The following is a 57,671-nucleotide window of genomic DNA, read 5'->3' on the forward strand; positions in this document are numbered from 1 at the left end:
GCGAGGAAACACAACATCCGGCTGGTTTTTCTCTGGTTCGGGTCCTGGAAGAACAGCATGTCCTGCTACGCCCCGATTTGGGTCAAAACAGACCAGGCACGTTTTCCGCGTGCCCGGGATGCAAAGGGGCGGGCCCAGGAAATTCTGACTCCATTCAGCAACGAGAATCAGGGTGCGGATACGAGAGCGTTTGCCGGGCTCATGAAGCACATAAGTTCGATCGATGCAGCCTATCGCACTGTTATCATGGTCCAGGTGGAGAATGAAATCGGCATGATCCCGGACGCCCGGGATCATAGCAATGAAGCGGACCAGGCTTTCGCCGCGAACATCCCTGCGGATTTCCTCCAATATCTCCAGACGAACAAGGAGTCTCTGGCCCCCGCACTTCGGAAGGCGTGGGAAGAGAGGGGTTTCAGGACTTCAGGAGCATGGGAAGAAGTATTCGGCAAAGGACTGGGAACAGACGAATTGTTTATGGCGTGGTACTTCGCCAGATACACAAATGCCGTTGCAGAAGCGGGCAAGAAAGAGTATCAGATTCCTATGTATGTTAACGCAGCTCTGATACGCCCCGGCTACAAGCCCGGACAATATCCGAGCGCCGGTCCTCTCCCGCATCTTTTCGACGTCTGGAAAGCTGCCGCCCCGGCGATCGATTTCCTTTCCCCCGACATCTATTTCAAGAATTTTCTCGAGTGGGCCACACTCTATAATCGCCCGGGTAATCCCTCTTCGTGCCGGAAGCCAGCAATGCTCAGAGCATGGCAAATGCGTTTTATGCCATGGGGCAGCTGAACGCGATGGGCTATAGCCCGTTTTCCATCGAATCACTTGAACATCCCGAAAACAACGATGTGTCGCGGGCGTACGATGTTCTGAAACAGCTCACTCCGCTCATCATCGCCGGCCAGGGGAACGGAACGATAGCGGGCGTTTTGCTCGACAGCGCGGCTCAGAAAGCAGAGGTCCCGCTCGGTGACTTTATATTCACCATACGGCATGAATACAGCTGGCCCTACGCTGCGAAGAGCGAGGGGGAGAACCCGCGATTCGGATGCCTGATCGTGATGGTTTCGTCGAATGTGTATTTTGTCGCAGGCAGGGGTGTCGTTGTCACGTTTCAACCCCGATCCAACGACGGCACCATAGCCGGGATCGGCACGATGGAGTCAGGCCGGTTCGTTGACAGGCAGTGGGCCCCGGGCATCCGCATGAACGGAGATCAAACTCATCAGGGGAGACACATGAATCTCCCCGGCAACACGTATAGCATCCAAAAAGTAGTACTCTACAAGTACAAATGAGGCAAGAACCGTTGTCACTCCCGACTTGCCCCCGAATTCTCTCTTCGTGGATGGTTGTTTCGGCCTGCCCGCGTTCATCAACCAAGTGAGCCAGGCGGTAAAAAGGAGACCGTGAGGGTTCGCGGATAGCTTCGTTACAAACGACTACTGATTGATCAGCCGAAGGACATATGAAACACTATAACAAGACTTATGCAGTTTCTCTCGCTCCCACTGGGCTTTTTTTCCTCGCTTTGTCGATCGGATGCTCGCTGAACACTCAAGCGCAGACGTTTTTAGTGCGAGGGAATGTGATCGCGTCAAGATATCCTGTGAAGAATGCTTCGGTTACCTTTGTTAATAGCGCCGACACTACACAGCGATTCTCCGCTCTGACAGACGCCTCGGGCAATTACCAGATTGGCTTACCGACATCTGTAGAATCCAATACAAGTACTTCTCCTGCAAGATTTGAACTTGCTCAGGCCTATCCGAATCCGTTTTCTTCTTCAGCGGCGATACCATACCAGATCAAGAAGGAATCTGATGTTCAGATTACGATCTATGATATTCTAGGGCGAGCGGTGAAAACGTTCAACGTCGGGCAGCAGTCTGTCGGGTTGCACAGTGTGCTGTGGGATGGGCGTAATGATCTCGGTGAGAGAGTCGCAAGCGGAATATATTTCTGCGGGCTTCATGCCGGTGGCGAATCCCGGGTGAGGAAACTCATTTTCAATCGAGGCGGTGGGGGCACGGTTTCTCTTCCGCTGCATCAATCCTCGCAAACAGCCGAAGTGCCTTTGTTTGAGAAGCAAAGTATTCAAGGAGGATCGTATACCATTCGTGTTGAAAACACATTCTCCAGTTCTCCTTTCATTGTTCCCGTCGAATTCAAGAATGTTGTGGTGCAACGCGATACGACAATTGCCTTCTCCGTTAATTATCTGCCGTTGGCAACATTGAATTTTGACAGCGTGCACCAAACCATTAGGGGCTTTGGAGCGGCGAGTCCATGGTATAGGCCCGTGATGGCACTTTCTGAAGTCGAAAGTGCCTTTGGTGCAGGCAGCGGACAGATAGGATATTCGATCCTGAGGATAACGGTCGACGCTGACAGCAATCTTTGGAGCAGATATTTACCTTCTGCAAGGAAGGCACTGGATATGGGCGCTATCGTCATCGCTTCGCCATGGTACGCTCCGGCGAATATGGTGGAACGGGTAAACAACGTGAGCAGGGTTCGATACGATATGTATGCAGCATATGCCGCCCATCTGAATTCCTTCACCAGATTTATGAAAGCCAACGGTATACCTATTTATGGTCTGTCTGTTCAAAATGAACCGGATATTACTGATCAGTGGACCAGCTGGACTCCCACTGAAATGCTCACTTTCATGAAGCAAAACGCAGGTGCTCTTTCAGACACAAAAGTTATGGCACCCGAATCATTTCAATTCAGGCTCAACATGTCCGACCCAATACTGAATGATTCTGCTGCATGCGCGAATACGGATATTGTCTGCGGGCATATTTATGGAGCTGGTTTGACTTCATATCCATTGGCGATCTCAAAAGGAAAAGAAGTATGGATGACCGAGTACCTCATGGGTGAGAATAATTCGGGAAATAATTGGCCTTGGGCTCTCAAGCTTGCACAGAACGTCAACGATGTGATGAAATCTGATATGAGTGCTTATGTGTGGTGGACGATTGTACGGTATTATGGGCCAATTGGTGATGGTGAAAAAGCCGCCAGCCCCCAAGATCCAAATGAAACGTATCCGAAAAAGGGTGAAGTCACTAAAAAAGGTTACGTCATGTCGCAGTTCTCCAAGTTCATTCGACCCGGATACTACAGAGTTGGAAGCAGCATGTACCCTCTTATCATTGGAGCCGGGGTTGACGTCACGGCCTACAAAGACCCTCTCTCTTCCAAAGTCGTTGTCGTTGCGATCAACTCGGGGTCCACTCCGGCACAATGCGCTTTTAGACTGAACAATGGAGCAAGAGTGACTTTCACCCCCTGCACAACATCTGAAACGAAGAACTGTGAACTGGGAAAGGTATTTGACGTAACCAACGGCAGCTTCAAGTTTACCATGGAAGCGTTGAGCATCACAACGTTCGTGTCGAACTAATGAGCGAACAGCGACCGACAAGGACGGTGATGCCGCTGAGAATGGGAATCTCATTGCGGGCAACGAAGCGGCACGTATCATTGGAATGGGGTCTTCACCTGTCAGCTTGAAAAACTAAGTCGAACCACGTTCGTACTGAAATAACCGACGGCACCTGGATTATGAAGAAGTACTACTGGATCGTTCTCGTGTTGTTTTTCCCCTCAATCGTTCTCGGCCAGAGTATTGTTATCAATGAAGTCATGGCCTCCAACCAGAAAACGATCCTTGATGAAAATGGAGATGCCTCGGATTGGATTGAGCTCTACAATCGTGGAACCTCCACGGTAAGCCTCACCGGCTATTTCTTGACTGATGACTCTCTGCAATTGCGCAAATGGGTTTTTGGCAATAGCAGTATTCAGCCGGGTGGATACTTGTTGGTCTACGCATCGGACAAGAATCGCCAGGCGCCAGTCCCACACACGAATTTCAAAATCAGCGCCTCTGGCGAGTCGATTCTCCTTTCCAACCCCAATGGAGTCATTATTGACAGGATCGACATTCCGGTTTCAGTGGCAGATATCTCCTACGGCAGAACATCTGACGGATCGCTCCCCTGGATATTTCAAACCCCGACACCAGGCTCTCAGAACACTGGCAAGAAGATCGGCGGCATGGCGGATCCCATTGTTTTCTCGATGCCCGCGGGGTTCTATACTTCAACCCCTTCTGTGGCACTCACGGCGGGCACCAGCACGATTTTCTACACCCTTGATGGGAGCCGGCCCGATTCAACCAAGACCAGATATAGCGGGCCGATCTCCCTGACGAAGACCACCGTCCTTAGAGCACTCAGCTTGAAGAGTGGCTATGTACCCACTCCCCCCGTCACCCGCACCTACTTCATCAACGAATCGACGACGCTTCCGGTCATTTCACTTACGGCCGATCCCTATGATCTTTTTGATCCCAGCGCAGGAATTTATCCGAACTTCACGATGGATTGGGAGCGCGCTGCACACGTAGAGTTCTTTGAAGACGATAGGAGACTGGGATTCTCGGAAGATTGCGGCATCAACATACATGGGACTCAGAGTGCAAATTGGCCTCAGAAGTCCTTTGCTGTGAAATTCAAGCAGGAATATGGTATCTCAAGGATCGATTATCCCCTCTTTCCAGGTGTTCCTGTTACCCTGTTTGACTCTTTCGTCTTGCGCAACTCCGGTAATGATTTTCAGTACACGCACATCCGCGATGCGCTGATGCAACGGCTCGTGAGAGATCTCAACATCGATTATCTCGAATATCGTCCTGCGACCTCATTTGTCAATGGCCAGTACTGGGGCATCTACAACATCCGCGAAAAAGTCAGTGAGCACTATGTAGCCAACCGGTATGGCGTGGACCCTGACAGCATCGACATGCTGGAAAACAACATGATGGCTCTTCACGGCGATTCTCTGCATTACCGGCGTTTGATCGACTACATTAGTACGCACGACATGTCGACAGCGCAGATCTACGCGTATCTGGATTCCGTCATCGACCTGAATGAGTGCATTTTGTACTTTGCGGCGCAGGCGTACTACGACAACATGGACTGGCCAGGAACGAACATCAAGTTCTGGAGGGAACGTAATCCGAACGGACAATGGAGCAAATGGCGGTGGATTCTCTATGACCTCGATTTTGGATTTGGCCTGTATGCCCACGGCGCATGGGAAGACCATATTGCGTTCATGTTCTCTCTCACTGAGACGCGTTATTCAAATCCACCCTGGGCAACACTGTTACAGCGGAAACTGGTGCAGAATCCGATCATCCGGAATCGATTCATCAACCAGATTGCAGATTTGCTGAATACGAGTTTCAAGAGTGCGCGGGTGGTTGACTCGATCAATGCCGTGGCAAATCATATCGCGAGCGAACTTCCAAAACACAGAGCACGATGGGGGCTCACCGGTGAAAACCTGACAAAGATGATCACTTTCGCGAATGATCGCCCCGCATATCTCCGCACACATGTCCGAAACTACTTTGACTGTGGACTCGATGGTACGATAACAATTCAAGCGACCGGGAACGGCTCTGTTCAACTCAACACTCTCACCTTGCCGTCGACCAAGATGCCGTTCAGCGGTGTCTATTTTCAGGGCAACGCAGTTCATCTGAGAGCCATACCTTCCCCTGGATGCAAATTCGTCGGATGGTCTGGAGACATCAGTTCAAAGAGCGACACACTGTCTTTCACCGTTGGGCGATCAACAACCATCGCTGCAGCTTTTTCTGTCGACAGCGGCGGTTCAAAGGGTGTTGTGATAAACGAGATCAATTATAATTCTTCCGACCAGTTCAATTCAGGAGACTGGATTGAGCTGTATAATACGGGCAGCGAAAGCATCGATATCACCGGCTGGACGTATCAGGACAGCGACCCGGCGCACGCCTTCAGGTTTCCGACCGGGACAATACTTGGTGCCGGTCAATACGTAGTGCTGGTGGAGGACAGCAGTTTGTTCAAAGCACGTTTTCCTGACATCAAGAACTTTGTCGGACAAATGGACTTCGGTCTGAGCGGTTCCGGAGAATTCATGAAGCTTACGAATGCGAAAGGTGAGGGGGTTGATTCGCTTACATATGACGATCAGGCTCCGTGGCCGACAGAACCGGACGGGAATGGCGCAACGTTGGAATTGATTGATCCGGCGAGGGATAATGCCCGCGGGGAGAACTGGAAAGCGTCTGTTGGTCACGGTTCACCGGGAAGAATAAATGGTATTGCAAGCGCTGTCGGTGAAGAAATGAATGAAATAGTTCCGGATTCATATGCATTAATGCAGAATTATCCGAATCCATTCAATCCGTCGACGGCAATCAGCTATCAGCTCTCAGCTGTCAGCTTCGTTACTCTCAGAGTTTATGATCTGCTCGGCAGAGAAGTCGCGACGTTGTTCGAGGGTATTCGCCAGCCAGGAACTTACGAAGCGGTGTTTCATGGTGGCGGGCTTACGAGCGGCATTTACTTATACAGACTCACGGCCAATAATCTCACCGCCGGGCCGGCGGGGTCAGAACACGTTTTTGTAGAGACAAAGAAGCTTATGCTCCTGAAATAGAATGATGAAGGTACCATGAAAAGAAGATCTCTCATCATAATAGGTCTCTACCTCCTGCTGGGACATGTTGGATTCGCACAATCCACATCTTTCAAGACCTATACGAATCCCGTCATTCCAGGCGACCACCCGGATTGTACTGTCACCAAAGTCGGAAATGACTTTTATACAACCGGCTCATCGTTCAATCCGACGCCGGTCATCTATCACTCCACCGACCTGGTGCACTGGGAAGCTATCGCCCAGCCGGTGAGCGCCGCGTGGACGACTTACGGTGACACCCCGTCGGGCGGATGCTGGGGAGGACAGGTGGTTTACCATGGAGGGAAGTATTGGGATTTCTTCTCGCGCTCCAATGTCATGTATTTCGTGACCGCAGACGATATCCGTGGGCCATGGACCATGCCGACGCAAATGAGCATCCCAGCCGGGGTACCCGGACTGGGATATGACAACTCGATCTTCATTGACGACGACGGAAGCTGGTATCTTCTGGTCAAGAACGGACAAGTCAACAACTGGATCGTGCAGTTGGGAAACGACGGCCAGCCGGGCGGCAGGATCTACAACCTGTGCTGGATCAACCCGTCCCCATCCTTTCCGTACAGCTGGGCGGAAGGGCCTGTGATGTGGAAATTCAAAGGGAACTATTATTACAGTTTCGCACGCAACGTTGCGGGGGGACAGAAGGTCTTCAGGAGCGCGACACTGACAAACGACCAGGCATCGTGGATCGTTCTTGGCGATTTCTTTAACGAAGGCGATCCCTTGAAGTCGCAGGCATTGTTTCAGAATCCGAACCACAGCTCTGCGGCTGTGATGCTCGATGACAGCACGAGCTGGGTAATTCACCCCCTCTGGCGCAACGCGAACAACAATGAATGGTATGGCCAGGGCAGGCAAGGATTGCTGAACCAGGTAACCTATGACGCGAATGGAAAGCCGACGGCCGATTATCCGACGAACATCCCTAAGAATGCGCCACGGCTGCCGAGCAGCGGGGTTCCGTGGATGGTGCCCCACACAGATCTCTTCAATTCTGCCAGGCTGAATCCCGAATGGTCCTTTCTGGGGTATACCGCAGCGGGTTCCTATTCTCTCAACACCCGGAGCGGATGGTTGACGCTCTCGCCAAAACGAAAACCGAACACGATCATCAAGAACGACGGCGAGCACAACTACTCGATCATCACCAGGGTGGACTTTGTCGCTCAATCGATCAGTGATCAGGCAGGGATCTGGGTGTTCAACGGATTGCAGACGCTTTATGCCAGGATATACAGCTCCGTCGACAGCGCCGGAAACAAGATTGTTGCGTTCAGCTACAAAACAGACTACTATGAAAAAAGAAATCCCGCGAAAGCCGGAGCGAATACCCTCCTGCTCAAGCTGGTTCGCATCAACCATACTCTGACGGGTTATTGGAGCACGGACTCCTACAATTGGACTCAGATTGGAAACGGGATCAGCGTTGCCGACATGGACAATCTCCAGGCAGACTATAATGCGTGGACAGGCAACCGCCAGGGCCTGTTTGTACAAGGGGTCAATTCAGCCGATTTTGATTACTACATCTACCGCGACGCGTATACACCGATATTGGCGGAGTGTCCTGCGAACCAGGATGGCACAAATCCGTCTGGAAGACCAAATCCTGTGCGGTCGCTGGACAACATTCATGACGGCGACTGGGCACTCTACGCGGGCGTCGAGTTCGGGAATAGTGAATACCTGAGATCGCCCGATTCTCTCACCATCACCGCTTCCTGTGCCTCAACCGGGGGGGTGGTTGAGGTGTGGCTCGACTCGCTCGATTCCGCCGCCAAGATTGCCGAGTGCAATATCACGAACACCGGGAGCACGGATTTCTACAGCACATTTGTCACAAAGGTTCTGATGCCTGTCTCGGGCACCCACGATGTCTATTTGAAGTTCAGGGGAACAGGATCGGATCCCCTCTTTCTGCTGCAATGGATCAGCTTCATTCCAAAATCCGGTGTTGGCACTTTTGTCACCGATGTGCGAACCGGACAGATTCCCGGGCAGTTCGTTCTGGAACAGAACTACCCTAATCCTTTCAATCCAACAACAACGATCAGCTTCCAGCTGCCTGCCCCGAGCGCCCGCCAGACCGCAAGCGGGCTGGGAGTCGGGGGGGCAGCGCTCAGCCGCGTACAATTGAAGGTCTATGATGTGCTCGGCAAGGAGGTTGCGACGCTCGTTGACGAAGAACGGTCTGCCGGTTCGCACACCGTCAATTGGAATGCACAGAATATTCCCTCAGGCGTTTACGTGTATCGCATGAAATCAGGCAATCAAATCATCAGCAAAGCAATGGTCTTGTTGAAATAACGGAAAAAGGAACATAATGAGAAACAGACGATCTGCAAAACTATCAGCACTTCTCCTGTTGTTGACTTTCCTGCCCGCGTTCCGGGGTCAGGCCCAAATACAAACCAATGTCCCCGCATTGAAAGATGTCTACGCCAAGGACTTCACCATTGGATGTCTGCTTTCGTATGCCCATGTTGGATTTCCAACCGACCCGGTAGTCCCCGGTCAATCATCCGTCGTCGACCCCAATGGCGGGTACCTTATAAAGTACCACATGAATTCGATGTCGCCGGGGAACAACATGAAGCCGGTGTATACCGTCAACATGACCGCCAGCGCCGCTGCCTATAGCGCCGCCACAACACAAGCCGCGAAGGATTCGATCGACGTCAATCCGATCATCTCGTTTAACGGCAATATCATTGCCCAGCTCAACTGGGCAAAGCGACAGGGATTCACCTTCCGCGGCCATACCCTGGTCTGGCACAGCCAGACGCCGGGCGTGGCATTCTTCTGCACCGGTTACAATGCGAATAATGCCCGTCTGAGCAAGGAAAGGATGACACAACGGCTGGAGAATTACATCAGGGAGATGATCCGCCAGTTGCACGAAGGCTGGCCCGGGCTGTTGTCAGCGTATGATGTGGTGAACGAAGCCATCAATGACAGCGGAATCGACCGGATGCAGGATAGTGATTGGTACTTGACCTTCGGCGACAACAGCTATATCATCAAGGCGTTCGAATTCGCCCGCAAGTACACAAAGCTCTACAACGAAACCCAGATCAAGCTCTACTACAACGATTACAACACGACCACTGCAGCCAAGGCTGACGGTATTGTGCGGCTGCTGACACCGATCTTCCAGGCCGGCACACTTGACGGGATAGGGATGCAGGAGCACGATGCGAACGGATCGCCGACCGCTGCGGCGTTTATTGCGACCTACAACAAGTTTGCGCCGATTTGTACCGAAATGGCTGTGACTGAGCTCGATGTCACAACCGGCAGCGCAGCACCGACTGCGGGTCAACTCCAGACGCAAGCTAATCAGTACGGACTGCTCTTCAAGTGTTTCGTTGAACGAAGCTACAAATCCGGCAGGGGGAAGATTATCAATGTCTCCAAAGACGGTCTGAACGACACGTACACGTTCAAGACGAATCAGTCGTCGTCTCTCTGGGATGGAAGCAATCAGTGCAAACCGGCGTTTTACCAGGTCGCGAACGTAGGTCTGTACTACAATGCGCTGGATTCCATGATCACGGCAGCGCGCCTGGTTCAGCAAGGCGCCTACACAAACGCATCCTGGTCGGCCTTTCAATCAACACTGACCGCGGCAGTCACCGCACGGGACCAGAACTACACCGTGAACCAGGCCGTCGACGCAGCGCTGAACACAGCAAAGAACAACCTGAGCAGTGCCGTCAGCGGGCTGACAACAATTGTGAGCGGCGCTGGATCGCACGAGAGTGACGTTCCTGCAATGTTCGCACTCTTCCAGAACTATCCAAACCCATTCAACCCAACGACAGCGATCAGCTTTCAGCTATCAGCAACCAGCGTTGTAAAACTCGAGGTAGTTGATGCACTTGGCCGGGTGGTGGCAACGATCGTGGATGGCGAACAATCAGCCGGTTCTCACGTAGTCACATGGAGCGCCCACAACCTGCCCTCGGGCATCTATGTCTGCCGGATCGTGGCTGGACATTTCGCCGCCAGCAGGAAGATGCTGTTGGCGAAATAATCGTGCGCACGACCGTCGTTATCCTGATCATCCGAGTGGTGCGCGACCCTCGATCGTGTTTCAAACAACCATGGAGTCTGTAGTGCCTGACATCATTCAACCCGACGAATCCAGCGGTTCTGCGATCCTGCTCCTCTCCTGCGAAGACCGGACAGGCCTGATATCACGGATGTCCCAATTTGTCTTTGAGCGCGGCGGCAATATTGTGGACCTGGATGAACACGTCGATGGCAGGTATTTCTTTCTGCGCATTGCCTGGGAGATGAACAATTTCTCAGTACCGGCGTCGGAAGTGCAAGAGGCATTCGCTCCGCTGGCAAAGGAGTTCAACGCATCGTGGAAGATCAGTTTCACAGCCCGGAAACAGCGCGTGGCGATCTTCGTGTCGAAGTACGATCATTGCCTCCAGGAGATACTCTGGCGACAGCGCATGGGAGAGTTCGATGTCGAAATAGGTCTTATCATCTCCAATCATGAAGATTTGCGTCCCCTCGCAGACCAGTACGGGATCCCCTATTTCGTTTTTCCGATTACCAGCGCCAGCCGTTCCGAGCAGGAAAAGAAGGAGCTATCGCTGCTCAAAGAACAGGACATCGACACGATCGTTCTGGCGCGGTACATGCAGGTCCTGTCACCGGAATTCGTCGATCTCTATCCGAACCAGATCATTAACATTCATCACTCCTTCCTTCCGGCGTTTGCAGGCCGGGATCCCTACAGACAAGCCTACGATCGCGGTGTTAAGATCATCGGGGCAACGAGCCACTACGTGACGAAGGACCTGGATGAGGGGCCAATCATTGAACAGGATATCATCCGGATTTCTCACAAGGACGGGGTGAGTGATTTGGTCCGAAAAGGGCGGGACCTCGAGCGGATGATACTTGCACGTGCTTTGTTTTTTCACGCGCAGCATCGGATCCTCGTCCACGGCCAGAAGACGATTGTGTTTGCGTAGGAAAAATAAGCCTCACGCAAAGGCGCAAAGTCGCCAAGAAGATCTACTTATCCTCGCTCAGCGCTTTCACTCTTGCTTGAAGGAACAGACGATGAAAACACATGTGCAGATATGTCTTCCCTTGTTTCTCCTCTCTCTGTGCCTATGCACCGCAATAGCGACAGCACAGCCGTCCGGCGGGCCCTACGGTCCGATTCCGCAGACATATCAGTTGCCCGCCATCTCAGGAAAAATCTATTACGTCGCCTCCGATGGGAAAGCAGATCAATCGGGCGAGTCGCTTGCCAGGTCTACATCGTTGGGAGCAGCCATCGAACGGGTACAGACAGGTGACGCGATTGTGATGCGCGGCGGGACGTATCGCACCGGAGACTTGCTGCTGAACCAGGGGATTACGATTCAGCCATATGCTGACGAACAGCCAGTTTTGAAAGGCACTCTGGTTGCGACAGAGTGGAAGAATCTTGGAAATGGACTGTGGAAAACCCCCTGGACCCGTTTGTTTCCTGCCAAACCTGATACATGGTGGTCACGGGACAGGTTTGGGAAGGACACCCCACTGCACATTTTCAACAACGATATGGTGTTTATTGACGGAAGGTTCCTGAAAGCCGTGGGGCGCGAAGGAGAAGTCGATGAAAACTCATACTACATCGACTACGAAGCCGGACAGGCGTATGTCGGAACAGACCCCTCCAATCGCCTGGTGGAGATCACGGCATTCAGTTTCGGGCTCAAGAGAATCATGGGTGAGTGCCACGGCAAGCAATCAGACCACAAAGGGCCTGTCATTCGGGGTATCACCTTCACTCAGTACGCATACTGTGCATTGGAGGTCGAAGCAAAAGAGCCGGAAGGAGTTTCGCCCGAAGCAGAACATGGAAAAGATGTCGTAGGTACGACGCTTGAGCATTGCACGATCACGTTTTGCTCACGCGTCGCAGCATACCTGCGTGGAGATCGATTGACACTCCGGCACTGTAAGGTAAGCGACACCAGCACAGAAGGCATCTATATCATCGGGTCATCCGACGTTCTGCTGGAGAAGAACATCTTCAGCCGCAATAACATCGAGAGGATTACGGGATACTATCCTGCAGCAGTGAAGATCTTCAATCAGAGCTACCGCGTGACGTGTCAGGACAACCTTGTCATCGACCTGCCGTACTCAAATGGTATCTGGTATGATGTCGGAAATGTGGACGGCCGGTTCCTGAACAACTGGATCGAAGGGGTTGGCAACGCGAACAGGACGATGGATGAGAAAAAGCCGTGGCCCAGCGACAACGGGTTCTTTTTTGAAATATCGAAAGGCGCGATCTGCGCCGGGAATGTCTTCGTAAACTGCGACCAGGGAATCTTTGTTTTGAACAGCTCAAACGTGCAGATCTACCAGAACACGATGGTCAATAGCACGGTGTGCATTGCGCGAAACGAGAGGACGGCCGCAAACGATCGGATGTTTGGCTGGCACTCCAGCACGGGTCCAGACGTGGACAAACGGGACGGAAACATCTTTGTGAACAACCTGCTGACCGGGGATATGAAGTACCGGAGGCCTCTCATGTTCGTGTGGCAGCCGGCTGCCCTTTGCCAGCAACTTCCCTCGCCGTTGCTGAAGCAGTTCGATTACAACGTACTCGTTCGTGGTGCCGAGAATACATCTTCTCCGCTTATCCTATGGAGTCCCGCACCTGGCGAACAGTGTCAGGCAGGCTTTGGATCAATTGATGATCTGCGCAAACTCTGCCCGCAGTTTGCAGCTAACAGCCTGGCTTTTGCAGGATATGCTGGTCCACTGTTCAAGAGCGCGATCCTGGGGGACTATCAACTCTTGCCGACAGCCCCCGGTGCGAAGACGGGCATGCAGCTTCCGGCCGAGATCAAGAAGATCCTCGGGCTGGAGAAAAGGACCGGTCAGCATGTAGGAGCGTATCCTCAGCAACCGTGAGCCCGCGAATGCGCTCCCTTCGTGCGTCTTGATGGAGCTGGAAAATGAAAAACGCCCCCGGTTGAATCTCCCGGGGGCGTTTGTTTTGCGGTGGTTGTCCCGCAACAGTGGGTCCAGAGAACATTACCGGTCTTCATAACAAAGGATATTGCTTCGATGCATCGTCGAGAATCAACACCCAATCATTTCCGTTTCGACGTTTTCCGGGTGGGTGAAATCGACGCGTACCGACATTGTCAAATATCCCGATCTTCTGAGATGTTCCTCTCCGCGGATCGTACCAGCAAGCACGTATCTTCTTCCCTGATATCTTCCCCATTGTAATGGTGAGCACCCTCCCGGAGTAGGTGTAGGCAAAGAGGTAGCTTCTGCCTCGTGTTGCCGGGATGAAATCATATCGTAGTGACTGATCGACAACAAGTGTCGAATCGTACACCCGTTCAAAAAAAGGGCGGGACAGCATAAGACGAGCAAGATGTTGCATCTGGAATGAGCCGGGATCATCGATAGCTTCAAACCAATAATTTCTGGCCCCGTAGGCGCGATGCTGATCTCCCGGTTTATGCATTTGCATCACGGCGTTGTCGCCGTACGTGTGACCGCAGGATCCGGCAAAAACCGACCAGTAGGCATACCGGCGACAATCACTGGCAGTCCAATATGGTTGTGTTGTGTCGTGCAATCCTTGTGGAATATTTTCGTAGGAAGGTTCACCATCCAGAGTCGGTTTAGGTGGCTGCATGACATACTCTTCAAGCACGTAGCGCCAGTTGTCTTCACCTTTCCAGTTTCTTACGTCATCCCCTTTTACCTGGTCGTATCGGCGGTGCCCTGATTGGAACATGTTGAAATCGAGCCACGGTTCATTGTGAAACCACTGAGAGGATTGTGTTCGGCCAAACGGATGGAAAGTCACAAGGTGGACCCGATCGTTGGCTCGAATCGTATTTCCGATCATGTTCCAGATTTCCGGCCGAACATCGCCGCGGATATCACCGCCGTTCATCCAGAAGATGTTCGGCTTTGATCCGAAGCGCTTCGTCAGATACCCGACGTATGCGGCAACTTTCTCAACACTTATGTCCGGCCGTTTTGCTACCGACCCCCAGAGAGGAACCAGGGCAAGACGAATGCCATGTTTCGCAGCCTCATCGACGATGAACTCGACATGGTCCCAGAAATCGTACTGTTGTGGATCAGTATGAATATTCCCTTCTGATACTTTTGGACGCGCGATGTCGCTTTCCGTGAAAGCCGAATCTCCGAAGACATTGACAAGTGGAAGCGGTGGGACAATCATGCACTGGATAACATTGAATCCTTTTGCCTCCCTGTTTTCCAGGTATCGGCAGGCTTCTTCACGGGTGAGCTTTTCAAACAACAACCAGCCGGTGTCCCCCAACCAGAAAAACGGCTCACCATCTTCGTATTGCAGGAATCGTTTGTTTTCTGAGATGACAATCTTGAGATGCATCCGCTGCCGGTCGTTGTCCCCCTGTGCATGTGAATGATCAGGAGGACTCACCAGGAGCAGTAAGAGAATCAACGGTAGCATTTGAACATGCTTTGACATAGTGACCCTGTTTCGCCAAAGAATAGCGAAAGCGACAGCGAGATTCCCAACTGCGTCGTGAAAGATCGACTTCGGTGGAAGGGCCCACTTTCGTCTTGAAAGATGGCTTCGGTGGGTCGGCCCACCTACTCATAGAGCAAACTGGTAATCGGGATTCTGGTTACCTCAACATCCTCTTTGTTGGTTGAATAGGAGACATAGAGATAACCGCCCCAGACGACACTTTTGGGATAGCTATAGCCCGCCCTTTTGTATTTTCCTCGATACCGCAGGGGTTGAAGATCTTCTCCTCCACTTCGTATCAAGTACGCTCTATCAAACACAAATCCATCTCTACTCAAGGTTATCGCAAGCGGAATCCGATCCTGGTTTCCGGATGGATTGTTGACCATGAACGCTGTTCCGTCTGGTAAGTTACCTGCGCTCTGCTTGGACCTGGAATCAGGAGTATTGACAATCGTTGGGGTGCTCCAGGTATTACCATTGTCCCGGCTCAGAGAAGCAAGCTTCTTGAAGGAATTGCCCTGATCACGAAAGATCATGACAATGGCGCCATCTTTTCTACGAAACCAACTTGGTTCGATTTCCCTGCTCATATGAGGATTGGTAGCTGGCATGTTCTTCATCTCCCCGGCCTTCCAACCGGACCCACCCAACGGATCGTCCGTAAAATACGGAGTGGCTTTCAGGCCGGGCTGCATGTGGAATGCGGTAATGAGTCTGCCGCCGGGAAGTGCATGAACGTCTTGCTCAATAATCCCAAGAACGGGTTGTCCATTCGTGTTTCGTACGGGCTGCGGCCGCTCCCAATGGATACCATCAATTGATGTGACAAATTCTATGTATCCTTCTTTTGCGCCCTCGTTCTTGTGCGGCCAGACATTGAGGTAAGCGACAAGCACCTTGCCATCACTCCACCATCCGCCGCTGGTCTTAATACCATTCTGCCCCTTTTCAGTCAAAGCAATTGGCCTGGACCAATCCCTCCCATTGCTGCTCCTGCTGTAGTAGACCTGCGTGTCTTCTGCGTCCTCGCCGACCGCAGAGCTCTGCCATTGTGCATAGAGCATCCCGTTGAACGGGAACAGCACCACACCGTTGTTGTACTTCTTGTCCTGTTCTCCTGGGGCAAAGATGGTAACAGTCTCCAACCCTTTGGTAAACGAGAGTCCCATCGTTTTCGGCTGTGTGCCGTCGAAGAGAGGGTTCACCTTGAAAAGAACGTCAGTCTCCTGGCTGTACAATCGTACGACGAGAAAGATCAGAGGGATGAATCTCTTGGCGTGCATGAAATCTCGGCTGGGAAGGTATCCTGAGTGGTGATCGTTACAATTCCAATATCAGATTGGCGCGCTTCAATTCTCGATCGTTTGTTCCGTCCACGTCGGACCATCGATGAAGAACAACCCGTCCTTGTAGTGCAACGGCTCAATTCCAAGCTGCGGAGTTTTTTCCCACGCGTGAAGATCCGGACAGTAAGGATACGGGCGCTTCTCGTACATGAGATAGTGGCAGGAAGACCACAACATGCCGTCCGGTCCTTCGAAAAGTGCATTATGTCCCGTCTCGCAGTAGGGATCTTGTGTATCCTGGAATTTCAAATCCGCATATCCACCGCTCACGGCGAGTTCAGGACGATATCCCTTCTTCCGCGTGCCAAAGATCGGCTCGCGTGAGGCAAGCACCCATGGGCCAAGCGGTGACGATGATTTCAGAAGGCCAACTTCGTAACCGCGAGTCCAGGTTGAAAAGAACATGAAATATTGGCCACCCCTCTTAATGACGAAGGGACCTTCAATGCCTCCGACCATCCAATCAGGGTAGCCGGGTTCTCTCTTGTCGAGGAATTTCTGAATGGATCCAACGAGCTTTCCTGTGGACAAGTCAATCGACGCCTGAAAAAGCCCTTTGCCGCTGCAATAGAGATATGTCTGACCGTCGTCGTCCTCGAACAACGTTGCATCGTTGTTGTAGTGAGGAGTAAGCGGGCCATTCACCAACCGATAGGGACCGATTACCTGATCGGAAACAAACAGCCAGATGCTGTGAGTGTTCATCCCTTTTGGGTCTTCGGCGGTGACCTTTCCGCTGTTTACGGTAAGCCAGAATTGGTTCTTGATGAAATGGATCTCAGGTGCCCAAAACCTGCCGTTATAGGGGCAATCAGCCGGAAGTTTGCTGGCCTCTATGAGCCATGAATGATGGCGCCAATGAATCAGATCGTCAGATACCAGCAAACGAACGCCGGGATTTGGTCCGGTCCAGACAGGTTGAGATGTTCCCGTGCAATACCACTGTTTACCGACCTTGATGATGCAATGATCCCGCATTGAGATGGATGTGTCCCTCGTAATAGGATTCGTATAGCGGAATGCATGGTTCGCCTCACGCGTCGTCGAGGTTCCATTGCCTGTGTGTTGCTGAGCGAGACAGGATGGTAAGAGAGCGATGAGAATCAAGAACAAGGGTACTTTGCGATTCATGATGTTGTTCCGACGAGTATGTACAGATTATCATTGCCGATGATACGGGCTCTCGGACATTTTGAGCCGCGTTTGTTCATAGCCGCCATCGTCCACAATTACTTTGTAGATCACAACACCTGGATCGAGGGGCCTGATTCTCAACACGTGGGCGCCATCTGCGTTGTGTGGTAGTTCCAGTGTTGTTGCCGTCTCAATGATGCGCGCTGCTCCAGCCGGATACATCCTGGTGTAATTGTTTTTCCAGGTTAATTGGTCGTTGATGCTCCACACTTTTTCAGATCCACCGTCAAATGCGGCAGCCACACTGTGTCCCCCCTTCTTGAACGGAAGCGTACTGTCGAAAAACATCCTCAGTTTCACGCTATCGGACTTCGTAGGAAGAACCATCCTGTAGGTCACTGATGCCCCATCGGTCTTCTCAGTATAAGGCATCAGGGTAAGACCGGAGAGAGTTCTTCCAAGATCTGGGATGACCGTCCATGCCGTCTTGTCCGTTGCTTTGCTTTCAAAGAAATGTTCAGCCTCCATCACAACGACTCCGTTCTTTTCGCTGAATACATATCCCCCCTGTTTTGCTTCATCAGGCATGACGCGGATTACCTTAGGCATGATGTTTCCTTCACGCGGTTCATCCCATGATATATAGCCGATATGGGTTTGATCCATCATATGGTTCCATTTGCCGCCGGCGATATTCAGATTGTAATTCTTCGAAAGCTCCGCGTCGCGTTCGAAGCAGTGCTCGACCCGGTCGGCCCAATAATTCGCTCGTAGATCTTTCTCAGCTGCCAGTTTGGAATTCATGGCAGCGGCATAATACATGTCGTACAGGTTCGCCATTGCTTGTACTGGATGGAGGATCAATTCCCTGTAGGCATCTTTCTGTTCGGTGCGCGTCGTAAGACATTGCCTCAACGCCCTGGCCTCAAGAGCCATATATGCATCTTTTACCTGAAGAAACTCTCCACTTTCAAGATTGTAGGTTGTTGGATTCATCATCTCGGCGGAAATACGGCTATTGAATTTACAGGACATGGTTAGGATCTCAGCCGCTTCTGTGGATGCGTCCGCTCCAAACTGTTCCTCGCAGAATTTCCTGGAATAGGTGTACAGGTTGTTTTGGTTGAACGACGCCGGATTCCAGGCCATATCCAGGAAGAAGGTCATGGGATATTCCATGGGCTTCAGGTCGCCAACATTCAACATCCAGACCTTGTCAACGCCATAGCTGTACGTCAGCTGGAGTTGCTCCCACATGTGTGGAATCTGAGTCATGTTCAGCCACTGGTAAGCCCTTGGCGCTCCATGCAGATCCACGTGATAATAGATGCCGTAACCACCCGGATGCTTTGGCGCACCCAACTCGGGGAGTCGACGCACATCGCCCCAATTGTCATCGCACAGCAGGATGATCACATCATCGGGGACCTTCATTCCCTGGTCATAATACTCAAGCACTTCGCTATAGAGGGCCCAAATCTGCGGAGTCTTGGAGGCGGGTTTGTTAGTGACGTCTTTGACGATCTTGCGCTGGTCGGCCATAATACCTTCCAGTACTTTGAAATTTTCCCGTGCACTCCCCGCATCAGGCATGGGCAGGTCTCCATCCCCACGCATCCCCATGGTGAGAATGCTTTCGTAATTCTTGTTTCGCTCAAGACCTTGTCTCCAGAATTCCTTCACCCCCTGTTTGTTCGTTACATAGTTCCATTCGCCGTTGCCAAATTCCTTCTTGCGACGCGCCCATTCAACCTGTGAACGCAACATGGGTTCATGATGGGATGTACCCATGACGATGCCATACTCGTCGGCAACGCGAGGATTTGCCGGATCATCTTCATTGAAGGCGCTCGACCACATCGCAGGCCACAAATAATTCGCCCGCAGACGCAACAAGAGTTCAAACATATGGGCGTACATTCGGCTGTTTCGCCCGCCGTATTTCTCTTCTGTCCATCGAGTGAAGCAAGGAGCTTCATCATTGATGAAAATGCCGCGGTACTTCACCTTAGGTTCGCCCGAAGCGTAACGACCCGACGCGAGATAAGCAGACGAGCGCTTCCTGGCCGGAACATCCGCCCACCAGTACCAAGGTGAAACACCTAACTGTCTCGATAGTTCGTAAATCCCATAGATGGTGCCCCGTCTGTCGCTGCCTGCAATGACAAGATATTGTTGCACTCCAGGCGCCGGGTTTTTCACCGTGCTGATGACAAAACTCTCCCATTTGCCCTTCAGGTCCCTGACATCAATTTTGCCGGACGATATCAGCTTGTCTATCAGCTTGCTCTTCCCGAGTGTCCCAATGACTATTTCGTACGCTGCGGACGATCCGGAGGTCGCAAGATCAGGTTTGACACCGGTAACACTGTCGATGTCAGATCGCAGGTCACCAATTGCTCGTATTACGCCTTTGTGGTCGCTTGTATCATAACGGATGGACGCGGCTGCACGATCTCTGGAGACTATGGGAAAATCAACGTCTGCCCCGGGCTTGTCAAGGATGATGGTTGACATCAAGCCCGTCGTCTGCTGTGCTCTCGCAGGCATACAAAGGATGATTTGGAGCAAGAGAGAGAAACCGACAGTTCTGCACATGGCAACTGGCAGGGAAGGCATTGTCAAGGTCATAAACGGTCTCCCATTTCCAGGCAACAACAGGCGCCTACCGTATCAGTATCATCTTCTTTGATTGAATTGACAAACCTTTCCGCTCTGTTCGTGTAACAAGCGATGCGAAGTACACACCGCTCGCCATCGAGGAGGCATCGAATGCTGCCAAATGACAACCTGCCTCCTTTGTCTCTTGAACGAGCGAGCAAACAAGATGTCCCACGGAATTGTACACTCTCAGTTCGACCCCCATCGTGCGGGGAAGAGAATAAGAGAGGTCCGTGGATCCGTTAAAAGGGTTGGGATAGTTTTGGCGCAGTTCAATCTCGCCCGGAAGAGAGTATTGATTCCCCTCGTTCAGGCCCGTGGTTATGGTACGGATTCTATACAACGAACTTCCGGCAGTCATGTAGAGCGTCTTCCTGTCGTTATCACCCCACGCACAGTTGGAAGGATTCTCGGTCATGGCAATTTTCCCCAGATACTGACCGGTCGGCGAGATGATCCACACTCCTGTCGGGCCGGCACAATAGAGATTGCCGGAAGGATCCACTTTCATCCCGTCCGCGTAGCCAGTGGCAGGAATCGAATAGAAGAGCAACTTATTCACGATAAGGGAGTCGCCGATCACATCCCACACATAGATGAGGCAGCGTGCCGATTCATTGACATAGAGCTTCTTCTCATCGGGGGAGAAACAGATGCCGTTCGGTTTGTCAAATGCACTGTCAAGCAGGACCAGCGCACCTTTTGGCGTGATACGAAAAATCCCTTTGAAATTCAGCTCCCGTTTCTGCCCGGACGGGATGTTGAAATCGGGATCGGTGAAAAAAATTGAGCCATCGGACCTGACGACCAGGTCATTTGGGCTGTTCAGCTTCTTTCCGTCATACGTCGATGCGAGCGGAGTAATTGTCCCATTCAATTCCTGCCGTGCAACCCGGCGCAGGCGCATCTGCGTCAGCACCAGCCTCCCCTGTTGATCGAAGGTCATGCCGTTTGAACTGTCCGAAGGCTGTAAATAGAGTTTGACAGAACCGTCCAACGGCGACCAGACATTGATGAGGTTCCGTTTGATGTCGCTGAACAGAAGCCCTGCGCCATCTTTCCAGACCGGGCCTTCCGGCTGCAGCAAGCCGGATGCAAGTTTTTCCAGCTTTGCCTCGGGTGGTATCGGCGACTGTCCGAAGAGCGCAGAAACGCACGCCGTCAGGAGGGCAAGGGAGAGAATGAGACGAATGATCGACCGGCTTTTCATAGCGAATTCTTGCCTCAGAGATCTCGAGGGTGACACAACGATGCTGGGAAATCCAGCATACTTGCCAGAAATGCCCGGCATCATTATTTCAACAATATCATTTTCTGGGAAATTGCGTGATCCCCGGCTGTTAATCTGCAAAGATAGGTCCCGCTGACCACTTTGATGCCATTGGAATCCTTACCATCCCAGGTGACCCTGTAATCGCCCGCCTGTAAACTGTCGTCTACCAATGTTGTGACTTCCTTGCCGAGCACGTCGTATATCCTGAGACTTGTTTGTGCGGTCTTCGCGATACTGAACCTGATATGAGTAGACGGATTAAACGGGTTCGGATAGTTTGGTTCCAGCGCATAGCCATTGGGTGTTCCCGTGGAATTGATCCCGAGCGTTATGGGGTCCGTGCCGCCAATGCCCGACGGAGCAGCCACATCATTTGTGATGCAGAGTTTGTCAAGACAGGCCCCATCTTCGCGGTAGCCAATGGTCAGGGTATGCTTTCCCTTGGTCAGGGGAAAGCTGTTGAGTTTCGTCCAGGCCCATCCATCGGTCTTCAGTCCATTATAGCTTGCAAATTCGCCATCGTCCATTCTTGCCCAGAAGGAATCCTCATCGTATGTCGGACAATTGAGACGGGCAAACACATTGTATATCGAATCTCTTGTCACGGTGAAAGGAATTGTGATCAGATTGACACTTTCTGCGGGGGGAGATGTGAGGGATTGAATGCCGGCCTGAACCGTTGTGTATTTCCCGTTGGATGCAGAAGCATCGGATACGATGGTGAAACTACTGCCGGCCTGCACAAAACGTTCGGCTTCAAACCACAACGACTCGAAATCCGTGCGCTGCTGAAAGGTCGTATCGGCGCCGGCGAACAACTTCAGATCAACCGACTCACCCATCGTTTTGTGTCCTGCCGCGTCAGGGTGAAGGCCATCGTTCTGATACGACGACACAATTCTTGCCGTGTCCAGTGGACTGCGCATCACCAGATCGAAATCAATGCAGCCATCGAAGTTGCTCCGGGCACGAATCCACTGATTGACGCTGATCCGGCATTGTTCACTGTATTGGTTGTAGTAACTATTCCCCTTGAAGGGCATGATGGTGCCGCCATAGATCCGGATATTGTTCGCATGGGCTTTTGCAATCATTTGCTTGTAGGCGGCGATGAGGTTATTGGCTGTCGTCGTTGCCGCGGTTGCGGAGGTAACTCCACCGATGTCATTCACCCCTTCGAAGACAATCGCCCATCGTACGCCCGGCTGATTAACAATATCCCGATAAAATCGGCTGGCTCCCGTCGGACCCAAACCACCCGCAAGGACACAGTTGCCCCCAATGCCCTGGTTGAGGACACCTATTTGCTGCGTGCTGGAGTCTTTCAGGAGCGATTCCGAAAATACGTCCGGCCAGCGGTTCTGGAGGTTTGTTGTCGAACCCCGGCCATCAGTAATGGAGTTGCCAAGAATCGCCACGCACGCTGCGGTTGACGACGTCAGTACATCAATTGTATTGATGTTGTACCAGTGATCAGTCATGACAGCACCGGTAAAATCGGTCGTCGTTGTTGTGTTGCCGGCCACGATGTATGATGTCGTACGGGACCCGGGATGGCCGGTGACGGTGGCGGATGTTTGGCCATAATAGATTGTAACTGCAACATCCATCCTTGGCTTCAAGCCGAACGCAACGGGGTCCGACGTAACTGCAGCACCTGCGCTTATGGTGACTTCGGAGCTCCCGCCGAATTTCAATTCCCTGTTGGTGGATATGTTGATCGTGCTCCCGCCGGTTGACACGGCGATTTGCACAGATTTCATCGTCACCGCGCTTGTGCTGAATTCGTTCGAGAATCGTACCCGCAGAGTGTCGCCCCCGATTGACACCCGGACAACCTGCCTCAGCGAGTTGTTCGTCAAGCCCGGCGATGGAGGCATATTCCCTGTTTCGACAAGCTGGGGTGCCGTACTCCAGGTTCCCACCCATTTCCTGGCCACAGGAGATGTTCCTTGCGATCGGGCAACGTCGGAAGGGACAACACTGCAAGTCAGAAGCCCTGCGATGAGTAATAGTGAAACACGAACACCATGGTTGAAGCCCCGAATCGTGTTTAGAACTGCATTGGTACGTGAGGCAGAAGTATGCCACATTTCTAGATTATCCATTCTTGTTATGTGAGGTGAAGAGCATAAACACCGGACCCATTTCCCCTGCAATCATCCGAACAGCAACGGCGTTAACCAACGTCTGCATACATGAGACGACAAACCCTCACGTACACTCCCACGTCAATTCACTTCAAGCGTCACGACAGATTTTGCAGGAAGAGAAACTGTGAGAATCCCATTGTGCGGCTGAGCGCCCACGAACGGCTTCATGTTCACGGCCTCCGGCTTGCCAAAATCATTATGCGCGTTCATCGATGCTGCCGTGATGATTTCACCCGAAACCCTTGAGCATGGTGTTCCCTTCACATCGCACCGCACGGTCAGCGCTTTCGTCGGGTGGAGATTTGCAATCGAGATATGGATTCGGCCTTCCTTGTCCTTCGATGCGGATACACTCAATGCAGGTATGGATGCCGCCCCGTTGGAGTACGATTCACACTGCAACTCTACCGGCAGCATCACAGCGTCCTGGTGGACGGAATACATCTTGAAGACATAGTACGTCGGGGTCAACACCATGTCGGCTCCCTGCGTGAGAATCATTGCCTGTAGCACATTCACCATCTGCGCGATGTTCGACATTTTCACACGATCACAATGCTTATGAAAGATGTTCAGGTTGACGGCCGCAACAACTGCATCACGGAGGGTGTTCTGTTGATACAGAAAGCCGGGGTTGGTTCCTGGCTCGACGTCATACCAGGTTCCCCACTCGTCCACAATCAAGTCGATACTTTTGTGTGCGTCATACTTGTCCATTATTGCCGAATGCCTGGCGACGAGGTCCTCCATCTGCAAGGTTTTCGAAAGCGTAGCGAACCATTGATTCTCGGTGAAATCAATTGCAGACCCTTTGTTGCTCCAATCGTTCACCGTATAGAAATGCAGAGAGTATCCGCTCAGGTATCCCTGAAGCCAGCCGTCGGTGTTCTTCCATTTGTTCATGATTGTTTCAGTCCAATTGAAATCCTCAGGAAGACCACCCGAAGAGATCTTGTAAAGCCTATTCGCGCCGTAGTTCTTGAGAAACAACGAGTATCGCGCAAGTTCATTCGCATAGTGATCAGCCGACATGATACCGCCGCATCCGAAGGTCTCATTCCCCACGCCCCAGAATTTCACCCTCCATGGCTTGTCCCTCCCGTTCTTCCTTCGTAATTCGGTCATTGGATTGTCGCCGTCTCCAGTCAGGTACTGCACCCAGTCTGACATTTCTTTCACCGTGCCGCTTCCGATGTTTCCGCAAATGACAGGCTCGCACCCAAGCTGCTCACACAGGTCCATGAATTCGTGCGTCCCGAAGCTGTTGTCTTCTGTGATTCCTCCCCAATTCGTGTTGACCATCTTGGGACGATTGGCACGCGGGCCGATGCCGGCCCCCCAATGATACTCATCCGCAAAACATCCGCCGGGCCATCGAACTGCGGAGACTTTTATCTTCTTCAGGGCGGCAACAACATCGTTGCGCATGCCGCGCGTATTGGGAATGGAGCTGTTCTCTCCCACCCAAATGCCCCCGTAGATGCCGCGTCCGAGGTGCTCCGCAAATTGTCCGTAGATGAATTTGCTGATAGTGTCTTTGGCGGCGTCGGCGTGAACCACAAGTGTATTCACCGTTGATTGTGAGAACACAACACCCGTAGTGCACAGCAATGTGAACGTAATCAGGAAATGCCTTCTAGTCATCGTATCCTCTTCTTGTTCTCTGGTTCGGGAGCTCTTTGGCGGTGACCAGCCCCTCGTTGTTTGGTCCGACACTAAGTTAGTCAAATTGTGCTGTTCTTCGCAAGGTCAGAGGATGTCGAACCGGCGGAATCAGCGGCCGGCTTCCAAAGAAGTTGCGTGGCCTCACCATGCATTTGATGCTGCATTGTGCTGTGATGACTCTCGTTTCCAGCATCGTGTCCGAAATCTCCCCATTCGCAACTCGCTGTGCAGCGAACAGCATCATCGAATTTCAAAAACGGGAATCCATGTCCACCATTCTCAGAGAATTGTTTCCTTATGTTCCCTCGATTGTTAGCAGAAGATTCTGTTGTGCTGGCGGACATTGAAATTCAGGCAACTATCCGCTATCGTATTACATCTGCGTCTCATGACAATCGCGTGTCGCGGAAACCACACAGACATAGTGACGGTTGGGTCTCGTCCGTCTCGCAGCCTATGCAGAGAGGGAGCTGTGCTTTTGCAGCAGATTCGACTTTGGTCACTGAGTCGCGTGTAGACGGTCTCAGGGGGCGTACCAATCCTTGGTAAAGGAATATGATGAAAGCCTGGATAGAGAGTCTGAAAAGTTCAAAGCTCAGCAAGTGGTTTGTTCCTGTCACCGGGATTCTTGCGGTCATTTGGTTTCTCATGCGCGTTCTCCCCAAACCAAGCCGGGCTTCCTATCCTTGCATGCGGGTGGCGTATCCGATAGCGTCAACCTTTGTTCTGTACGTCCTTGGTCTGGCAATGTCAGCCTTCGCATTGGATCGTATGAAAATGCACTGGAGCACATCCCGCACATGGGCGGCGGTTGGGTTCTTTGTCGTTGCCCTCGTGACTGGATTCCTTGCATTCCAGGCAGATCAACCCCCCGTCTTCGCGGATTCGAGCTACCTTGACACAGCCAACGTGCCGATCGGTGTGGCACGAGGGATATTTCCCGGACGTGTCATCTGGGATAGAAATCCGGATGCGACAAATGAGAACTGCGGAAACAGATCCTTTGGTGATGCCTACTACCTCCCCAAGAACACCAACATGACTGTGGTCGATGGGATGGTTCGGGAGTCGCTGCTCAAGCTCACCGGTACATCCAAGGTTCGCGACGCAATGGACTCGTTGTTCGTTTCCTTCAACACGAGGAAAGGGAAGGGAGCGTTAGGATACAAGACCGGAGAGAAGATCTTCATCAAGACGAACGGTATCGGATCCACGGTGGTTGACAGCAACAATCACTCTATCCCTGATCTTACTTCCTATATCGAATCGCGCACGTCTCCGCAGCCTGTTCTCGCGTTGCTTCGGGGACTCATCAATGATTATGGCATCCCGCAGGAGAACATTTCTGTTGGTGATCCGATGCGGGATATTCAGAGCGAATATTGGGACATCTGGCATACAGAGTTTCCAAACGTCAGATATATCTGCCACAAAGGTGGACAAGGACGGACCGTTGCAGCCAAAGGGACAAAACCGTCAGTGTTCTTCTCCGACAAAGGTGGAACACTTCGCGCCGGCAGCTGGAGCGACATGTCGGTCGGGTCTCCCGTCTATCAAGATACCCTCTACAGCGTGATCGAGGAAGCGGATTACCTGATCTATGTGGGGGCTCTCAAAGTTCACGAACGCGGTGGAATGACGGTGATCGGAAAACTTGATTTCGGCTCGCACGTCCGGCAGAATGCCATGCATATGCACATGGGACTCGTCAATCCGGATGGATTTACTCCCGGCGGTAACAAGAACAGCAGGTTCGGATATAGCAAGTACCGCGTCCTGGTGGATCTTATGGGGCATAAGAAACTCGGCGGCAACTCCGTGTTCTATGTCGTCGATGGATTATGGGGCGGACGTGGAGCAAACCTGGAGCCTGTCAAATTCAAAATGGCGCCATTTAATAACGACTGGCCATCTTCCATTCTGATGTCGCAGGATCCGGTAGCGTTGGAATCTGTGTGCTATGACATGCTCAAGGCTGAGTTCACAAGCGACAAGCATGCCGAGACGTACCCCCAGATGGTCGGCGTTGACGATCACCTGCATCAGGCTGCAGACTCGGCGAATTGGCCGACAGGTGTGCGTTATGATCCTGAGAATGACGGTACACCGATAGGAAGCCTGGGTGTGCATGAACACTGGAACAATGCAACGGAGATGAGCTATTCGAAAAATCTCCGGAAAGCGAACGGAATAGAACTCCTGAAGATCATCCCCGCCGTGAGTGCCGCCGAACATGAAGCCGGTCCTCCCGAAGAGTATCTGCTGGAACAGAACTATCCGAACCCATTCAACCCACAGACGGTCATCACCTTCAGGGTGCCAGCTCGAAGCCACGTTACACTCAAGGTGTATGATGCAGCTGGCCGGGAGGTGGCGATGCTCGTCGACGAGGAGAAGTCGCCAGGGAGATACACTGTTCCGTGGGATGCAACAGAGATGCCGAGCGGCGTCTACTTCGGACGGCTCACGTCGGCCGGATTCGCAGAAACAAAAAAGATGCTCCTGGTGCGATAGGACTGCAACTCCCGGGAGTTCCTCAATCCGTTTTCGCCTTCTGCAGCCCGCCCACTGGCTGCAATGGCCCGCTGTTCAAGAGTACGCTTTCAGAATGGAGTACTGTCGGTTCTGAATGGCGCAGCCGGGAGTCCTTCGACATTGTAGAGACCAGCACCTGAAGGATTATCCGCCCAGGCATATCGGACCGCAACAGGATTGGAAACATCCTCGCTCCAAACAACCACCGTGTTACCCTTGATGGTCGCGTGCGCCCAAACGAACCGTTTGTCCGCTCCCGCGATGGCGAAGCCGTCAAGATCCTTTCCTTTGGCGACCAATCCGCTTCCTGTGTTCGTGAACGAGAGGATGATCTTGTTCCCTTCCGTCCTCATGGACGTATACACAGGCCCGGAAGAAACAACCGTCTCATCAGCATATGCCATCTTCGCCGCGGCAAGTGTCAACCGTTTGCCGACATCTTTCTTGTTCAGGGGATGAATGTCGTTCCATTCTCCAAGATCGATCGTGACGACGACACCGGTGTTCGGCAGCGAGGACGCATCCATCTGTGCTTCCCTCAGCAGCGCCCAGTTGCTTTCTGATGGCTGACTCTTCGGCTCCATGAAATTCGGAAGTTGAACGATCAGGAACGGAAAATCCCCTTCGTTCCATTGTGTTCGCCAATCACGAATCAGAGCAGGAAGCAGCGCGCAGTACTCGGCAGGCCTTTCGGCATTCGACTCCCCCTGGTACCATGCCGCTCCTTTGATGGCATAGTTCAGGAGAGGCGACAGCATGGCGTTGTACAAGCCGAGCGGCTTCCAACGGACAAATGTCTGACCCGCCAACGGATCCATCGCAGCCCCGAGCCGGTACTTCCACTCGCCTTTTAGGTCGATCGTTTGTCCGGCACAGACGATCTCGTACGGCTTGTCGGGGACAAACCCTCCCTTGCCGATGTTGCTGATGACCCGAACGACAATCGTGTTCCGTCCTTTTTTTAACACGGTGGACGGGAGGTCGTACCACCGCGGTGGGTACTGATAGCTCGTCGTGCCCACGAATACACCGTTGACAAAGACGGAGTCCGCATCCACAAGCCGTCCCAGATTCAGTGTCCCCGGCCTGCCGGTCATGGATTCAGGAATATCAAAATCCCTCCGAAACCAGACAACGCCGTTGACCGGACCGAGTGTGGTTCCAGCCCAGTAGCCCGGCACATGCATCTGCGGCCAGCCGTCGGTGCTCACGGCCGGACTGAACCACGGCCTCTGAGGATCCTTATAGCCCTCGTCCTTTTGTTTCAGCAGCTCATACCAGGCATCGATTCTGGCCTTGTCCTGACTTTCGATCTGACGAATCAGGTCCGCGTTTTTGAACCGTTGAGCCTCCTGAAAGTGCTTTGGGAACTGCCTCAATGCTTCCTCGCTCATCCACGACTCAGCCGGTGAACCGCCAAGGCTGGTGTTGATGAGGCCGACAGGAACATGATATTTCGCGTAAAGCTCCGCGCCAAAGAAATACGCGACCGCAGAGAAGCTCAGAACCGACGTCGGATTCGGACTCTCCCACATTCCGCCGCTGAGATCAGTTTGCGGAGCGTTGAAATTGTACTTCTGCGGGACTGCGAAGTACCTGATGTACGTGTTGCTCGCTTCTGCAACGTCCTGCTCATAGAGCGGGCGCACGCGGCGCATGGGCAGTTCCATGTTCGATTGACCGGAACAGACCCAGACGTCACCAATCAGGATATTGTTTATGGTGATTGAATTGCTGGCGTCTATTGTCATCGTACAAGGTCCGCCCGCTTTCAATCCCGAGAGCTGGACGGCCCATTCCCCCATCGTGTCCGCGGTTGCGGAATAGGTCGATCCGAGGAATTTGACCGTGACCTTCTCGCCTCGCGCCGCCCATCCCCACACCTTGACCCGGGCATCCCGCTGTAAGACCATGCCGTCACTGATGAGACGCGGCAGCTTTACCTGGGCGACCATGGACAGCGACAAGAAACACAGGAAGAGCGTAATGAGAAATGCGATTTTCGTCTTCCGGATCATTTGATCCCCATCTCGAAGGTGTCGATTTTCGGGACCAACAGATGGAAGATGAACAACGTGATCACGTATGCTGATCCAGCCATGATGAAGAGCGTGGTATAACTTCCGGTTGCCTGCAGGATATAGCCGGTCCCCGAAGCGATCAATATTCCGCCGATCGAACCGGCCATGCCGCCGATCCCGGTAACAGACCCGACCGCTTTCTTGGGGAACATATCAGAAACTGTCGTGAAAAGGTTTGCAGACCAACCCTGATGCGCTGCTGTAGCCAGACCGAGCAAAATCACTGCCCACCATAACGATGCAATGGGAACGAACACGATGGGCACAATCAACAATGCACAGACCAGCATTGCGGTCTTCCTTCCCCTGTTGATTCCCCAGCCAGCTCTGATAAAGAATCCCGGGAGCCACCCCCCGGCAATGCCGCCGACGCTCGTCATGGTATAGATAACGATCAATGGCAGGCCGACATGAGCCAGGTCGAGACCATATTTTTCGTTGAGGAATTTCGGCAGCCAATATATATAGAACCACCAGAACGGATCCGTCAGCAATTTGCCGACGATGAAAGACCAGGTTTGTCGGTATCTGAGCAAACCCAACCAGGGAATTTTTTCCGGCGCGCTCTCAGCCGCATCGCTGTGAATGATTTCCAATTCCGCCCTTGAGACTTTTTTGTGCCTCTCCGGTATCTCATAGAGCCAAAGCCAGAAAACCAGCCAGATGAACCCGAGCAGACCGGTGAAGATGAACGCCGCCTGCCAACCCCAGGTCAGAGCGATCCAGGGGACGACAAGAGGAACCAGCAGTGCGCCAATGTTCGCCCCGGAGTTAAACAAAGATATCGCAAGAGCTCTCTCCTTCTTCGGAAACCATTCAGCGATGGCTTTATTCGACGAGGGAAAATTCCCGGACTCGCCCAGGCCAAGAGCGAACCTCGCAACGCCAAAGCCGAAAACAGACCTGGCGAGAGCATGTCCCATCGCTGCGATGCTCCAAACAACAATGGAGATTGAGAATCCGGTTTTCGTTCCCACCCTGTCAACAAACCTGCCGACAAAAACCATAGCTATGGCATAGGCGGCCATGAACGCTGCGACAATATTGCCATAATCAATCTGGTCCCAGCCGATTTCCTTCTGCAGGACAGGAGCAAGAAGTCCCAGAACCGATCGGTCTACATAGTTGATGGTTGTAGCAAAGAAGAGCAGTGCACAAATAGCCCAGCGATAGTGGGTCACCGGCGCTGCTTGACCCGCAGCATTGTTCATGTCAGTGCTTTCAGAGTTTGTCATAGTTCCTTCAAGTGTTTGCTCAGGGAGTCAGGAAAACGTTGAGAATCTCAATGGCAGCGGCCGGGTCACTTGGCGAGCTGCAGGATTTCTGTGCCGGCCAGTATCACAGCACCAATCCCATGGATGTCGTTCAGAGGCGTCGGACGGCAATAGTAGGCGACGAGATCGTCACTGACTGATGTTCCTGCGCAGACTCCTTCAATCTGGCCATCGGACCGGATTTTCGACGTCACACCTTCCCATCCGCGTCGGGCAATCGAGGCGTAGCGCTGCTCGATGTACCCCTTGTTGACGGATCGTGCGATTGCATACGCAAACATCGCGCTGCAGGACGTCTCCACATACGAGTCGGGCTTGTCGAGCAACTGATGCCACAGACCCTCTGCCCCCTGGTAGCGGGCGACTCCAAGGATGTGTCGTTTCAGAATCTCCAACAACTGCGGGCGGCTGGGGTGATTCGTCGGCAGGCGGTCCAGCAAATCAACCTGCGCCATCAGGGCCCAACCATTGGCACGGCCCCAGAAGGCAACACCCGGCCGTTGCACATCTGAATACCAGCAGTGATACATCAATCCGGTATTCACATCAAACACGTACTTTTGGAAATTGATGACCTGCAGCGCAGCGTCGTCAAAATACTTCCTGTCTCCTGTCAGAGCACCCATCCGGGAGAGGAAGGAGATGCTCATGTAGAGATCATCAGACCAGAGAGTCCATTTGTGCGGAAACGACCGGGCAAACGTGCCGTCGTTCAGCCGGGTCTGCCGTTTCAGCATATGTGCTGCGGCTTGATCGATGTATGATCGATACCGATCCTGCCTATCGCTGCGGTACACTTCGATGACACTGGCACCCATTGCGCCGCAGTCGTCGAGCTCTTCCATGATGAAATGTTGTCCAAAGGGATAATTCCATTTCCCTTCCCCCTTGTACCGATCCTTGAAGCAACCGACGTTGTCGAAACTGAATGCCACGTTTCTCACCGCGAAATCGGCAAAGGAAGCCTGGTGAAGTGTTTCACCCAATCTGATCAACGAAATGTTCAGCACTCCGTTCCAGTAGCGCCAGTCTGCGTAAGGGCTTACAAGCCGCAGTTGTGCATCCTCCGGCGCCTCGGTTGCGTACTTGATGTGTCGCCCGCTCTTCTGATCGACGAAACTGAACACTGAATCTTTAACGATACCGTTAGCCACAGCGCGGAGAGTACGCTCGATATCCGTTGCGCTTTGGGCAAAGGAATCGCAGGGACATCGCACCAGAGCATAGAACACGATGAGAACCGCTACTCGTAACACTTTCCGCCTTTCAAGCTGTCCGACCCGGTTGTCCGACAGTTGGCCTGCCCGCCGAACCATGCTTCTTGGGGCAGGCGGATTGTCGAAGCGCAGCTATGGGACAGGTACTTGTCTCTTTGCCGCGTCAATAAAGGCCTTGATATTCTCAGACTTCACCCCCGGCGGCATGCCTCCACCGCAAGACAGAATGACTCTGGACCGATCATGAAGAGATTCGATCAACTCAGTTGTCACTCTGGTCACGTCCTCCGGAGTACCGCTCGCCAGCACATCACGTGGAGGGATGTTTCCAAGAAGCGTGACTTTGTTTCCAGTCAATAATTTCAATTCATTCAGCGTAATGTCAAATCCCATGTTGAAAAGATTGACTCCCATCTCTGGCAGGAACGGAGCCGACACTTTGCAATGAGCGTCATTGTGGAGGAACCTGACGGAGACATCGGTGCCGTACAACTCTTTGAAGTACGGGAGTCCGAACGAACGGAACTCTGGTTCGCCGAGAAATCCGATGATATCATCGAGCAGCAGAATGCCATCGATGGTGGGGAATGTTTCCCTCTGCAGCGACAGCCATTCTTTGAGAAACGTTGTGATCTTTGTTATCAACCGTTCTGCTGTTGCAGGAGCTATCATCAGAAGCGTCAGGAATTCCGACGTACCCATGAGATAGCTGGCGATATTCAGTGGTCCCCGGGCCACGGCGAACCGGATCTTGTGGCCCGCATCCTCGATTCGAGGTTGCGCCAGTTTCAGACGATTCAACATGAAGGGCAAGAGACCATCGACCTTTGGATTCGGCGATGGAAGCGAGTCGATTTCATTCACTGTAAGTGAAAGCTTGTGCGCATGGGGAAATTCGTTCACCGGAAATGAGCATCGCGCTCCGAACGCGGACGGTTCGGTGCACATACCAAATTCAGACCAGAAACCGGGGAGGAACATGACATCAGGGAAATCATTGATAGCTTTGAGGTTGGCGTTGATCCAGATGTCATCGTTCGAAAAATAGTCGAGGATGGTAACCCCGCACCAGTTTGGCACCCACGGACAATCGATGATGAAGCCGATTGGGAGAGACGATGATTGTTCACCTTGTATGGTGCTTTTCAGTAACACCCATTGTGCATCTGTCATACTCTCGAACCTCTCTGTTTTGAATGATTGCGCCGTACCCCCTGACGGGAGCGTAGGACATCAAAATCCAATGGAATTGCCTCCATCCACAGGGAGTACGACTCCTGTGACAAATTTCGACTGTTCTGACGCCAGGAACAGCGCCGCATGTGCGACGTCTGCCGGCTCCCCCAATCGCCCCATTGGAGTGCGGGCAAGAACTTTGTGCTTCCGCTCCGGATCGCTCTCGAGTGCTTCTGAGGACATTCTCGTTTTGATGAATCCTGGAGCAATGCAGTTGACGCGGATACCGAACGGGGCACACTCCACCGCGAGCGCGCGCGTCATACCTTCGACAGCCGATTTCGATGCAGTATAGCCGATCACTTTTGGGATGCCATACCGGGAGGCCATCGAACTGATCATGATCACGCTCCCGGACCGCCGCACGACCATGGATCTCAATATGTCCCGCGTCAGGGCAAAGACTGCGGTTTGATTTGTTTGGATGATTCCCTGAAAATCCTTGTTGGTAACGTGAAGAACATCTTTCTTCATGTTGATGCCCGCGTTGTTGACGAGGACATCTACCTCGCCGACGGCACCCTTGATCAATGCCACAAGCTCCGGCAGCCGGTCAATCTCGTCCACATCAAATGCAATGCAATGGGCCTTCTTTCCGAGTAGCTTACGGGCTTCCTTGAGTCTCGCGGCATCTCTGCCGACGATAACGACGTGTGAAGAATTGGCGATAAACTCGCTCGCGATGGCGAAACCGAGTCCACTTCCGCCGCCCGTTACAACGACGGTCTTGTTCCGCAAGTCACGGTACAAAGCTCCTGACTGATTCATCATCCCTCCGATGTTCATTTCGATCTGTGTATCTCATCATCGCCCGCATATTCGAACCAATCAAAGTACGCTTTGCTTTTCGACGGCGTTCCGAGTGACGTCGCGTACAAAGCGTACATACATCCAACAAATCCGCCAGCGACTCGTGTGCTCAGAAAACGGGCATCAACCCCATCTTTCAGAAGAATCCATTTGTCTTTCTGCGAGCTGAACAGAAACGAGTAGGAAGAACCGTGCGCCTCAATTTTCAACCCTACAGCCTCGTCAGCATGGACCCGATCAAGTTCTTGCGAGACAAGAAGCTGCATTTCTCGCGCCTGGCTCCCTGCCGTGCCGGACGAGAACAGTTGAATGACCGATTTACCTTCCTGGACAGACCTGCAGAGGAAATAGTAGTGCGATTCGTTTTGGAAGACGAGCAAGCCCGCTTTTTCGCTCTCCGCCTTTGGAGAGAATTGAAGGCTCACACTTGCCGAGCCAGTAGCGTGCTGCTGACGATGGCCAAGGAAACTCGGATTGACGGCATCTGCGCACGTCTCTTGCCTCACACACATCGCCAGCCAGCCTTTGTGTTCCTTGAGGTCGTACCAAGGTTCCCGCGGCGTCCTCAGAAATGCCCATTCAGGATTCAAATCGCCAGAGTTGAAATCGTCTCTGATCACGAAGTTGCCCCCTTGCGGAACGACACCGCTGGGGCTTGGTGATTCGAAGGGGACAGGATAGTGATACTGAACCAGTTCATAACCGGGATTGATCAGAGGCCATTCACCACTCCAATCGACAGGTGCGAGAAACGTTTCCCTCCCCGTGTTGAAATAATTCTGGTCGAACGGACGGTACGGGCGGCAACCCAGGAACACCGCCCACCAGGATCCATCCCCGGTCTGAACAAAATCTGCGTGACCGGTTGACGTGATGGGATATTCTCTCTTCGGATCAAGATTCCGTTGCGTTAAGATAGGATTCTTTTCGAACGGAACGTACGGACCGTCGACGTTCTTGCTCTTGAAAACGACCTCGGAATGCTGCTCGGCTGTCCCGCCTTCCGCCGCGATCAGGTAGTAGTTCCCGTTTTTCTTGATGATATGCGGAGCCTCGATCCAGACCGGCTTCTTTGTGATGTCGACCCCTCCGTTCACGAGGATCGTTTCTTTTCCGGATACTTTGAGCGTCTTGATGTCGAGTGCAACGATACGAATCGTTCTGTGTCCATCGTACAGCGATTTGTTGTCGGGAGGAATGCTGTTATAAATGACGTACGCGTTTCCATCGTCATCGAAGAATGGAGACGGGTCGATGCCGTTGATCTCCGGCAGCCAGACGGGATTCGTCCAGGGACCGGCTGGTGATTTTGCCGTGACGATGAAATTTCCGCCACGGTCAACCTGCGTGCAAATCACGTAGAACAACCCTTTGTTGTACCGGATTGTTGGCGCAAAAAGCCCGCGGGAGACTCCCTGTCCATCCAGATTCAGCTGCTCGGGTCGATCGAGCACGTGACCGATCAATTTCCAGTTGACCAGATCGCGGCTTTGGTACACCGGTATGCCCGGAAAGTATGCAAACGTCGAGGTCACCAGGTAGTAGTCTTTTCCCACCCTGCAAATGCTCGGATCTGGATAGAACCCTGCTAATATTGGGTTGGCGAATTGACGTTCCTGCGCATGGGAAACCGCAAGGATGGTCAGAAGAACCAAGAGTGTCAGGAGTCTTTTCAATTCTTTTGTTCTTTCAGGAATGCACGATTGAACTTGTCTTCTTTTCTATACGCCTTAGCGCCTGCCTCCGGGTATTCCATCGGCGGGCAGGACTTTGCGTGACAGTCTCTGAAACGGTTTGCCAGCAGATTGCGGAAAAAACAATCTCTCTCACCACAAAGTCACAAGGGCCTGAAGTATCCAAATTCAAGAGATTTGAATCTGACAAGGAACGACCATTCTCAAAAGAACAGCGTTGTGCCATCGTGTCTTTGTGGTAGTCTATTCAGGTATTTCAGCATCCTCCTAGTTCACTTTCTGCGCGAATGTCGTCCCGCTATACTGTTCCACCTCCACGCCGGTCACCTTGCCAACCTCGTTCTTCTTGAACCGCACCATCAGGTATATTCCTTTGACGAAGAACTTCTCTTTGTTCTCAGCAAGAAGCGGGATTCTAGTGTTCCCGGGAACGACCATCACAAGACATCCGTCATCATTGGTGATCTCAATCGAAACCTGCGGTGCTACCTGATACTTCCCGATGTACTGATCGAGGATCTCCCGGGAGAGAGACAACATCGGTCGTGCGAATACCCACTGCAGGCCCTTCGTGTATCCTTCCGCTTTGCTTCCCGAGTGCCCGATTCCTTCAAGCACTTTCGTTTCCAGTTCGAGTCCCTTGTAGCTCCTCGATTTCAGCTGAGCCACGAACTTCTGAAATTCCACCACTCCATCCCCTTCAAGCCCTCCTATGCCAATAAACAGGCGGACCGGAAGCTGCGTATTCTTCGCTGCGTATTCCTTCTCAAACGAGAAGAGGACTTCGTTGTCCCATCCCACTGCAGGACTTGTCAACACATATCGGTCAAACAACGCCGTTTCCTGAAGGAGAGCGTAGAGTGTGAAAAGTCCGCCGAAGGAGCTTCCTATCAGCGTTCTACCGCTCTTGGCTGCCCGGTAGTTTTGCTCGATGTAAGGGATAAGTTCATTCTTGATGAACTTCAGGAATTTCGGAGCGCCGCCTGATGCAGATTGTTGCCTGACAACTGTTGGCGTGAGATCTCTGGCTCTCAGGCTGTCATGATTTGGATTGACCCCTCCCCATGTAATTCCCACGATGATTGCCCCCGGGATGAATCCGTCATAGTATTGCTGTCCATAGAGTGCATGGAGCAACGGAAAATCCCACTGTGCATCGAGCAGAAACATGACTGGAAAAGCCTTGCTCGTGTCCTGATAGCCTCTCGGCAGATTCACGCAGAGATCATACTCCTGCCCTACAATCGCAGAGGTCAGATGCTCCAAACGACTTCCGCGGATTTCAACCTGCGGCGGAGCCGAGCGCTCCGGTTGGGCCTGTGCGGGATCGGTGCAGAACAGGATGCAGAGAAATCCCACCGTAATGGTCAGGCGTGGCACTCGTTTGATACTCATAGGTTTTCTCCGGAATACGTCATTTCGTCTGGGGAGCATTCGCAGGACCGCGGTAACTCTCCGGCGGACCGAGATAAGCCGGCCTGACATTCTTTGTTTCGACGACGAGTTTTTGGAGCACGACTCCCGGGTCGACCATCCAGTACTTCAGCAGGTGCCTGCCGGGCTCTGTGATCGTATGGGTCGATTTCAGAATGCTGACGTTATTCCTGACAGATTCTTCCCAATCCTGAAATGTCTTGCCCGCATGCATATTCACAACTTGCGGCGGTTGATCATCAAAGGAGACCGCATAGCGCAACCCTGCATCGTTATGGAAGTTCAGCGTCGGCGACAGGTATGCCGACACCGTGACGTTGCCTTTGTCGAACAGATACACAGGGTATTCAAGATGCGGTGCATCGGCGCCCGGTGTTTGGCTGGCTGCCGTCACCGGCACAGGGGCCATCGCCGAAAGCGTGCGCCCCAGGTCCGGAATTTTCTGCCAGCCAAGGGTGGAGGACTCTGCAGCGCGGGAAAAATGTTCAGCCTCGATTGATACACAACCGTTGCTCTCCACGAATCCATTTACGCTGCCGGGATCGGGCGAAGAGGGATTGTTGATAATCGCCTGAATTGTCACCGTTTCTCTTTTCGGCCCCGAAATGACGATCGGAATCCGTGACATTCCCGCTGGAGCCTTTTTCCAATCTACACTCAACCACACACGATCGCCAACGGTGCAAGTTCCTTTCGCAGCATTGACCTTCATCCAGGGTTGGTTGGTCTTGAGCGTGTAGCTGAACGGAGTTGTTCCGCGGTTGAAGATATCGATGAAGTACCTCTGCTGATTGTACCGATCGAATTCAGGCAGAACCAACTCCGAGCTGTCGGCGGGCCATGATCGCTCAGATCCCTCGACGGCAACACCCAGCCCCGCCAAAACCGGAATCGAAATGGTCGTGACAGCAGGCATCATATTCGAGTCCGGCTGCTGCCAGTAGGTGTACCCGATGTGGGTTTGGTCCATCATGTGATTCCACTTCCCCTTTGCCATCGTTCTGTTGTAGTAGAGGGAGATTGCGGAATCTTTCAGGTAGAGGATACGCGCCTCTGCGGCAAGGGCGTTGGTCGCTGCTCGTCCCTGATTTGCATACAGATGATTCTTGCCAACGGTGACGTACAGTTCATTGAGATTGGAACAGGCAAGAACCGGGTGGAGCACGAGTTGATAGAATGCATCCCTGAGTTCTTTGGGCAACGCGTCGGAAATCCGCTGCGCACGCTTCGCCAGGTTCTTGTAGTCGGCGACAACGGTCTCCGCCTCGCGATAATTGACAAGGCTGTACGTATTTGGAGTTATCAGTTCCGGCTTCCTGCGTGAGTTGTACTGCGTGTACTTAGTGAGGATGTCGGCAATGTCAGTCGCGTATTTCACGCCGAACTGTTGCTCCCCCCACTGTCTCGTGTACTCAGGCAATCGCTCTGCCGGCCACGCGTTCGGATTCCAGGAGTAGTCGAGGAAGAACTGCGTAGGAAATTCCATCGGCTTGATATCGCCAACGTTGACAATCCAGATCCGATCGACGCCGTAACTGTACGCCAGATGCATTTGCTCCCACACTCTCGAGATCTGGTTTGTATTCAACCATTTGTAGTTGCGCGGTCCGCCGACATAGTCGTAGTGATAGTACATTCCATAGCCTCCGGCGCGGGGTGCGTCCGTAGTTTTTGGGAGCTTCCGGATGTTTCCCCAATTGTCGTCGCACAGAAGCAGCGTGACATCGTCGGGAACCCGCATTCCCTTGTCATAGTACTCCTGCACCTCTTTGTAGAGAGCCCATATCTGAGGAATCGACGACAGCCCTTTCTCGGTGACCTCACCGAGTATCTGCCGCTGATCTTTGACGATTCGCTCCAAAAGGGAGATATTGGACTCCTGAGACATCGGCTCATCACCATCCCCCCGCATTCCGATGGTCACGATGCTTTCGTAGTTCTTCATGCGCCTGATCCCCTGCTGCCAGAAGCTCCTCAGGACGGAATCATTCTTCTCATAGTTCCAGGCCCCTTTTCCGTATCGCCGCCACTCATCGTGGGCGCGCATCATCGGCTCGTGATGCGAGGTGCCTATCACGACGCCGTATTCGTCTGCCAGCTTTGGATTAAGCGAATCATCGTCATAAAACGCCCTCCCCCACATCGCCGGCCAGAGGTAATTGCCTTTCATCCGGAGGATGAGTTCAAAGACCTTTTCATAGAAAGCGTGATTGAACCCTCCGAACTTTTCGGTTACCCACCCGGACAACGCCGGGGCCTCATCGTTGATGAAAATCCCGCGGTATTTCACCGCGGGGGACCCGAGTGTGCGGCGCCCCGGGAGAACATAGAGGTTCGGCTGACGTTTGGCCGGCACGTCAGCCCACCAGTACCAGGGAGAAACCCCTATCTTCGCACAAAGGTCGTAAACCCCATAGACTGTGCCCCTTTTGTCGCTTCCTGCGATTATGAGGGCACGCATGATGCCGGGGAACGGATGTTCGACAACCTGTATCAAAGAGGCTTCCCACATGCCGACGATGCCATTAACGTCGATCTTTCCTTCCCGGACCAATTCGTCGATAAGCGGATTCGTTCCGAGTGTTCCTACAATCACAATTTCTCCTGATTTCGGGAGTGTATCGAGATGGATCGGGGATTCAAACCGGGCAACGCTCCGAATGTCCGACTGAAGATCTCTCACGACTCGCAGCACAGCGGGAAAGTCACGGGAACTGACAAGCAATGAAGCGGATCGGCCTGAAGCTGCAAGAGCAAAAGCTCCGGCCGCTGTCTTCGTCGATATGTAGGATTCGTCCTTCCGGGATTGCTTCAGCTGCTCCCCCGGAAAAAGCACCGAGGGAAGAAGAAGCAAAATTGACAGAAGTGCTATCGGCCACTGCAAGCTGGAGCCGATACGGAATGCGCTTCTTCCGATGGAATGGCTGGAGCAGGAGTTGATCAGGCGGCGCGAATTCATCCAAGCCTCGGTTGTTTGGATCTGCTTACCGTAGAATTGTTCGGCGGTCGAACGGCGGTTCAGTTTGGCATACCGGGACATTCAACCGGTGGTTTTCCCGTGGGGTCGTAGATCTTAAAACTACCATTTACCTGGAGCATAGCCATCATGTAGAGCAGGCCGTCATAGTATCTGTAGAGACCATTTGGAACGGATGTGTTCCAGAGTTCTGCCACGAATTCTCTCCGATTCGCGTTCGTCGAAGCGAGACAGGCAACGGCATTCATGGCCACCAATCCGGCACTGTGATCATCTGCCAGCTTTTTGCCGTCAAGTGTAAAGAGGTTTCCGTATACTCCTATTCCCTGGGAGTGGAAAAAATCGAGAAGCCGGTTCGACTGCGGTACCGCCCAGGGATCCCGGGCAAACCAAGCATAGTCGACTGCGACATTCATCGCAACCCGCCATGCATCGAAACGGAAATCATTATTTCCTCCCTCCCGCCAATTCAACGGCGACCCGTCGAAGTGAGAATAGTCGGGCATCAGACCGGTGGTTGGATGGGCCGCTTTCCTGAAGAACCCGCGGCTCGTCGCGGCAGCCTCACACCAGAATGAATTATTCTTGTCGGCCCAACGCGCCCAGAGTTCGTAGTAGTGGGGAAGATGGTACGAAGGATCTGTGAACCACGACGCGTCGACAGTCGGAACGAAAACGACCTGGCGTTCCTTCTTGCTAAACATAGGCGTAATACCCCCATCGCTCCAGCGTTTTCCATCTTTGCTGAGCATGGCATCCAGAATTGCCTGTGCCTCAACCTTGTAGTTGAATATTCCATCACCGTTCCCCCATCGTGCCGATGCAAAGAAGAGACATGTCACAAACCACTCTTCGCCATCGGAGGCGGCTGTCGAATCGATGATTGTCCCGTCCGTGTTGCAGTGCCATGCAAAGTACGTCTTGCGGGGCTCCTTCTTGTGCTGCATGAACGTTTTTGCCCACTTCCAGAGCCGATCGAATTCATTCTTTTTGTCGAGTTGGACCGCGATCATCATCCCATACGACATGCCCTCGGTGCGGACATCATTGTGCGCGATGTCCTCGATGTATGCCATTTCGGGTTCCACCGGATAATACACCCGCTCGGTCGAGTCGTTTCCATGGAACAATTGGACAAACGCACTGTCAACCCGCGCCCTGGCCCGAACTTCGCTTATTCCCAACAGATCCCTAAAGAGGTTTTGATAAATTCCGGTATAGTACGAACCGCGCTCTTTCCCCGTTCGCGTGGTGTCGGACAGGGACGGCAATATCCATGCATGACTATTCTGCCAGCCACACATGAGCAGAATCAGAGGCAGAAAGCTGCACCTTTTCATAGAATACTCCCTCCTCAGGGGGCCGAAGCAGCCCTCAGGTTCTTGGTTCAATATTTATTGAACCGTTTCAATATTAAGGGAGTTACCAGAAAAAGGCAAGGACAAAACGGAGCTTGTGTCGTGCACTGGATTTCACCTTGCACTTCAACGGTCATTGGACGACAGACGGACCGCTCATTTGCATGAAGTCAGAGGATTGCGGGGACAACGTGTGCGAACCTTGACAGGTTCTTGTTCAGAGAATCCTTCGAGGAACACCCGTGAAGAAGGTTACGGCGTGCATGTGATGCAGACGATCAACACAGAAATGGGATACAGACGCGTTTTCGGGTGATACGTGTGTATGTTCTGTTCATCCTCAAAGTAGCGATCCTCGCTTTCCCCACAGTTCGGATTTTTGTTGAGACAAGAACCGGCTAATTACTTCCAGCTGAGTGCTACCCGGACAATGAACAGCCTTCCTGGATCTTGGCGCAGCACCTAAGAAAAACAGGCCGAATGCAGGGCGTTCTGACTCATTTGAACGGCCGACCACTCCGACACTCCAATCATTGCATAGTATTTATATTGACTGTTTCGTGTTTTTCGGTAATATTTAGTTCAAAAATAATTAAACCGTTTCAATTGCCGGGCTTTCTGGGAAGGCATTCGAAAGCAAATGAAGAGAATTACGATAGAAGATGTTGCAAAGAAGGCTGGAGTCTCAAAGGGAACCGTTTCTGCTGTCATCAATGCCAAAGACTCGGTGAAGCCTAGGACGAGGGATCAGATCCTTGAAGTGATGAGGGAACTGAATTTTCGCCCGAAAGGCGTCGCCAGAAATCTCAAGAATGGAGGTCAGGACAAGAGCATCGGACTGATCATCAAGGATTTGGAGTATCCATTCTATACTGCGATCGCCACTGGAGCGAAAGAGTACGCAGACAGCAAGGGATATTCGATTGTCGTCACGAGTTCCGCGGATAACCACGAGTATGAAGAGAGACTCACGCATCTCTTTTCCGCAAAAGACATCAAGGGAACGATCATCGCTCCCACGCTGGAAGGAACAGCAGAGATCGAACATCTCTTCAAACTGAAGAGAATCAATTACCCGTTTGTGCTTCTGGAGGATGTCAAAGGGATTCAGGCGAACGTCGTTGCGATCAACAACCTGCGAGCAATCAAGAAGGCCGTCAAGTACCTGATCGACAGTGGCCACACGCACATAGTCCACTTCGCAGGACCTCCACACTCTTCGCACACTATGGAGAGGATTGAGGGATTCCGACATGCCTTCAGCGAAAGTACACTCGTGTTCCACAAGGACATGATCGTACCAATCGGATCGCACTACGACGAGAGTTTCCGCAAGACAAAAGAATATTTTACAGGCAGAAAGAAAGAGGAATACCCGACCGCTATCGTTTGCTTCAATGATCAACAGGCCCTCGCTGTGATGATGGCTCTCAAAGAATTGTCCATTCGAGTCCCGGATACCATTTCCATTATCGGTAACGATGATATCTATTATGCACGGATCTATCCGGTGCCATTGACGACGATACGCGCTCCACAGTACGAAATCGGCAAGATGGCGGCGGAGATCTTGATCCGGAACATCGAATCGGCAACGATTCTCCCGACAGAGCGCGTCGTTCTCGAGACAGAGTTCATCGTCAGGGAATCTTCCAGGATTCTGAAACACTGATCAAGGAATCAGTCCATTCGACACTGTTCCGAAGTTCGCGAAACCAGAGGGGCTGTCTCAAACGATGAGGCAGCCCTTTTTCTTTCCACTCGCCCGTTGTTCTCTTCTTTGTCATCGCGGTCGGATTTCCGTCGTGCCTGCCCCGCATAGTTGTTTCGGGAGGTTCTCTGTCGGGATCTGCGTTGAGCGTTGGAACTTCCTAAGTGAGATGCCCCCGTGCTTGTTGATCTTTTTCACTTCTTTCATGTATCCCTGTCATAGCCGTGGAGGGAACTGAAATCCTGCCCGCAGCGTTTTCTGGTTTGAAGGCAGACCTTCAAGATCACTTCTTGCCGCCTGTGGAGACGGTCGGTCTGCGAGAATGTCACATTCAACCCAAGGAGGTCCGTATGGTTCCGATTCTTTCCCTTTGGCTTCCGATTCTACTGTCGGCGGTCTTCGTCTTTATTGCCAGTTCCGTCGTTCACATGTTTTTGAAATACCATTCGAACGACATGAAAAAACTCCCTGACGAAGACGCTGCCGCGGACGCTCTCCGGAAGCTCAACATACCTGCCGGCCAGTACATCATACCCCACGCCGGCTCCATGCAAGCGATGAACTCGCCCGAATACCAGGAGAAGGTCAAGAGAGGTCCGGGAGTGATACTCACAATCTGGCCGGGGGGAACCCCGTCTATGGTCACGAATCTGACCCAGTGGTTTCTCTACTCCCTGGTGGTTGGAATTTTCTCCGCTTACGTAGCCGGACGTGCTCTGGAAGCGGGCGCACACTACCTGGCCGTGTTTCGCTTCGTTGGTGTCATGGCGTTCGCGTGTTACGCAATTTCGGGCTGGCAGGAGTCGATCTGGTTTAAGCGCGCCTGGTCAGTAACCGTCAAAAACACACTCGATGGGCTCTTCTATGCGTTACTTACGGCCGGGACCTTTGGCTGGTTGTGGCCACGGTAAGGTCGATGCGGGGTGAACATGAAGTCTTGTTCCTCAAATATCGAATCAAAGGAGTCACAAAAAAGCCCCCAAGGAATCGGGGGCTTTTTTGTTTGCCTGGTTGGTAGCGCACACCATCACAGAATCCATCAGCCAGACTGGCTTCCTTGATCTGGCCCCTTCTTCTTGAGATACTGCCCGTACAGTTTCTCTCTGCACTCGGGACAGATGCCATGCGTAAACTCTGCTTCCGAGTGCTCTTTCAGATATTTTTCGAGTTGATTCCAATATCCTTTGTCATCGCGAATCTTCTTGCAGTTCGCGCAAATCGGAATGAGCCCGCCGAGTACCTTGATCTGTGCAACGGCCTCATTCACCCGTTCCTTGAGTTCTTTTTCCCTTTGCAGCAACAGTGCCACACGCCGGCGATAAGCATAGAATATTGATGCAATGAGAACAATGATACAGAAACCATAGAAGTAACCCGTTTGATAGAAGTATGGTTTCAACGCAATGGGAAGAGTGACATCCGCTGTGCTCCAGACGCCATCGTTATTTCTGGCCCGGACACGGAATACATAGTTGCCGGGTGGAACATTCGTGTAGTACGCCACTCTGCGGCTTCCAGCATGCCTCCACCCTTTGTCGAACCCGTCGAGCCTGAATTCAAATACCATCTTTTCCGGCACGACATAACTCAAACCGGCATAATGAATTTCTAGGTAGCTGTAGCCCGGTCCAATACTTACCTGGTCTTCGAGGTTTATCGACAGGCTGTCAACCTTGAGGCCCTCGATCGTAACCTCCGGCGCGACAGAATTTGACGGGATCTCCGACGGATTGATGATCGCCACACCGTTCGTCGTCGGAAACCACATGCGACCGTCTTTTGTCCTGATACCGGCCGGTTGTGAGTTGCCGTTGCACTCACTGCTTCGCATGCCGTCCGCCGTGCCATAGCTCATGGAAGCCACTCTCACGATCTTGTTGTCGGCAGCATCGTTGAGTTCCTGACGGGGCACACGGAAGACCCCCTTGTTTGAGCTCATCCAGAAGTTCTGATGATCATCTTCGAGGATCCGATATACAACATCGTCCCACAAACCTTCTTTTGTCGTGAGCCTGGTGACCTTCTCGTCTTTCAACCGGAACAAGCCGTCGCCGTAGGTCCCAATCCACGTCGTGTTGTCTGAGTCTTCATAGATCGCGAAGAGATCGCTCGGCAACCCCGCATCCGCTTTGTAGAAAGTCGCTTTCTTATCTCTCCACCGGATAAGTCCCTGATCCGTTCCAATCCACATCGTCCTGTTCCTGCCGCGGTGAATGACGCGGATTCCAACGCGCGGGATGCCCTCCTTGTCCATGTTCTCAAACTTCCCGCTCTTGAGACGGTCAATACCCTGCGCATTATAGCCAACCCAGATATTTCCATCAAAATCTTCTGTTACCACGCGTGCATACTCGTTTGACAGACCATCCTTCACGAAATAATTCTTGAAGTGTTTCCCATCAAAGCGCGAAAGCCCGTTGCGTGTACCCAGCCACAACGCATCACGATTGTCAAGAAATACTGATCGAATCTGGTTGTGTGGCAGACCATCTTTCGTGGTGAAGCTCTTGACCTCCCCTGCTTTCCATCGCGATAGGCCCGATTCTGTTCCAATCCAGACTGTGCCATCCCGCCCTTCCGAAATCGCGCGCACAAGCGGTCCGGCAAGCCCTTCGTTGATCGAAAATGTTTCGAATTTTCCGCGCCAGATCTCATCGACACCGTTGTAGAAGGTCCCCGCCCAGATATTACCTTCACGATCCACGCAGAGAGAGAGGATATAATCCGCGGAGAGTCCCTCCCGCGTCGTGATCACTTCAAACTTCCCTCCTGCGTAGCGATAGAGTCCATCTTGTTCCGTGCCAACCCACAGATGCCCGTCATTGTCTTCACATAAAGATCGAATAGTCTGATTCTTCAGGGCACCTATCTTTTCAAATTTCCTGGATTGACCGGGTTTTGCGAAATAGAGTCCTTCGAGTGTTCCCACCCACAACGTCTGGTCTTTACCAAGACGGAGAGAGGTAACAAAAGCATTCCTTAAAACCCCGTCTTCCGAAATGTGACTCATTTGCACACCATTGAGAAGTCTCAGGCCCTGCCCTGACCCGATCCATAGATCCCCTCCCCGGTCTTCGCAAATTGCATTAACGGAGATAACAGAAGTATCGCCCTTCACTTCGAATTTTGAGACAACACCGTTCACCACGCGTAACAGCCCGGTTCGCGTTCCGACAAGGCAATCTCCTTTTCGATCAACGAAAATCGTATTCCCAATGTATGCCGTAATGGTGCTCTCTGTCGGAACTGCCTCGAATTTGCCGCGGCGATATTTCAGAATTCCGCGAATCGTGCTGATCCAGAGTGTCGAATCTTTGTCTTCGGTCAATGCGGTGATTTGGCTGTGCGGAAACACCGGTGTGTTCTTCTTGTCGAAGATCTCAAAGCGCGCTCCATCAAACCGCACGAGACCCTCCTGCGAAGCAAGCCAGATGTACCCCTGGGCTGATTGATAGACTGCGATGATCTTGTCGTTCGGCAGCCCATCCTTCGCGGACCAGCTTCGGATATTGTATTGAGTGATCGGTGTGACTGGATGCTTTTGCGCGAGCAACGCCTCACCCGGTGACACGAGAGAGATAGCCAGCGCGAGCAGAACAACGCGGGGAATGGCGAAATGAGATCGAAACTGGATACGTGAATCCATAGGTTTGACCACTGTAGCGACTCTCACTTTCCTCAGATAAGCTATTTATAATAGAAAAATGCTGGGCCGAAATCAATCAACAATGTCGCTGCCATTCTCTTCGAAAATCGGATTCCTTTTCGTTAATGGCGGGCGAACGCTTCTGCACATGCAGACGGAAAGGGTCATACGAAGAATTGGGAGCTTCTCGGGACAGCAAACCGGACTTCATTCAGCAGGAACATCGATGTGCCTCAATTTGATACTCGCTGGGATTTCAATCGACTGGGTTCTTGCTGATGAGGATACGCTCAACGGCGACAACGCTCGGCTCGTCACGCATCACATTGCATGCAAATCGTTGATCCGGAACACCCGCTCGAGGGTCAAGTAGATCGGAAGACACACGGCGGATGTGCAGCAATGCGGGGAATCCGGGACTATGGGTTCTTCTTCGGTCAAAGACCCGGCGCAAAGAATGGAGCATCCGGTGTTACCCGCGAAACTCCAGGCGGGACAGTTTTCTGGTAATCCTCAAGACGAGAAATTTCTCGAGGAGCATTGTGAGGAAGATAAGCAATGACACAACGGCGATGTATACAACCGTGTTCTGGTACACAAAAAACGAGAACCCGAGGAGAAGGCCCACGAGCACGACGGGTCCAAGAAACATCACGGTTCCAAGGATGGATGCCCGCTCTCCCAGCTGGCGCGGGACAGAAAAAGGCATCTGCGGTTTCACGAGCAGGAACACCTGCAGGAAGGAATAGCTGAAGAGGAACAGCACGAGCATATGCATCATCACATGGACGATGTTGCCGAAATAATAGAGGAAGACAAGGCCCAGAATGCTCAGATAGGGAACAACAAAGAACCAGAAGAGGATCTTCTTCACCGAGAGAACCAACCGGGTCTGCGATGCCGGCGTCACGAAGAAAATCCACGACGCAAGATACGACTCAGACCTGGTGACAGCTTCCTTGATCGTCATCGGAAAGAGGATGATGACGAAGTAGATCAGCGCCGAGTTGGCCAGCGACTTCCAGTCCGGATTAAATGGATCGAAGAGCTTCCCGCCTCCCCGCAATCCCATGAACAGATACAGAACCGTCAGCGGGATGATGGCCAGGATACCGAGCCGGAACCGTGTATCATGCTTGAATTGACTCCTGATGAGCATCGCGATGGCGCGATCTTCGTCACGCTGAAAGACCGAGCTGACATTCCGGGATCCGGCACTTTGTCGGTAGTTCTTCTCCTCAGGCACTGTGCTCGCTTCAGACAGACTCTCGGCGTACGAGATCGATATCTTGGAGAGCGCGAAGGGAATAATGCCGACAAAAGAAACAACGCCGGCAGCCGACGCGAGAATCGAGAGGGGATCAAATGTTCCGCTCGCCAGGTCAAGGAACGAACTGTACCAGCTCATCGGGAGCAAGTACACCCACCACGGTTTCACACCCGGCAAATCTGAACCGACCCTTTCGATAAACGAGGGAAGCAATGAATAGCTGCCATACACGACGAATGACATCGTCAGCTGCAGATAGGAAAGAACGTTTTTCAGTTTCCGAAAGTGCACATACCGCAGTATGGTTGCGTAGACCAGAATCATGGTCATCGCCACACCAACGCCGACCATGACGAGTCCTGCGAACGACGCGATCATGAGGTACGGATGCATTGCGAAGCCTTCTCCGCGGAACCGGGGAGCGAGTCCGTACACAAGGACCGATGGCAACCCCAACGCCATCGTGTAGATAAGGACATAGAAAAGCGTGAACGTCACTTTGGCGGCGAAATACGTCCTTGACGACACGGGCTGAACGCTGAAGACATGGTAGTCTTCGGGGGCAACGACAATCGTCCCAAACTCCACCAGCATCAGGGAACCGACCATAAAGCCGACAATGGTGAAGAGAATCAGTGATGACCAGAACGAGTCGTGCAGTTTGAACACGAAACTCGTCATCACCAATCCGAGAACGAGATAGATGAAAGCGGAAAGGAGAAGAGAGTAGTTCATGTCCTTGCCGCGCGCTGAGGTTGAGTCAAATCGCAGAGAGGACTGGCGGTTCGCCAGACGGACCGCGGCCCTTGTCAGCGCCTTCCACTGAATGAAATCAATGCCATATGCAGTGAACAGCCTGTGGAGCATTACGAACCCAGGGCCTCCAGAAAATCCTGCGCCGAATCACGTGCATCCCGTACTCCAGTCAGCTTCGCGAACGACTCTTCCAGTGTGTGTTGTCCTGTGAATTCGGCTATCTGTTGTGCTGTCCCTTCGGCAATGATGACGCCATGATCGATGATGGCTATCCGTGTGCAAATCCTCTCGACAACTTCCAATACATGAGAGGTGAAGAAGATAGTTTTCCCCTGCATGGAGAGCTTCTTGAGAAGTTCCTTGAAAACGAGCGCAGCATTCGCATCGAGACCGTTGAGCGGTTCATCGAGAAAGAGGACGGGGGGATTGGAAACAAGCGCGGCAGAGATGAGGATCTTCTGCTTCATGCCTTTCGAGTATTGCTGAAGCCGGGCGTGGCAGTCATCCCACAACCCAAAAAGATGGAGAAATTCCTCTATTCGCTTGCCGGCGATCTGCCGATCCATGTGGTGCAAATCAGCAATGAGCTGCAGGTACTCCCACCCTGTCAGACTCTCAAAGAGTGCGCCCGTCTCCGGCACGTAGCCGATACGCTTTTTCACTTCAATCGGGTCTTTGAGAATATCAAAACCTTCTACCAGAGCGTTTCCCGAGCTGGGAAAGATCATGCCCGTCAGCATTTTCACCGTCGTCGACTTGCCGGCGCCGTTGGGGCCGAGGAATCCGAAGATTTCCCCTTCGTGGACTTTGAGGTTGAGGTCAACCACAGCGACTTTTGTGTCGTAGCGTTTTGTCAGATGCTGAGTTTCGATCATCGGAATGGCTTTCGATAAACGTCACGTGATCTCTTTTGGCAGGCGTCTCCGCAAGGAGCGACTTCAGGGAGATCCAAAGCAAGACCAACCTTATTTCCTCGGTCTTCGCTCCAGGCTGTCAACAGGGAATTTCGCCTTCATAGAATCCCTCATCGCCCTGCACCATTGCACCAATTCGTCCTTTTCCTCTGTCGTCAGCTTCGCGTACCGATGCACGATGAGGTACGATGGGAGCGGCATCTTGTCTTCCTGCACCTGCTCGATGATATCATTGAACCTGCGGTATTGCTTCATCAGTCTGTAGCCGGAATACTCATCGAAGTTGACTCCCCGTTTGCCATCGCGAACATGCTTATTCAGCCACCACCCGAGCGGCTGAACCTCCGCATACCACGGATACTCGGTGTTGTTGCTGTGACAGTCGTAGCAGGATCGCTGAAGAACCGATTGGATTGTCTGGGGAACGGGAAAATGCTGTGTGATCGCTGTCTGGGGTTGTTCTTTCGAGATGTTCTTTTCAGGCCGAATGAATTGCACGGCGATCACCGCTACAGCAAGCACCACCAGAATCCATTTGAGAAGTATCATCGAGCGTCATCCATGTGATATTGATTTAACTTGCATCACCCGCACACTCGATGGGACACTACGATGGCGTTCATAGCGCGGTGAACGGTACAGGCTCTCCGGACTCAGACGCACGTCAGCGGGGCATATTCTTCTGCAGAAAGGCAACAATGGTAGCAAGCTGACCGCCGGTTAGCTTCGGCGCTGTCTTCTTGAGGAGGCTCTCGAACGCGGAGATCTCTTCAAGAGACCCGGGATATCCAATGTTCTGGTTCTTCGGCATCACGTTGGAGTCGGCAATCTTCTTCCCCTTTGCGTCGAGGAAGGCATAGAACGGCAGGCCCGATGTTTCGCCCCCGAGGCCGTTCATGATTTTCTTACCGCCCGGATTCTCCAATGTCTGGGTCTTTTCACCTGATTCAAGAACATCGAGTCTTGTGATGACATAGTTTTCTTCCATCAAGTCCCTGAGCGTGGGATCTTCCAGCGCAGCGTCCAACCGCTTGCACCAGCCGCACCATGACGCATGGAAAATGAGGAGGACATTCTTGTTTGTCGATTCCGCCTTTTGGATCGCGGCACTGAGAATACCCTCTGCTTCAGCGGGCTTCTTCGCCTGGCCCGAGACGGTTAGGGCACTTGCGAGCAGAAATAGAATGACCGAACTCAGGATACGACTCATGGTATGGGTTCCTTATTCTTGACTTCGTGTTGTTCGGGGATTGAAAGAGCAAGAGATTGGAAGAATGCGTTTCTCCCGAGCATCCCTCTGCCTGCTGAGATTACCGGGGACTCTCGCTATCCGGAGACTCGTTTTTCTGGAGGAAGACCTGAAACATCGGCTCGAGGTCGCCGAGTCCGCTCTCGATAAAGTACGTAATGCCATCGCCGAACGAATGGAGAATAACGACGGCGTTGATATTTGCATCCTTCTCGGTTGCGTGGTGCAGGCGGGTCGTCATACCCTTATTCACCGTATTCACTTCCTTATAGATCTCCTGGAGACCCTTCAGGTCCCAATCGGCGGGCATCCCTTGACGCATCAACAGGAATTGGGCTGTGAGATACGAGGAAACCGAACGGAAAAACGTCTCAATCGAATTCGCGAACGGCAGGTGAAAACGCGTCATCGGGCGCAATTTGTCGCACACGGGACAATTGCTCGTGGACATATAGATCCCGATGATGGCGCTCAGCCCTTTTTGGAGGGTTGTTTTCTTGAAGAAGGTACGCTGCGCTGTCTCGACGGTAACGTCAGCCGCCTGGTAGGAAACTGAATCAGAAAACGATTCGACGAGTCCGGCAAGGCTGACTGCTACCGGGCAGTACTCGACGGTGCCGGGCAGAGGGCAATTCTCACATTGCTCATACTTGAGCTTTGTCCACTCCGGCATCGGATCCGGTTCTTCGCGCTGGAGCTCAAGCGTGGCTTCATCCAGCACGACTTCGAATTTCTTTTCTGTACCATCCTGAAACTTGAATTTGTACAGATAGGTAATGGTGGCGCGTTTCTCAAGTTGTGACATAAGTGAAATCAACCGATCCAGACACAGCCCGACAGCCAAGCAAAGCCCTTACCGCGCTGATCCTTTTCGAATCTCCCTCAGTTTTTCCGTGAATTGTGAGGGGCTGACGTCTTCCTCGCCAGATGCCCCACCCTCCGCAGCACTCTTCGCCACTTCGGCAACAAGCAGAAGCTTCCCGTTAAGCTTTTCGACAAGATCCCGCACACCCGTCAGTGCTTTCTTCCGTTCCTTCTCCGCGTCTGCCGGCAGCTTTGACACCTGCTCAAGCATAGTCTCAATCTTCTTCAACGGGTCGATGAGATCCTCCGAAAGATACCCAAGATACTCCTGATGCACGTCCTGCAACGCGCGTTCCGTAGAACGGGAACGCACGAGCGAACGCAGACGCGTCACCAGCTCTGTCGTATCGACCGGCTTGACAAGGTAGTCCTTGGCCCCGATCTTCAGGCACTCAATTGCCGTGCTGAAATCGGCAAACCCGGTCAGCATGATCGCCTCCGTGTGCGGGTACGTCTGACGGATGATCGTCAATGCTTCGATGCCGCTCATGCGAGGCATGTTGATGTCGAGAAGGACGACGTCGGCAGGCTTCGCCTTGAGTTTCTCGAGCGCTTCTTCGCCGTCGATGGCGGTATCGACATCAAAGCCCGCTGACTTCAGTTTGAACTTGAGCGACAGGCGGAGACTTTCTTCGTCGTCGACAACAAGAATTCGTTCGTTCATAGGACCCTCTGGAAATGAATAGAAATCGTCATTCTGCTGCGGGTAATGCAAATTTAAACGTCGTTCGCTTGCCGGGTTCACTTTCAGCCGCGATGCGCCCTCCCTGGGCCTCGACAATGCGTTTACAGATCATCAAACCGAGACCCGTCCCTTTCTGTCTCACAACCTTGGCCGACGAAACCTGCTTGTAGCGTTCAAACAGCAGCGGCAACTCGTCCGGAGCGATTCCCACTCCGTTGTCGGTGACGCTGATCTGAACAAACTGTTTGTTCTTCACTCCCCCCGCTGTAATCACTTCGTATGTCACCGGAGTTGCTTCGAGTGCGATGGCACCGCCGCTCTTTGTGAATTTCAGGGCGTTGCTGAGGAGGTTCATGATAACCTGCTCGGTCTTTAGAGCGTCTGCAAAAACCTCGGGCAGATTTGCCGGAACATCCTTGTTGAGCTTTACGTTTCTCTGCCGGAACTGGATATCCATCTGCTGAAGCACCGGATCGATGAACGTCTCCACCCGAATCGCGCTTGCCTCGAAGGCAATCGTACCTGTCTCGTACTTGGAGAGATCGAGGAAATCGCTGATCAACCCGAGCAGCTTCTTTGCAGAAGAATGCGCTGAGTTCAGCAGTTCGAAATGATCGTCTCCCAGAATCGCTCCCTTGCCGGAATCCTGAAGAAGTTCAATGACGCTCTTGACGCCGATGAGGGGGCTCCGGAGGTCGTGCACGAGCATCGCCATGAAGTCTGCTTTAGTGCGCTCCAGCTCAGCCTCCGCGCGCTTCAGCTGGACCAGCATCCTCGTCCGGACGAGCAATTCGTCCGTGTCAATCGGCTTGGTCAGGTACTGCTCGGCACCAAGAGCGAGGCCGGCCGCGATGCTTTCAGCGTCTTTCCGCTGTGCAGTCAAAAAGACAACAGGGATCTTGATCGTCTTCGGATTCGCCCGCAGGCGCTTGAGTGTCTCGAATCCATCCATCTCAGGCATCTGGATATCGAGCAGAATGATATCCGGCTGCTTTTCTGCCGCGAGGACGAGGCACTCCTGGCCGCTTGTCGCACGCAGCATCCGGACGGGCTTGCGTTTCATCGCAAACTCGAGCAGGTCGAGGTTGTCTTCGGTGTCATCAACAACAAGTATGAGAGGTTCTTCTTCTTGCATAGGTTCCTCGTTACGCTTTCGCCGGGGGTGCTGCGTTGAGAATGCTCTTGATCGCGCCCGAGATGGCTGCCGTTGTGAACGTATCCTTCATGAGATAGTCCGCAACATAAGGATCAAGTTCATTGTGATCCTCGGGGGTCAGTGATTTTCCCGTCAGTATGATGACGGGGATACTCTTCCATGCTGCTTTGTGCTGCAATTCACGAACGACTCCAAACCCGTCCATACCCGGCATGACCAGGTCGAGAAGGATGATGGATGGAATTGATTCCTGAAGAATTTTCAGTGCTTCCTCGCCGCGCGTCGCGATCTTCACCTCCAGGCCGTCCCGTTTCAGAAGGTCTTTGCACGCGAGGGCAAAGTCGAGGTTGTCATCGACAAGCAGGATGAACTTGTCCCCTGAATGATAATGCTTCTTCACCAGTGAGAGCAGCCGTTTCGGATCCGTCGGCTTCGTCATCACGTCGACAGCGCCCAGCGACAGTGCCAGGGGTTTGTTGTCGACGATGGAGTGGATGAGAACGGGGATATCGCGCGTCTGCGGATTTTGTTTCAACTCCCGGAGCACCTGCCACCCGTCCTTCTTCGGCATCATGATATCCAGCGTGATAATAGCCGGGTTCATTTTCACGGCCAGCTCCAGGCCTTCGTCACCCGAAAGCGCGCCGACAATGGAATATCCTTCCGGCACGAGGTACTTGCGGAGGATTTCGATCACATCCGGATCATCATCGATACTCAGGATTTGTACTTGCTGACCTCCTGCCATCGGCGGCGGCAGGGAAGAAACGATCGAGGGTTTTGTAGGAACCGCTTCCGGCCGCTTCGCAGGAGCTCCCCCCTGCTGGGCCTCAACAAGCTGTTGCGGAATCTTCGCCGGGATTGTCAGGATGAACGTCGAACCATGTCCCAACTCGCTTTCGACAGTGAGATCGCCGCCAAGCATGCGTGCGAGCTTGCGGGCAATGGGCAATCCAAGACCGGTCCCCTTGTATTTCCGTGTGTTGCTGCTGTCCACCTGTTGGAATTCCTCGAAGACCCGGCCAAAATCCTTCGGCGCGATACCGATGCCGCTGTCCTTGACGCCGAACGATACCATGCCGTTTTCCTGCTGGGCAACCTTGATCGTGATTCCCCCCTTCTCCGTGAACTTCGATGCATTGCTCAGGAGGTTCACCATGATCTGCCGCACTTTGACGATATCCGTGCTCAGCGCCGGCAGGCCAGGCTGAACTTCCTGCGTCAACGTCAGCCGTTTCGATTGGATCAACGGTTCGACAATCAGTATGCAGTTCGAGAGGATTGACGTGATCTCCTCAGTCTCCACGCTGACCGTCATCCTTCCCGACTCAAGCTTGGAGATGTCCAGAATATCGTTGATCAGCTGGAGGAGGTGACGTCCGTTCTTCAGCACTTTTTCGAGTGCCATGCGCTGATCGTCCGTCAGCGGGTCACCGCTTGGTCCCAGAAGCACCGAGCTGAAACCGATAATGGAATTCAAAGGTGTGCGGAGCTCATGAGACATGCTCGAGAGGAAGTCGGACTTCACCTTGTAGGCCTTCTCGACTTCATCGTTTTTCGAGCTCAACTCTTCGTTGCGCTTGGCAATCTCGACGGAAAGGTTGCGGGTTTCTTCAAAGTTCATCGCATTGGTCAGCGCCACGCCAAGCTGAGGAACCGAATTGTTGACGATTTCCTTCTCCTGGTCGCCGAATTTTTTCGTTGCGCCAAGTATGAGAACACCAAGGACCTCGTCATGGAACACAATCGGTTTGGCAATAATGTACGACGGCACGAGCAAGCCGAGGCCCGTCTCTACGACAAAACCCGATGTGATTGAGATCCCATCCACCTCGATTTCCTGGGCTTTGGCTGCGCATTCACCCGGGATTCCTTCACCGAAATCTATTCTCTTTTGAAGAGCACCTCCCACCTTCAGAGCGAACCCGCCGACGAGATCGAGATAGCGCTCTCCGCGAGCAACGAGATACAGCGCACCGAGCACTGCATGCGTATGCTTGCACAGGATCTCAAGGCCCTTTCGCTCCACGTCCTGCATCGAAGCCGACGAGTTCAGCGTGGTGACCAATTCAGAGTAAGCGTTGAGGCGGTTGTAGTTGCTGCCGAGCAGCGAAGACATCTGGTTGAAATCTGTCGCGAGATCTCCCAACTCATCGTTCTGCGTCAGGTGGATCGGCTCGAAACTCCCCTCCATAATGCTCTTCGTCCCCTCTTTCAGCAGACGGACGGGGCTTGTAATGGAACGCGTGAGGATAAACCCGAGGACGAGAGAGAAAATCGCGAGCAGCACGTTGACGACAATGACGAATTGACTCAGCTTGCCGCTTAACCCGGTGGCAGTATCGAGGTAGCGAATCTGCCCCGGCATGCGATGTGCGTACAGTAAACCCAGAATGTTCCTGGCAACACTCAGGTGCCTCACCCTCGCGTCGGAATCCGTGATCTCCCGGACCCTGCTGTCGAGCCCTTCCAGTCGCCCCTTCGCAGCACGCTCATCCCCGAGAGCGATGAGTTTGTCGCCAATCTCCTGTTTCCATTGGTTGGAATACTCCTGAGCATTTCGCAAGTCTCTATGCGCTGAGCTATCGGTAAACTGTCCATCGGCGATTGCAAACTGCGTTCGGAGATCCTTCCAGCCCTGCACATAATTTTCTTTTTCTTCCGCTGCTCCCATCAGTCCGTATCGATACGCCGCAGTAGGAATGTCATTCTGCAAAGAGCGTATTTGTTCAATCGTTCCCAGTGCGCGCATCTCTGTTGTCGCCACAGTGAAATTCTGCTGAATCTGTGACAACAGAACGAGGGTCAAAACCGTCATCGCTGTCAGGATAATCAACAGCACGCCGAAATATGTCAACACCTTCCAGAAAAGTTTCGATCGTAGCATACGGCCTTCACGAAGTCAGTTGAACTTGTTAGAAGTTTTTACACACTCGCCGCCATGGACGAGCAGTGCAAGGATTACAAGTACTTCTTGATGAGAGTCAGAAGTTCTTCCGGATCCATCGGCTTGGTGTAATAGTCGGAGCAACCCATTTCGCGGGCCCGCTGTTTATCCTCGGGCTTCGCCTGTGCTGTGAACGCAATCACAGGTACATCCTTGGTTCTGCTATCCGCCTTGAGAATGGGAACGGCCTGCCAGCCGTCCATCACCGGCATCTGCATATCCATCAGGATCAGGTGGGGAGGATTGGCAAAGGCCTTATCGATCGCCTCCTGTCCGTTCTCCGCGATGACAAGATTCACGTCCATGCGGCTCCGGGCGATGACGAAGCTGACAAGATCTCGGTTGTCTTCGTCATCTTCGACGAGTAATACAACTTTACTCATGCGTAGTCTCCTCTTTCATTGGGCGTTCGATAGCAGCCAGCTGGGCCGGCTATTTTAACGACGAAATGTAGTCTCTGAACCAGGCGAGTTTCTCATTCATCAGGTTCGTGAGTTCCTCATACTCGATCGGCTGCTTTATAACCCCCTC

General features: G+C 52.6%; 38 protein-coding genes (1 of these 38 running past the window's edge). 11 read left to right on the forward strand and 27 right to left on the reverse strand.

Annotated elements, in window-relative coordinates; genetic code table 11:
- From NTU47_03700 to NTU47_03735, 8 genes are all read left to right on the forward strand, one after another.
- Nucleotides 1-798, forward strand: a 798-nt coding sequence (locus NTU47_03700; GenBank protein MCX6132898.1) for a hypothetical protein, incomplete at its 5' end; no start/stop codon positions are given.
- Nucleotides 765-1,307, forward strand: a complete 543-nt coding sequence (locus NTU47_03705) for a DUF5597 domain-containing protein (GenBank protein MCX6132899.1) — start codon at nucleotides 765-767, stop codon at nucleotides 1,305-1,307. The genes NTU47_03700 and NTU47_03705, both read left to right, overlap by 34 nt.
- 170 nt (nucleotides 1,308-1,477) lie before the next feature.
- The gene (locus NTU47_03710) at nucleotides 1,478-3,427 is read left to right on the forward strand and encodes a T9SS type A sorting domain-containing protein (protein ID MCX6132900.1); all 1,950 of its coding nucleotides are present in this window, start codon (nucleotides 1,478-1,480) and stop codon (nucleotides 3,425-3,427) included.
- A gap of 161 nt (nucleotides 3,428-3,588) precedes the next feature.
- A complete protein-coding gene (locus NTU47_03715; protein MCX6132901.1) occupies nucleotides 3,589-6,525 on the forward strand; it encodes a CotH kinase family protein in 2,937 nt (978 codons plus the stop codon).
- Between the two features lie 15 nt (nucleotides 6,526-6,540).
- On the forward strand, nucleotides 6,541-8,877 hold the full coding sequence (locus NTU47_03720) for a family 43 glycosylhydrolase (GenBank protein ID MCX6132902.1): 2,337 nt from the start codon (nucleotides 6,541-6,543) through the stop codon (nucleotides 8,875-8,877).
- 16 nt (nucleotides 8,878-8,893) lie between these two features.
- On the forward strand, nucleotides 8,894-10,606 hold the full coding sequence (locus NTU47_03725; protein MCX6132903.1) for an endo-1,4-beta-xylanase: 1,713 nt from the start codon (nucleotides 8,894-8,896) through the stop codon (nucleotides 10,604-10,606).
- Between the two features lie 82 nt (nucleotides 10,607-10,688).
- Nucleotides 10,689-11,564, forward strand: coding sequence for a formyltetrahydrofolate deformylase (purU, locus tag NTU47_03730; GenBank protein MCX6132904.1), 876 nt, complete (start codon nucleotides 10,689-10,691; stop codon nucleotides 11,562-11,564).
- Between the two features lie 91 nt (nucleotides 11,565-11,655).
- The gene (locus tag NTU47_03735; GenBank protein MCX6132905.1) at nucleotides 11,656-13,515 is read left to right on the forward strand and encodes a right-handed parallel beta-helix repeat-containing protein; all 1,860 of its coding nucleotides are present in this window, start codon (nucleotides 11,656-11,658) and stop codon (nucleotides 13,513-13,515) included.
- A 133-nt stretch (nucleotides 13,516-13,648) separates the two neighbouring features.
- Here NTU47_03735 and NTU47_03740 read toward each other — a convergent pair whose 3' ends face one another.
- The 7 genes from NTU47_03740 to NTU47_03770 all read right to left on the reverse strand — a co-directional run bounded on the left by NTU47_03740 (nucleotide 13,649) and on the right by NTU47_03770 (nucleotide 25,305).
- Entirely contained in the window at nucleotides 13,649-15,088 is a 1,440-nt protein-coding gene (locus NTU47_03740; protein MCX6132906.1) for a glycoside hydrolase family 140 protein, read from the reverse strand.
- Between the two features lie 125 nt (nucleotides 15,089-15,213).
- Nucleotides 15,214-16,377: an exo-alpha-sialidase gene (locus tag NTU47_03745; GenBank protein ID MCX6132907.1), complete on the reverse strand. Its 1,164-nt coding sequence runs from the start codon at nucleotides 16,375-16,377 to the stop codon at nucleotides 15,214-15,216.
- A 66-nt stretch (nucleotides 16,378-16,443) separates the two neighbouring features.
- Complete coding sequence (locus tag NTU47_03750; protein MCX6132908.1) at nucleotides 16,444-17,571, reverse strand: family 43 glycosylhydrolase; 1,128 nt, start codon at nucleotides 17,569-17,571, stop codon at nucleotides 16,444-16,446.
- A 30-nt stretch (nucleotides 17,572-17,601) separates the two neighbouring features.
- Nucleotides 17,602-20,091 carry a glycosyl hydrolase 115 family protein gene (locus NTU47_03755; GenBank protein MCX6132909.1) on the reverse strand — a complete coding sequence of 830 codons (2,490 nt, stop codon included), beginning with the start codon at nucleotides 20,089-20,091 and terminating at the stop codon, nucleotides 17,602-17,604.
- 148 nt (nucleotides 20,092-20,239) lie between these two features.
- Nucleotides 20,240-21,445 carry an SMP-30/gluconolactonase/LRE family protein gene (locus tag NTU47_03760; protein ID MCX6132910.1) on the reverse strand — a complete coding sequence of 402 codons (1,206 nt, stop codon included), beginning with the start codon at nucleotides 21,443-21,445 and terminating at the stop codon, nucleotides 20,240-20,242.
- Nucleotides 21,446-21,528: 83 nt separating this feature from the next.
- Complete coding sequence (locus NTU47_03765) at nucleotides 21,529-23,448, reverse strand: GDSL-type esterase/lipase family protein (GenBank protein MCX6132911.1); 1,920 nt, start codon at nucleotides 23,446-23,448, stop codon at nucleotides 21,529-21,531.
- A 291-nt stretch (nucleotides 23,449-23,739) separates the two neighbouring features.
- Complete coding sequence (locus NTU47_03770; GenBank protein ID MCX6132912.1) at nucleotides 23,740-25,305, reverse strand: alpha-N-arabinofuranosidase; 1,566 nt, start codon at nucleotides 25,303-25,305, stop codon at nucleotides 23,740-23,742.
- 579 nt (nucleotides 25,306-25,884) lie between these two features.
- On the opposite strand from NTU47_03770, the gene NTU47_03775 reads away from it, so the two are divergent.
- A complete protein-coding gene (locus NTU47_03775) occupies nucleotides 25,885-27,840 on the forward strand; it encodes a DUF362 domain-containing protein (GenBank protein MCX6132913.1) in 1,956 nt (651 codons plus the stop codon).
- 89 nt (nucleotides 27,841-27,929) lie between these two features.
- Here the strand turns inward: NTU47_03775 and NTU47_03780 are convergent, their stop codons facing one another.
- From NTU47_03780 to NTU47_03820, 9 genes are all read right to left on the reverse strand, one after another.
- Nucleotides 27,930-29,879 (reverse strand): sialate O-acetylesterase, encoded by a 1,950-nt coding sequence (locus NTU47_03780; GenBank protein MCX6132914.1) that lies wholly within the window; start codon nucleotides 29,877-29,879, stop codon nucleotides 27,930-27,932.
- Nucleotides 29,876-31,177, reverse strand: coding sequence for an MFS transporter (locus NTU47_03785; protein MCX6132915.1), 1,302 nt, complete (start codon nucleotides 31,175-31,177; stop codon nucleotides 29,876-29,878). The genes NTU47_03780 and NTU47_03785 overlap by 4 nt, the downstream gene beginning before the upstream one ends.
- A 65-nt stretch (nucleotides 31,178-31,242) precedes the next feature.
- A complete protein-coding gene (locus NTU47_03790) occupies nucleotides 31,243-32,472 on the reverse strand; it encodes a glycoside hydrolase family 88 protein (protein ID MCX6132916.1) in 1,230 nt (409 codons plus the stop codon).
- A 93-nt stretch (nucleotides 32,473-32,565) separates the two neighbouring features.
- Nucleotides 32,566-33,606: a uroporphyrinogen decarboxylase gene (locus tag NTU47_03795; GenBank protein ID MCX6132917.1), complete on the reverse strand. Its 1,041-nt coding sequence runs from the start codon at nucleotides 33,604-33,606 to the stop codon at nucleotides 32,566-32,568.
- Nucleotides 33,607-33,666: 60 nt separating this feature from the next.
- The gene (locus tag NTU47_03800; protein ID MCX6132918.1) at nucleotides 33,667-34,437 is read right to left on the reverse strand and encodes an SDR family NAD(P)-dependent oxidoreductase; all 771 of its coding nucleotides are present in this window, start codon (nucleotides 34,435-34,437) and stop codon (nucleotides 33,667-33,669) included.
- 14 nt (nucleotides 34,438-34,451) lie between these two features.
- On the reverse strand, nucleotides 34,452-36,155 hold the full coding sequence (locus NTU47_03805; GenBank protein MCX6132919.1) for a glycoside hydrolase family 43 protein: 1,704 nt from the start codon (nucleotides 36,153-36,155) through the stop codon (nucleotides 34,452-34,454).
- 285 nt (nucleotides 36,156-36,440) lie between these two features.
- Nucleotides 36,441-37,568 (reverse strand): alpha/beta hydrolase-fold protein, encoded by a 1,128-nt coding sequence (locus tag NTU47_03810; GenBank protein MCX6132920.1) that lies wholly within the window; start codon nucleotides 37,566-37,568, stop codon nucleotides 36,441-36,443.
- A gap of 19 nt (nucleotides 37,569-37,587) precedes the next feature.
- Nucleotides 37,588-40,566: a glycosyl hydrolase 115 family protein gene (locus tag NTU47_03815; protein MCX6132921.1), complete on the reverse strand. Its 2,979-nt coding sequence runs from the start codon at nucleotides 40,564-40,566 to the stop codon at nucleotides 37,588-37,590.
- Between the two features lie 59 nt (nucleotides 40,567-40,625).
- Nucleotides 40,626-41,924 (reverse strand): glycosyl hydrolase family 8, encoded by a 1,299-nt coding sequence (locus NTU47_03820; protein ID MCX6132922.1) that lies wholly within the window; start codon nucleotides 41,922-41,924, stop codon nucleotides 40,626-40,628.
- Nucleotides 41,925-42,582: 658 nt separating this feature from the next.
- Between NTU47_03820 and NTU47_03825 the strand changes: the two genes are divergently transcribed.
- Together NTU47_03825 and NTU47_03830 are read left to right on the forward strand one after the other, a co-directional pair.
- Complete coding sequence (locus tag NTU47_03825; protein MCX6132923.1) at nucleotides 42,583-43,614, forward strand: LacI family DNA-binding transcriptional regulator; 1,032 nt, start codon at nucleotides 42,583-42,585, stop codon at nucleotides 43,612-43,614.
- A gap of 389 nt (nucleotides 43,615-44,003) precedes the next feature.
- Nucleotides 44,004-44,564, forward strand: coding sequence for a hypothetical protein (locus NTU47_03830; GenBank protein MCX6132924.1), 561 nt, complete (start codon nucleotides 44,004-44,006; stop codon nucleotides 44,562-44,564).
- A gap of 128 nt (nucleotides 44,565-44,692) precedes the next feature.
- Here NTU47_03830 and NTU47_03835 read toward each other — a convergent pair whose 3' ends face one another.
- The 11 genes from NTU47_03835 to NTU47_03885 form a co-directional block, all read right to left on the reverse strand.
- The gene (locus NTU47_03835) at nucleotides 44,693-47,299 is read right to left on the reverse strand and encodes a triple tyrosine motif-containing protein (GenBank protein MCX6132925.1); all 2,607 of its coding nucleotides are present in this window, start codon (nucleotides 47,297-47,299) and stop codon (nucleotides 44,693-44,695) included.
- Nucleotides 47,300-47,771: 472 nt separating this feature from the next.
- A complete protein-coding gene (locus NTU47_03840) occupies nucleotides 47,772-49,436 on the reverse strand; it encodes a hypothetical protein (GenBank protein MCX6132926.1) in 1,665 nt (554 codons plus the stop codon).
- Nucleotides 49,436-50,200 (reverse strand): ABC transporter ATP-binding protein, encoded by a 765-nt coding sequence (locus NTU47_03845; GenBank protein ID MCX6132927.1) that lies wholly within the window; start codon nucleotides 50,198-50,200, stop codon nucleotides 49,436-49,438. The genes NTU47_03840 and NTU47_03845 overlap by 1 nt, the downstream gene beginning before the upstream one ends.
- 90 nt (nucleotides 50,201-50,290) lie before the next feature.
- Entirely contained in the window at nucleotides 50,291-50,788 is a 498-nt protein-coding gene (locus NTU47_03850) for a heme-binding domain-containing protein (protein ID MCX6132928.1), read from the reverse strand.
- Nucleotides 50,789-50,903: 115 nt separating this feature from the next.
- Nucleotides 50,904-51,449: a thioredoxin family protein gene (locus NTU47_03855; protein ID MCX6132929.1), complete on the reverse strand. Its 546-nt coding sequence runs from the start codon at nucleotides 51,447-51,449 to the stop codon at nucleotides 50,904-50,906.
- A 100-nt stretch (nucleotides 51,450-51,549) separates the two neighbouring features.
- Complete coding sequence (locus NTU47_03860) at nucleotides 51,550-52,293, reverse strand: hypothetical protein (protein ID MCX6132930.1); 744 nt, start codon at nucleotides 52,291-52,293, stop codon at nucleotides 51,550-51,552.
- 48 nt (nucleotides 52,294-52,341) lie between these two features.
- A complete protein-coding gene (locus tag NTU47_03865; GenBank protein MCX6132931.1) occupies nucleotides 52,342-53,016 on the reverse strand; it encodes a response regulator in 675 nt (224 codons plus the stop codon).
- 28 nt (nucleotides 53,017-53,044) lie between these two features.
- Nucleotides 53,045-54,172 carry a hybrid sensor histidine kinase/response regulator gene (locus tag NTU47_03870; GenBank protein MCX6132932.1) on the reverse strand — a complete coding sequence of 376 codons (1,128 nt, stop codon included), beginning with the start codon at nucleotides 54,170-54,172 and terminating at the stop codon, nucleotides 53,045-53,047.
- A 10-nt stretch (nucleotides 54,173-54,182) separates the two neighbouring features.
- Nucleotides 54,183-57,080, reverse strand: coding sequence for a response regulator (locus tag NTU47_03875; protein MCX6132933.1), 2,898 nt, complete (start codon nucleotides 57,078-57,080; stop codon nucleotides 54,183-54,185).
- A gap of 74 nt (nucleotides 57,081-57,154) precedes the next feature.
- Nucleotides 57,155-57,523, reverse strand: coding sequence for a response regulator (locus NTU47_03880; GenBank protein MCX6132934.1), 369 nt, complete (start codon nucleotides 57,521-57,523; stop codon nucleotides 57,155-57,157).
- Nucleotides 57,524-57,572: 49 nt separating this feature from the next.
- Nucleotides 57,573-57,671 carry the 3' end of a hypothetical protein gene (locus NTU47_03885; GenBank protein ID MCX6132935.1) on the reverse strand. The gene runs 2,019 nt beyond the window's last position, so 99 of the gene's 2,118 nt are visible here — the last part of the coding sequence; its start codon lies off the right edge, out of view; its stop codon occupies nucleotides 57,573-57,575.

This window comes from Ignavibacteriales bacterium (assembly GCA_026390595.1).
GTDB lineage: Bacteria > Bacteroidota > Ignavibacteria > UBA10030 > UBA10030 > UBA9647.

Coding starts and splice junctions, on each gene's coding strand:
- NTU47_03705 (MCX6132899.1), top strand. CDS start 765: ATGGCAAATGCGTTTTATGCCATGGGGCAGCTGAACGCGATGGGCTAT.
- NTU47_03710 (MCX6132900.1), top strand. CDS start 1,478: ATGAAACACTATAACAAGACTTATGCAGTTTCTCTCGCTCCCACTGGG.
- NTU47_03715 (MCX6132901.1), top strand. CDS start 3,589: ATGAAGAAGTACTACTGGATCGTTCTCGTGTTGTTTTTCCCCTCAATC.
- NTU47_03720 (MCX6132902.1), top strand. CDS start 6,541: ATGAAAAGAAGATCTCTCATCATAATAGGTCTCTACCTCCTGCTGGGA.
- NTU47_03725 (MCX6132903.1), top strand. CDS start 8,894: ATGAGAAACAGACGATCTGCAAAACTATCAGCACTTCTCCTGTTGTTG.
- NTU47_03735 (MCX6132905.1), top strand. CDS start 11,656: ATGAAAACACATGTGCAGATATGTCTTCCCTTGTTTCTCCTCTCTCTG.
- NTU47_03740 (MCX6132906.1), bottom strand. CDS start 15,088: ATGTCAAAGCATGTTCAAATGCTACCGTTGATTCTCTTACTGCTCCTG.
- NTU47_03745 (MCX6132907.1), bottom strand. CDS start 16,377: ATGCACGCCAAGAGATTCATCCCTCTGATCTTTCTCGTCGTACGATTG.
- NTU47_03750 (MCX6132908.1), bottom strand. CDS start 17,571: ATGAATCGCAAAGTACCCTTGTTCTTGATTCTCATCGCTCTCTTACCA.
- NTU47_03755 (MCX6132909.1), bottom strand. CDS start 20,091: ATGTCAACCATCATCCTTGACAAGCCCGGGGCAGACGTTGATTTTCCC.
- NTU47_03760 (MCX6132910.1), bottom strand. CDS start 21,445: ATGAAAAGCCGGTCGATCATTCGTCTCATTCTCTCCCTTGCCCTCCTG.
- NTU47_03770 (MCX6132912.1), bottom strand. CDS start 25,305: ATGACTAGAAGGCATTTCCTGATTACGTTCACATTGCTGTGCACTACG.
- NTU47_03775 (MCX6132913.1), top strand. CDS start 25,885: ATGAAAGCCTGGATAGAGAGTCTGAAAAGTTCAAAGCTCAGCAAGTGG.
- NTU47_03780 (MCX6132914.1), bottom strand. CDS start 29,879: ATGATCCGGAAGACGAAAATCGCATTTCTCATTACGCTCTTCCTGTGT.
- NTU47_03785 (MCX6132915.1), bottom strand. CDS start 31,177: ATGACAAACTCTGAAAGCACTGACATGAACAATGCTGCGGGTCAAGCA.
- NTU47_03795 (MCX6132917.1), bottom strand. CDS start 33,606: ATGACAGATGCACAATGGGTGTTACTGAAAAGCACCATACAAGGTGAA.
- NTU47_03800 (MCX6132918.1), bottom strand. CDS start 34,437: ATGAATCAGTCAGGAGCTTTGTACCGTGACTTGCGGAACAAGACCGTC.
- NTU47_03810 (MCX6132920.1), bottom strand. CDS start 37,568: ATGAGTATCAAACGAGTGCCACGCCTGACCATTACGGTGGGATTTCTC.
- NTU47_03815 (MCX6132921.1), bottom strand. CDS start 40,566: ATGAATTCGCGCCGCCTGATCAACTCCTGCTCCAGCCATTCCATCGGA.
- NTU47_03820 (MCX6132922.1), bottom strand. CDS start 41,924: ATGAAAAGGTGCAGCTTTCTGCCTCTGATTCTGCTCATGTGTGGCTGG.
- NTU47_03825 (MCX6132923.1), top strand. CDS start 42,583: ATGAAGAGAATTACGATAGAAGATGTTGCAAAGAAGGCTGGAGTCTCA.
- NTU47_03830 (MCX6132924.1), top strand. CDS start 44,004: ATGGTTCCGATTCTTTCCCTTTGGCTTCCGATTCTACTGTCGGCGGTC.
- NTU47_03835 (MCX6132925.1), bottom strand. CDS start 47,299: ATGGATTCACGTATCCAGTTTCGATCTCATTTCGCCATTCCCCGCGTT.
- NTU47_03840 (MCX6132926.1), bottom strand. CDS start 49,436: ATGCTCCACAGGCTGTTCACTGCATATGGCATTGATTTCATTCAGTGG.
- NTU47_03845 (MCX6132927.1), bottom strand. CDS start 50,200: ATGATCGAAACTCAGCATCTGACAAAACGCTACGACACAAAAGTCGCT.
- NTU47_03850 (MCX6132928.1), bottom strand. CDS start 50,788: ATGATACTTCTCAAATGGATTCTGGTGGTGCTTGCTGTAGCGGTGATC.
- NTU47_03855 (MCX6132929.1), bottom strand. CDS start 51,449: ATGAGTCGTATCCTGAGTTCGGTCATTCTATTTCTGCTCGCAAGTGCC.
- NTU47_03860 (MCX6132930.1), bottom strand. CDS start 52,293: ATGTCACAACTTGAGAAACGCGCCACCATTACCTATCTGTACAAATTC.
- NTU47_03865 (MCX6132931.1), bottom strand. CDS start 53,016: ATGAACGAACGAATTCTTGTTGTCGACGACGAAGAAAGTCTCCGCCTG.
- NTU47_03870 (MCX6132932.1), bottom strand. CDS start 54,172: ATGCAAGAAGAAGAACCTCTCATACTTGTTGTTGATGACACCGAAGAC.
- NTU47_03875 (MCX6132933.1), bottom strand. CDS start 57,080: ATGCTACGATCGAAACTTTTCTGGAAGGTGTTGACATATTTCGGCGTG.
- NTU47_03880 (MCX6132934.1), bottom strand. CDS start 57,523: ATGAGTAAAGTTGTATTACTCGTCGAAGATGACGAAGACAACCGAGAT.